At 67.6% G+C, this 56970-nt stretch carries 54 protein-coding genes and 1 riboswitch (1 of these 55 only partly in view); of the genes, 34 read left to right on the top strand and 20 right to left on the bottom strand.

Features of this window, described 5'->3' with window-relative positions; all coding sequences use genetic code 11:
• Positions 1–2123, top strand: the 3' portion of a protein-coding gene (gene acnA / locus OXM58_11360) for an aconitate hydratase AcnA (protein ID MDE0148958.1). 550 nt of this gene lie to the left of the window's left edge; only the last 2123 of its 2673 coding nucleotides appear in the window; the start codon falls outside the window, past its left edge; its stop codon occupies positions 2121–2123.
• A 2-nt stretch (positions 2124–2125) separates the two neighbouring features.
• Here acnA and OXM58_11355 read toward each other — a convergent pair whose 3' ends face one another.
• Both OXM58_11355 and OXM58_11350 read right to left on the bottom strand, forming a co-directional pair.
• On the bottom strand, positions 2126–4585 hold the full coding sequence (locus tag OXM58_11355) for a DUF4132 domain-containing protein (protein MDE0148957.1): 2460 nt from the start codon (positions 4583–4585) through the stop codon (positions 2126–2128).
• A gap of 8 nt (positions 4586–4593) precedes the next feature.
• Entirely contained in the window at positions 4594–4926 is a 333-nt protein-coding gene (locus OXM58_11350) for a hypothetical protein (protein ID MDE0148956.1), read from the bottom strand.
• Between the two features lie 268 nt (positions 4927–5194).
• On the opposite strand from OXM58_11350, the gene OXM58_11345 reads away from it, so the two are divergent.
• The 12 genes from OXM58_11345 to OXM58_11290 all read left to right on the top strand — a co-directional run bounded on the left by OXM58_11345 (position 5195) and on the right by OXM58_11290 (position 15557).
• Complete coding sequence (locus OXM58_11345) at positions 5195–5941, top strand: nitroreductase (GenBank protein MDE0148955.1); 747 nt, start codon at positions 5195–5197, stop codon at positions 5939–5941.
• Between the two features lie 126 nt (positions 5942–6067).
• Positions 6068–6340, top strand: a complete 273-nt coding sequence (locus OXM58_11340; GenBank protein MDE0148954.1) for a hypothetical protein — start codon at positions 6068–6070, stop codon at positions 6338–6340.
• Positions 6337–6858 carry a hypothetical protein gene (locus tag OXM58_11335; protein MDE0148953.1) on the top strand — a complete coding sequence of 174 codons (522 nt, stop codon included), beginning with the start codon at positions 6337–6339 and terminating at the stop codon, positions 6856–6858. Before OXM58_11340 ends, OXM58_11335 begins: the two co-directional genes overlap by 4 nt.
• A gap of 386 nt (positions 6859–7244) precedes the next feature.
• Positions 7245–8285 (top strand): cytochrome c oxidase subunit II, encoded by a 1041-nt coding sequence (gene coxB, locus OXM58_11330; GenBank protein ID MDE0148952.1) that lies wholly within the window; start codon positions 7245–7247, stop codon positions 8283–8285.
• Positions 8286–8370: 85 nt separating this feature from the next.
• Positions 8371–10002, top strand: coding sequence for a cytochrome c oxidase subunit I (ctaD, locus tag OXM58_11325; GenBank protein ID MDE0148951.1), 1632 nt, complete (start codon positions 8371–8373; stop codon positions 10000–10002).
• A gap of 36 nt (positions 10003–10038) precedes the next feature.
• Positions 10039–10968, top strand: coding sequence for a heme o synthase (locus OXM58_11320; protein ID MDE0148950.1), 930 nt, complete (start codon positions 10039–10041; stop codon positions 10966–10968).
• A 10-nt stretch (positions 10969–10978) separates the two neighbouring features.
• A complete protein-coding gene (locus OXM58_11315; GenBank protein ID MDE0148949.1) occupies positions 10979–11137 on the top strand; it encodes a hypothetical protein in 159 nt (52 codons plus the stop codon).
• Between the two features lie 20 nt (positions 11138–11157).
• The gene (locus tag OXM58_11310; protein ID MDE0148948.1) at positions 11158–11775 is read left to right on the top strand and encodes a cytochrome c oxidase assembly protein; all 618 of its coding nucleotides are present in this window, start codon (positions 11158–11160) and stop codon (positions 11773–11775) included.
• Between the two features lie 54 nt (positions 11776–11829).
• Positions 11830–12744, top strand: coding sequence for a cytochrome c oxidase subunit 3 (locus OXM58_11305; protein MDE0148947.1), 915 nt, complete (start codon positions 11830–11832; stop codon positions 12742–12744).
• 36 nt (positions 12745–12780) lie between these two features.
• On the top strand, positions 12781–13137 hold the full coding sequence (locus OXM58_11300; protein MDE0148946.1) for a DUF983 domain-containing protein: 357 nt from the start codon (positions 12781–12783) through the stop codon (positions 13135–13137).
• 189 nt (positions 13138–13326) lie between these two features.
• The gene (locus OXM58_11295; GenBank protein ID MDE0148945.1) at positions 13327–14073 is read left to right on the top strand and encodes an SURF1 family protein; all 747 of its coding nucleotides are present in this window, start codon (positions 13327–13329) and stop codon (positions 14071–14073) included.
• 5 nt (positions 14074–14078) lie between these two features.
• Positions 14079–15557 (top strand): carboxypeptidase M32, encoded by a 1479-nt coding sequence (locus tag OXM58_11290; protein ID MDE0148944.1) that lies wholly within the window; start codon positions 14079–14081, stop codon positions 15555–15557.
• A gap of 346 nt (positions 15558–15903) precedes the next feature.
• Here OXM58_11290 and OXM58_11285 read toward each other — a convergent pair whose 3' ends face one another.
• Positions 15904–16680: a dienelactone hydrolase family protein gene (locus tag OXM58_11285; protein MDE0148943.1), complete on the bottom strand. Its 777-nt coding sequence runs from the start codon at positions 16678–16680 to the stop codon at positions 15904–15906.
• Between the two features lie 138 nt (positions 16681–16818).
• Between OXM58_11285 and OXM58_11280 the strand changes: the two genes are divergently transcribed.
• The gene (locus tag OXM58_11280; GenBank protein ID MDE0148942.1) at positions 16819–17817 is read left to right on the top strand and encodes an esterase-like activity of phytase family protein; all 999 of its coding nucleotides are present in this window, start codon (positions 16819–16821) and stop codon (positions 17815–17817) included.
• A 51-nt stretch (positions 17818–17868) separates the two neighbouring features.
• Here the strand turns inward: OXM58_11280 and OXM58_11275 are convergent, their stop codons facing one another.
• Together OXM58_11275 and rpmB are read right to left on the bottom strand one after the other, a co-directional pair.
• Positions 17869–18111: a hypothetical protein gene (locus OXM58_11275; GenBank protein ID MDE0148941.1), complete on the bottom strand. Its 243-nt coding sequence runs from the start codon at positions 18109–18111 to the stop codon at positions 17869–17871.
• Between the two features lie 3 nt (positions 18112–18114).
• Complete coding sequence (gene rpmB, locus OXM58_11270) at positions 18115–18411, bottom strand: 50S ribosomal protein L28 (protein ID MDE0148940.1); 297 nt, start codon at positions 18409–18411, stop codon at positions 18115–18117.
• A 264-nt stretch (positions 18412–18675) separates the two neighbouring features.
• On the opposite strand from rpmB, the gene OXM58_11265 reads away from it, so the two are divergent.
• Positions 18676–19551, top strand: coding sequence for a DUF3108 domain-containing protein (locus OXM58_11265; GenBank protein ID MDE0148939.1), 876 nt, complete (start codon positions 18676–18678; stop codon positions 19549–19551).
• A 209-nt stretch (positions 19552–19760) separates the two neighbouring features.
• Here the strand turns inward: OXM58_11265 and OXM58_11260 are convergent, their stop codons facing one another.
• From OXM58_11260 to OXM58_11250, 3 genes are read right to left on the bottom strand one after another with little or no spacing between them, the layout of a single operon-like run.
• Complete coding sequence (locus OXM58_11260) at positions 19761–20495, bottom strand: SDR family oxidoreductase (protein ID MDE0148938.1); 735 nt, start codon at positions 20493–20495, stop codon at positions 19761–19763.
• Positions 20496–20549: 54 nt separating this feature from the next.
• Positions 20550–21059: an aromatic-ring-hydroxylating dioxygenase subunit beta gene (locus tag OXM58_11255; protein MDE0148937.1), complete on the bottom strand. Its 510-nt coding sequence runs from the start codon at positions 21057–21059 to the stop codon at positions 20550–20552.
• Positions 21059–22477: an aromatic ring-hydroxylating dioxygenase subunit alpha gene (locus OXM58_11250; protein ID MDE0148936.1), complete on the bottom strand. Its 1419-nt coding sequence runs from the start codon at positions 22475–22477 to the stop codon at positions 21059–21061. Before OXM58_11250 ends, OXM58_11255 begins: the two co-directional genes overlap by 1 nt.
• 213 nt (positions 22478–22690) lie before the next feature.
• On the opposite strand from OXM58_11250, the gene OXM58_11245 reads away from it, so the two are divergent.
• From OXM58_11245 to OXM58_11205, 9 genes are all read left to right on the top strand, one after another.
• Entirely contained in the window at positions 22691–23512 is an 822-nt protein-coding gene (locus OXM58_11245; GenBank protein ID MDE0148935.1) for a protein phosphatase 2C domain-containing protein, read from the top strand.
• A 268-nt stretch (positions 23513–23780) separates the two neighbouring features.
• Positions 23781–25043, top strand: a complete 1263-nt coding sequence (locus OXM58_11240) for an MFS transporter (GenBank protein ID MDE0148934.1) — start codon at positions 23781–23783, stop codon at positions 25041–25043.
• A gap of 75 nt (positions 25044–25118) precedes the next feature.
• The gene (locus OXM58_11235; GenBank protein ID MDE0148933.1) at positions 25119–27536 is read left to right on the top strand and encodes a UvrD-helicase domain-containing protein; all 2418 of its coding nucleotides are present in this window, start codon (positions 25119–25121) and stop codon (positions 27534–27536) included.
• A gap of 19 nt (positions 27537–27555) precedes the next feature.
• The gene (locus tag OXM58_11230) at positions 27556–28548 is read left to right on the top strand and encodes a hypothetical protein (protein ID MDE0148932.1); all 993 of its coding nucleotides are present in this window, start codon (positions 27556–27558) and stop codon (positions 28546–28548) included.
• A gap of 71 nt (positions 28549–28619) precedes the next feature.
• A riboswitch (TPP riboswitch) is annotated at positions 28620–28745 on the top strand.
• The gene (gene thiO / locus OXM58_11225; protein MDE0148931.1) at positions 28737–29918 is read left to right on the top strand and encodes a glycine oxidase ThiO; all 1182 of its coding nucleotides are present in this window, start codon (positions 28737–28739) and stop codon (positions 29916–29918) included. (Overlaps the previous riboswitch by 9 nt.)
• 6 nt (positions 29919–29924) lie before the next feature.
• Positions 29925–30128 (top strand): sulfur carrier protein ThiS, encoded by a 204-nt coding sequence (gene thiS, locus OXM58_11220; protein MDE0148930.1) that lies wholly within the window; start codon positions 29925–29927, stop codon positions 30126–30128.
• Positions 30129–30143: 15 nt separating this feature from the next.
• Positions 30144–30917 carry a thiazole synthase gene (locus OXM58_11215; protein ID MDE0148929.1) on the top strand — a complete coding sequence of 258 codons (774 nt, stop codon included), beginning with the start codon at positions 30144–30146 and terminating at the stop codon, positions 30915–30917.
• A gap of 28 nt (positions 30918–30945) precedes the next feature.
• On the top strand, positions 30946–31623 hold the full coding sequence (locus OXM58_11210; GenBank protein MDE0148928.1) for a thiamine phosphate synthase: 678 nt from the start codon (positions 30946–30948) through the stop codon (positions 31621–31623).
• Between the two features lie 130 nt (positions 31624–31753).
• The gene (locus OXM58_11205) at positions 31754–32899 is read left to right on the top strand and encodes an acyl-CoA dehydrogenase family protein (GenBank protein ID MDE0148927.1); all 1146 of its coding nucleotides are present in this window, start codon (positions 31754–31756) and stop codon (positions 32897–32899) included.
• A gap of 121 nt (positions 32900–33020) precedes the next feature.
• Here OXM58_11205 and OXM58_11200 read toward each other — a convergent pair whose 3' ends face one another.
• The 6 genes from OXM58_11200 to speB form a co-directional block, all read right to left on the bottom strand.
• Positions 33021–33818, bottom strand: coding sequence for a carbon-nitrogen hydrolase family protein (locus OXM58_11200; protein ID MDE0148926.1), 798 nt, complete (start codon positions 33816–33818; stop codon positions 33021–33023).
• Positions 33818–34621 (bottom strand): ABC transporter permease, encoded by an 804-nt coding sequence (locus OXM58_11195; GenBank protein MDE0148925.1) that lies wholly within the window; start codon positions 34619–34621, stop codon positions 33818–33820. The genes OXM58_11200 and OXM58_11195 overlap by 1 nt, the downstream gene beginning before the upstream one ends.
• Before the next feature lie 16 nt (positions 34622–34637).
• The gene (locus OXM58_11190; GenBank protein ID MDE0148924.1) at positions 34638–35492 is read right to left on the bottom strand and encodes an ABC transporter permease; all 855 of its coding nucleotides are present in this window, start codon (positions 35490–35492) and stop codon (positions 34638–34640) included.
• Positions 35489–36526 carry an ABC transporter ATP-binding protein gene (locus OXM58_11185; protein MDE0148923.1) on the bottom strand — a complete coding sequence of 346 codons (1038 nt, stop codon included), beginning with the start codon at positions 36524–36526 and terminating at the stop codon, positions 35489–35491. Before OXM58_11185 ends, OXM58_11190 begins: the two co-directional genes overlap by 4 nt.
• Positions 36527–36601: 75 nt before the next feature.
• Positions 36602–37693, bottom strand: a complete 1092-nt coding sequence (locus tag OXM58_11180) for an ABC transporter substrate-binding protein (GenBank protein MDE0148922.1) — start codon at positions 37691–37693, stop codon at positions 36602–36604.
• 99 nt (positions 37694–37792) lie between these two features.
• Positions 37793–38842 (bottom strand): agmatinase, encoded by a 1050-nt coding sequence (gene speB / locus OXM58_11175; protein MDE0148921.1) that lies wholly within the window; start codon positions 38840–38842, stop codon positions 37793–37795.
• Between the two features lie 131 nt (positions 38843–38973).
• Here speB and OXM58_11170 point away from each other — a divergent pair, with 131 nt between their 5' ends.
• The 5 genes from OXM58_11170 to OXM58_11150 all read left to right on the top strand — a co-directional run bounded on the left by OXM58_11170 (position 38974) and on the right by OXM58_11150 (position 43656).
• Complete coding sequence (locus OXM58_11170; protein ID MDE0148920.1) at positions 38974–39942, top strand: LysR substrate-binding domain-containing protein; 969 nt, start codon at positions 38974–38976, stop codon at positions 39940–39942.
• A 28-nt stretch (positions 39943–39970) separates the two neighbouring features.
• Positions 39971–40267, top strand: a complete 297-nt coding sequence (locus OXM58_11165) for an acyl-CoA dehydrogenase family protein (protein MDE0148919.1) — start codon at positions 39971–39973, stop codon at positions 40265–40267.
• A gap of 38 nt (positions 40268–40305) precedes the next feature.
• The gene (locus OXM58_11160; protein ID MDE0148918.1) at positions 40306–41745 is read left to right on the top strand and encodes an FAD/NAD(P)-binding protein; all 1440 of its coding nucleotides are present in this window, start codon (positions 40306–40308) and stop codon (positions 41743–41745) included.
• A gap of 293 nt (positions 41746–42038) precedes the next feature.
• The gene (locus OXM58_11155; GenBank protein ID MDE0148917.1) at positions 42039–42941 is read left to right on the top strand and encodes an aldo/keto reductase; all 903 of its coding nucleotides are present in this window, start codon (positions 42039–42041) and stop codon (positions 42939–42941) included.
• Between the two features lie 19 nt (positions 42942–42960).
• Complete coding sequence (locus OXM58_11150; protein MDE0148916.1) at positions 42961–43656, top strand: DUF6064 family protein; 696 nt, start codon at positions 42961–42963, stop codon at positions 43654–43656.
• 32 nt (positions 43657–43688) lie between these two features.
• Here the strand turns inward: OXM58_11150 and OXM58_11145 are convergent, their stop codons facing one another.
• From OXM58_11145 to OXM58_11125, 5 genes are all read right to left on the bottom strand, one after another.
• Entirely contained in the window at positions 43689–44732 is a 1044-nt protein-coding gene (locus OXM58_11145) for an ABC transporter ATP-binding protein (protein ID MDE0148915.1), read from the bottom strand.
• Positions 44729–45730 (bottom strand): ABC transporter ATP-binding protein, encoded by a 1002-nt coding sequence (locus tag OXM58_11140; GenBank protein ID MDE0148914.1) that lies wholly within the window; start codon positions 45728–45730, stop codon positions 44729–44731. Before OXM58_11140 ends, OXM58_11145 begins: the two co-directional genes overlap by 4 nt.
• Positions 45727–46620, bottom strand: coding sequence for an ABC transporter permease (locus OXM58_11135; protein ID MDE0148913.1), 894 nt, complete (start codon positions 46618–46620; stop codon positions 45727–45729). Before OXM58_11135 ends, OXM58_11140 begins: the two co-directional genes overlap by 4 nt.
• On the bottom strand, positions 46617–47600 hold the full coding sequence (locus OXM58_11130) for an ABC transporter permease (GenBank protein ID MDE0148912.1): 984 nt from the start codon (positions 47598–47600) through the stop codon (positions 46617–46619). Before OXM58_11130 ends, OXM58_11135 begins: the two co-directional genes overlap by 4 nt.
• A 119-nt stretch (positions 47601–47719) precedes the next feature.
• Positions 47720–49312, bottom strand: coding sequence for an ABC transporter substrate-binding protein (locus OXM58_11125; protein ID MDE0148911.1), 1593 nt, complete (start codon positions 49310–49312; stop codon positions 47720–47722).
• A 171-nt stretch (positions 49313–49483) separates the two neighbouring features.
• Between OXM58_11125 and OXM58_11120 the strand changes: the two genes are divergently transcribed.
• The 5 genes from OXM58_11120 to OXM58_11100 all read left to right on the top strand — a co-directional run bounded on the left by OXM58_11120 (position 49484) and on the right by OXM58_11100 (position 56140).
• Positions 49484–51130 carry an amidohydrolase gene (locus tag OXM58_11120; protein MDE0148910.1) on the top strand — a complete coding sequence of 549 codons (1647 nt, stop codon included), beginning with the start codon at positions 49484–49486 and terminating at the stop codon, positions 51128–51130.
• Between the two features lie 152 nt (positions 51131–51282).
• A complete protein-coding gene (locus tag OXM58_11115; GenBank protein MDE0148909.1) occupies positions 51283–52791 on the top strand; it encodes a CoA-acylating methylmalonate-semialdehyde dehydrogenase in 1509 nt (502 codons plus the stop codon).
• Between the two features lie 155 nt (positions 52792–52946).
• Positions 52947–53780 carry a phytanoyl-CoA dioxygenase family protein gene (locus OXM58_11110; protein ID MDE0148908.1) on the top strand — a complete coding sequence of 278 codons (834 nt, stop codon included), beginning with the start codon at positions 52947–52949 and terminating at the stop codon, positions 53778–53780.
• A gap of 261 nt (positions 53781–54041) precedes the next feature.
• A complete protein-coding gene (locus tag OXM58_11105) occupies positions 54042–54584 on the top strand; it encodes a helix-turn-helix transcriptional regulator (protein MDE0148907.1) in 543 nt (180 codons plus the stop codon).
• Complete coding sequence (locus OXM58_11100; GenBank protein ID MDE0148906.1) at positions 54584–56140, top strand: hypothetical protein; 1557 nt, start codon at positions 54584–54586, stop codon at positions 56138–56140. The genes OXM58_11105 and OXM58_11100 overlap by 1 nt, the downstream gene beginning before the upstream one ends.
• A gap of 42 nt (positions 56141–56182) precedes the next feature.
• On the opposite strand, the gene OXM58_11095 is transcribed toward OXM58_11100, so the two are convergent.
• The gene (locus OXM58_11095; protein ID MDE0148905.1) at positions 56183–56791 is read right to left on the bottom strand and encodes an aspartyl/asparaginyl beta-hydroxylase domain-containing protein; all 609 of its coding nucleotides are present in this window, start codon (positions 56789–56791) and stop codon (positions 56183–56185) included.
• Positions 56792–56970 lie beyond the last annotated feature (179 nt).

Raw genomic sequence — 56970 nt, 5'->3', positions numbered from 1 at the left:
GCCACCAGGTCAACGTCGAATATCTCGCCCAGACCGTGTGGTCCGGCGACGAGAACGGCGAGACAATCGCCTATCCCGACACCTGCGTCGGCACCGACAGCCACACGACGATGGTCAACGGCCTCGCCGTGCTCGGCTGGGGCGTCGGCGGCATCGAGGCCGAGGCGGCGATGCTGGGCCAGCCGGTCTCCATGCTCATTCCCGAGGTGATCGGCTTCCGGCTGACCGGAACGCTCAAGGAAGGCGCGACGGCGACCGATCTCGTGCTGACCGTCACGCAGATGCTGCGCGCCCGCGGCGTGGTCGGCAAGTTCGTCGAGTTTTTCGGCGCCGGGCTCGACAATCTGAGCCTGGCCGACAAAGCGACGATCTCCAACATGGCGCCGGAATACGGCGCGACCTGCGGCTTCTTTCCGATCGACGCCGAGACCCTGCGCTATCTCGAATTCACCGGCCGGGACCCGGCACGGGTCGCCCTCGTCGAGGCCTATGCGAAGGCGCAGGGCATGTGGCGCGATGCCGATACGCCCGATCCGCTGTTCACCGATACGCTGGAGCTCGACCTCGGCGACGTGGTGCCGTCGATCGCCGGCCCGAAACGGCCGCAGGACCGGATCGCGCTCACGAACGCAAGCAGCGAATTCGAGGCGCTCGAATCCCGCCGGCGCGCGCAGCCGGTCGCGGGCGCCGACTGGTCCCTCGACGACGGCGACGTCGTCATCGCCTCGATCACCAGCTGCACCAATACCTCGAACCCGGCGGTGCTGGTGGCCGCCGGCCTGCTCGCCCGCAAGGCGCGGGAGAAGGGCCTGCAACGGCAACCCTGGGTCAAGACCAGCTTCGCGCCCGGCTCCCAGGTGGTGAGCGACTATATCGAGGCGGCCGGCCTGCAGGACGATCTGGACGCCCTCGGCTTCAACCTGGTCGGCTATGGCTGCACGACCTGCATCGGCAATTCGGGGCCGCTGCCGGAGCCGATCCACGACGCCGTCGAGGCCGGCGACCTGACGGTCTGCGCGGTACTGTCCGGCAACCGGAATTTCGAGGGCCGGGTCCATCCGCTGACAAGGGGCAACTACCTCGCCTCGCCGCCGCTCGTCGTCGCCTACGCCCTCGCCGGGTCGCTCAGGATCGACCTCTACAATGAGCCGATCGGGCAGGATGCGGACGGCAACGACGTGTATCTCAAGGACATCTGGCCGACCAACCGGGAGGTCGCCGAGACCATCGACCGCTGCGTGACGCCGGCCATGTTCCGCGAGCGCTATGCCGACGTCTTCGCGGGCGACGAGAACTGGCAGACCATCGAGGTCTCGGGCGGCCTGACCTACGACTGGGATTCGTCCAGCACCTATGTCCGCAATCCGCCCTATTTCGAGGGCATCACGGCGGAAGCCGGCGCGGTCGGAGACATCGTCGGCGCCCGTTCCCTCGCCCGCCTCGGCGATTCGGTGACGACCGACCACATCTCGCCCGCCGGGGTCATCAAGGAGGACGGTCCGGCCGGCGACTATCTCAAGACCTACCAGATCCGGCCGCGCGACTTTAACAGCTTCGGTTCGCGGCGCGGCAACCACGAGGTCATGATGCGCGGCACCTTTGCCAACATCCGCATCCGCAACGAGATGGCGCCGGGCACCGAAGGCGGCGTGACCCGCCACCAGCCGTCCGGCGACGAAATGCCGATCTACGACGCCGCCATGCGCTACCGGGCCGAGGGTGTGCCCCTGGTGGTCGTGGGCGGCAAGGAATACGGCACCGGCTCGTCGCGCGACTGGGCGGCCAAGGGCACGAGGCTGCTCGGCGTGAAGGCGGTGATCGTCGAGAGCTTCGAGCGCATCCACCGCTCGAACCTGGTCGGCATGGGCGTGCTGCCGCTCCAGTTCAAGGACGGCGCAAGCCGCGAGAGCCTCGGCCTCAAAGGCGACGAGACCTTCGACATCACCGGCATCGCCGGCGGCATAACGCCGGGCATGGATGTCGCCTGCACGATCCGCTACGCCGGCGGTGCGACCCGGACCGTCCCCCTTCTGTGCCGCATCGATACCGCCGACGAGGTCACCTATTTCGGCAACGGCGGCATCCTGCACTACGTCCTGCGCAGCATGGCGGCGGCAGCGTAAACCTACCGGCCGGGCCGCCGGTTGCGCGACCGGATCTGCGAAAGAATCGTCGCGTCGGTTATCTTTTCGTCGTTCGCCAGCAGCATCGCCTTGCTGACGATCATGCTGAGCACGTGGTCCTCGTCCAAGAGCCAGCGGGCATAGCCGCTGTGCCGCTTGCCGGACGAAGCCGGGACGATACACAGATACTGGTCGTCCGGTTCCATCTTGACGGTCGCCGATCCGAGGTGAATCCGGTACTCGGCCAGATCGCCCCGAACGCGCAGGTAGCGTTCCTCCAGCGTGCAGCGCTCGGCAATGGCAAAGGCCGGTAGCAGCCGGGCCAGAACGTCCCGCCGGCTCTCGCCCGCCGGGGTCAGCGGCCGGCCGGCATAGTCCGCGCCGTAGCGCCAGGCCTCCTGCCCCGCAAACCGGTCCATCCAGGCCGGGTCGGCGCCGACGCTGGCGACCGAAACGAACAGGTCGATATCCCGCATGACCTCCGAAAACACCCGCGGCGGAACATGTTCGATCAGCGTCCGGTTCCAGTCCTTGTCCCGGAAGAACATCTGCTCGGTAGTGAGCACCTCGGCATAGAATTCGTCGGTCTCGGTAAAGACCGAAAACACGGCCACATGATCGCCGTCCGGCAGATCGAGCGTGGGGTCGCCGCCCGGATCGAAATTCGCGAACATGGGCGAGCGCCATCCCCGCGTGCGCATCAGGCCCTGGAACGGTTTCTGCAGGATGAAGTGGCCGGCGAAACGGTTCGAATATGTCTTCGTTTCGCGTTCGGCGTCGGTCAGCACATAAATCTCGCGGAACGCCTGGCGGATCGGCTGCCGGAATTCCCGGTCGAACAGGAAGGTACGCCAGGCCTGCACCGTCGGGACGTCCGCATCGATCGGATGCCAGAGCCGGACCATTCCGTCGCCGCCGGGAAAAGGCCGTTCGCTACCGTCGTGAAGGACCGCCCGGCCGTTCATAGGCACAGCCGTAAACGGTTCGCCGTCCGGGGCCCGGAACTCCCAGACCAGGCGCTCGGCGAACGGGCGCAGGAACCCGTGCTCGAGATAACGGCTGCGCCAGATCTCGAAGGTCCAGACCGGATCGGCCATCAGCAGCCGGTCGATGCGCTGGCGCTGGATCGACAACTGCCGGCGCATGTCCTTCACCCGCCTGCGGAGCGCGGCGAGGTCGTCACCGTGACGGTCGCGAAGGGGCTTCGGCGTCGATTTCAGCGTCCTGCCGCCCGGGTTGGTCCACGCGACCGCTACCTTTTGCGCGTCTTCGACAAAGATTGATGCAACGTATCCGCCGATCGTTTCGGCAACGCGCGCGTCGTCGTCCAGTCCGAAGGTCTCGACGCTGAGTTCCTCGATATCCCGGCGGGTCAGCTTCAGGCGCTTCGCGGCATGGTCGATCGCCCGTTCGCAGGCGTTGCGCCGCGCCGGCTTCGGGTGTTTTTGCGCGAGCCATTGCAGCCGCCGGATCGCCGACATCGTCCCGAAGCATCCCAGCGTCCTAGCGGCCGCGCCGCCCAGACTAAGGTGACCGTTAGTAAAATACTCATCTGCGAAATTTGAAAGCCGTTCGGCCATGCGATCCGAAGGAAAGGAAGCGCAAGCCCACATAAACTGGCGACCGAATTTACCTTTGTGCTCTATCGTAGAAAGAAGCAGGCTACCACGATTCTGCAGTTTTTTCTTTGTCCACTTTTCCATTTTCTCAGCGAATGTCTGTTCGCCGATAGGAGTTAGCGAGTCGCGTACCGCGGCTAACCACTTCTTTGTTGGTACTGAACCGGGATTTCTCTTTAGTTGCGAGAAAAAACGCGACCAATGAGCCGCTTCCCAAGGCGGAACGTTTTCCAACAGAATTCTTAGTTCAATACGAATGCCGTACATAAGTTGTTTGTGGTAGGGCGCGTCATCGCCCAACAAAATCCAAAACCGCCCGCTGATCGTCGTCGATCCGCCAGCGTCTTTCTCCAAAAGCCGGCACAGTTTCTTGATCCTGTCGATGAGGCAGGGTGCCAGTGGAGTTTCTCTTGCCAGCCTTTCGAAAATTCCGACACTTTCCTCTGACGGCACAACGTCCCAATTTCCGACTGCTTCGATCCAGAGATCGAGCAAAGAGAGCAATTGCCTTTCGGTCCAATGCGCTTTGTGGCGAAGCAACAGAATTTGGACCCTAATTAAGTCACTTTCGACATTTCCGAAAGAAAAAAAGGGCGTTCGGGCTTGAGTCTCCGTCAAAGGACGAATTCGCCTAGCCGAACGACGTTTGGCGATCGAAAAAACGTATTCGAGGTATTGTTCGCCCGGCCCGTCTAATATGTTCTTGACGGTCGAGAGTTTTGTAACCTTGTCGAGCTTACCGGGCCACCGTATCCACTCATCTATAATTTCTTCGATCGTATAGTCGAACGCAGTTGCGTTTCTCTTCCACGCGCGGCGCCGCAATCTGTAGAAGAGGGCCATGCGGCCGGCTATCCCCCGACCAGCGGCACGAGTTGCAGGAAGCGGATTTCCGATTCGGGGGTAAGAGGGACCATTTCGTCGAGACGGTCTTTCTGGATGCCGTCCACTATTACGAAGAAGCCGTTCTTCTCGAACGATTCGCACGCTTCTTCGATCAGTCGCTGCCGTTTGTCGGAATCCGGATTTGCCCGCCGCGACGGGTTAAGCTCCAATTCCCGCGAATCGAGGTCCACTTTAGGGTGGGCGGTATCGTTCTGCCGGTCGCTCTCTGCCGATAGCAGCCGGTGGACGCGCGCTTCGATCAGACTGCGCACCGAAACCGCGTTGTCGTAGACGATCAAGGTGATCCGGCGCCTGCCTGACCTCCCGACGACCGCGTCTTCCGCCTGGATGGAAAACGTCATCCGCTCGCTCCACTGCCGGTTTCAATCGATTTGTTCGCTATATATTCTATACAATGGCAATCCGGCTGTGCCAACCGCAATATCGCGACGCGGCGCTGCGGCCTGATGTCTGCGCACTTCGGCGGAGACCGTTGCCGGTTTGACACGGCCATCCGCCGTGGTAGTCGATAGTTCTCTTCGCGCCTCGAACGGACGGACGGTTTCCATGCCCGATGCGGAAATCCAGTCGCCGCCGGACTTCGGTTACGGGCGGCGCGATGCGGCCGCCGGCCTGAACGGCGCCGAAGCGGCGATCGCGACCCGGCGCTCGGTGCGCGCCTTCCTGCCCGACCGGCCGGTGCCGAAAGACCTGATCGAGCGCATCCTGAACGTGGCGGCCCGGGCGCCGAGCGGCACCAACGTCCAGCCCTGGCACGTCACGGTCGTCACCGGCGCGGCGCGCGACGCGGTCAGCGACGCGGTCCACGCCAAGCGCGACGGCGGCGGCGCACAGGAGATGGGCTACAACTATTACCCGGTGAAATGGTTCGAGCCCTACGTCTCGCGGCGGCGCAAGCTGGGCTGGGACATGTACGGCCTGCTCGGCATCGCCAAGGGCGAGCGCGACCGGACCTACAGGCAGCACGGCCGCAATTTCGATTTCTTCGATGCGCCGGTCGGCCTGTTTTTCCACATGGACAAGCGCATGGAGACCGGCTCCTTCATCGACATGGGCCTGTTCCTGGAAAATGTGATGGTCGCCGCGCGCAGCCACGGGCTCGACACCTGCCCGCAAGCCGCCTGGGTCGACTATACCGATACGGTGAAGTCCGTCCTCGGCCTTCCGGAGGACCATATCCTGATCTGCGGCATGAGCATGGGCTACGAAGACACGTCCGCGCCCGTCAACGCGCTCTATTCCGAACGCGAGCCCGCCGGCGCCTTCACCGACTGGCAGGGCTTCGGGGACTGATACCGGCCCCATGCCGCCGAAGCTGCACTGGAGCGACGGCAAAAATTTAATCGTTTGACTATCAGCCCTTCCGGGTTATGTTGACATCCGTTCGGAAACAGCCGGAAACGCAACCGGACGATCGGGATGGAGATTGCAGTAACCAAAATCGAAGCGGCGCTCGACGAACTGTCGGATCTTCCGGCCCGGGTCGGCGGATGGCAGGTCGAAACGGGACTCGACTGGGTGGACGAGCCGGCCGTGTGGGTCTGGGCCCTGCTGGAAGACGAGGAGGTCGAAGCCGCGGACCTGGACCGGCTGCAGGAAACGATCCGCGATTGCGTCCACCGGACAGCCGGCGACGCGAAATGGGTCTATGTCCGCTTCCGCGGCGCTTCCGAGATGGCACAGCTCGCATGAGCCTCCATTCCGATCTGCTGGCCCAGGCCCGGCATCTCGCCCGCAGGGAATCGAAGCGCCCGCGGCAAGCCAGCCTGCGCCGGTCGGTTTCGGCCTCCTATTACGCCGTTTTCCACATGCTGATCGACGAAGCGACGCGGCGCATGATGTCCGGCAACGACCGGAAACCCCTGCGCCGCTGTCTGGCCCGTGGCTTCTCCCATCGCAATATGCACCGGGTCGCAAAGCAATTCGCCGGGCAATTCGCCGGCGGCGGCGTATCGCCGAAACTTCGCCCCGGACTGAACGGCCTGCCGTTGCAGCCCGATCTTGTTGCGCTGGCCAGAACGTTCGTCGATCTTCAGCAGGCCCGCCACGAGGCCGACTACGATCTGGCGCGCCGTTTCACCCGCCGCGAGGCCCTCAATCTCGCGAACCGGGCAGACCGGGCGTTGGCGGACTGGCGCGGTCTGCGAAAAACGGCGCAGGCGGATACCTTTCTCACCGGGCTCCTCGCGTTCGGAAACCTGCAAGGCTGAAGAATCGCGCCCCTGACAGCCACGGTTCCGTTCCGCCGCCCGGCATGACGGGCCGGACGCGCCGCCGCATCCCGGCGGGCCGGGATGTCGCAAGCGCGCCGGCCGATCGGGCGCAAAGCAACAGAATCCTTGGATTTCCGCGATTTATGTGACATCAGGTCGCGAAGAATCGGCTGGCGGCCATGGCGTCGCGACTCCTATTTTCGGCGGTGTCCCGGAGGCGCCTCCGCCATGAAAAAGAGACCCTTGGTCAAACACGGGGCGAAGGCATGGCGGCCGTATTCTGGACGCGCCCCGGCCCGGGCTGACGAAATCGATGTATTCGCCGGGGCGGAGTTTCACGGCGCTGGCTGCAGCGGCGTACCTTGGCATAGCGGGATGAACCGATGTCGTTCGCCTTCCGTCCGGCGCGCCGCGCCGCATTTTCGGTCTTTTCCCGGGGCGTCTTTGGGGGCATTTCCGGGGGCCTGACGGCCGCCGCGGCGCTTGCGCTGTCCGGCGCGGCCTTCGCGGCGCAGCCCGAACCGTGGCAGATGGGCTTCCAGAAGGCGGCGACGCCGATGATGGAGCAGGTGGACGAGTTCCACGACCTGCTGCTCATCCTCATCACGCTGATTTCGCTCTTCGTCCTGGCCCTGCTGGTCATGACGGTGGTGAAATTCCGCGAATCGAAGAACCCGACGCCGTCGAAGACGACCCACAATCTGCTGCTTGAAGTCGTGTGGACGGTCGTTCCGGTGCTGATCCTGGTGGTCATCGCGGTGCCGTCCTTCCGCCTGCTCTACTACACCGACAAGGCCCCCGAGCCGACCGTGGCCGAGAAAGCCGCCGGCAAGACGGTCATGACGGTCAAGGCAGTCGGCCACCAGTGGTACTGGAGCTACGAATATTCGACCGCGGAGGGCGGCAAGCTGCGGTTCGAAAGCCGGATCGCCTGCCGCGGCACGATCGATCCGGAAAACCGCAAGGAATGCGAAGAGGCGAACAAGAGCTTCCAGGCCAAACACAAACGCGACGTGATCCGGCTGCTCGACGTTGACAACGAGATGGTCCTGCCGGTCGATGCGACCGTCCGGGTCTACGTCACCGCCGCCGACGTCATCCACGCCTGGACGATCCCGGCATCGGGCGCGAAGGTCGATGCGGTTCCCGGCCAGACCAACGAGACCTGGGTGCGCTTCACCCGTCCGGGCTGGTATTTCGGCCAGTGCTCGGAAATCTGCGGCCAGGATCACGCCTTCATGCCGATCGGCCTGCGGGTCGTGACGGCTGAGGAATACAAGGCCTGGCTTGCCGCGGCCTGGAAGAAAGCCACGGAAGACAGCGACGGCTTCAGCGTGGTGCGCGAACCGCAGAAGACCGCGCGGACCGGAACGCCCGTAAAGGGAACGCCGGCAAGGATCGCCGCAGCTTCGGCGCAACGCTAGCCGGCCGCCACCGCCCGGCAGACGGCAAAGGGACGGCGCCCCGGGTTTCGGGCAGCGCCGGAGGACATAGGGAAGAGGACCTGACATGGCCTACGGTGCAGCCCCCGCCCACGACGATCACGCCCATGACGATCACGTCCCGGGCTTCTGGGTCCGCTGGCTCTTTTCCACGAACCACAAGGATATCGGGACCCTCTACCTGATCTTCGCCGTCATCGGCGGCCTTGTCGGCCTGACCATGTCGATCTGGTTCCGGGCCGAGTTGCAGAATCCCGGCGTCCAGTTGATGGACGGCCATTTCTTCAACGTCCTGGTCACGTCCCACGGCCTGATCATGATCTTCTTCATGGTCATGCCGGCGATGATCGGCGGGTTCGGCAACTGGATCGTGCCGATCATGATCGGCGCGCCGGACATGGCCTTCCCGCGCATGAACAATATCAGCTTCTGGCTGCTGCCGCCGGCGCTGGTCCTGCTGATCCTGTCGGCGGTCCTGGGCGGCGGCGCGGGAACCGGCTGGACGATCTACCCGCCGCTCTCCTCGACCGGCGCCAATTTCGGCTTCACCGGCCATGACGGGCCGGCGATGGACATGGCGATCTTCGCGCTGCACATCGCCGGCGCCAGCTCGATCCTCGGCGCGATCAACTTCATCACGACGATCTTCAACATGCGCGCGCCGGGCATGACCCTGCACCGGATGCCGCTCTTCGTCTGGTCGATCCTGGTCACCGCCTTCCTGCTCGTGCTGTCGCTGCCGGTGCTGGCCGGCGCCATCACCATGCTGCTGACCGACCGCAACTTCGGCACGGCCTTCTTCCGGCCGGACGGCGGCGGCGACCCGATCCTGTTCCAGCACCTGTTCTGGTTCTTCGGCCATCCGGAGGTCTACATCCTGATCCTGCCGGGCTTCGGCATGATCAGCCAGATCGTCTCGACCTTCTCGCGCAAGCCGGTGTTCGGCTATCTCGGCATGGTCTACGCCATGGTGGCGATCGGCTTCGTCGGCTTCATCGTCTGGGCGCACCACATGTACACGGTGGGCATGGACGTGAACACGCGGGCCTACTTCACCGCCGCGACGATGGTGATCGCGGTGCCGACGGGCATCAAGATCTTCTCCTGGATCGCCACCATGTGGGGCGGCTCGCTTCGGATGGAAACGCCGATGCTCTTCGCGTTCGGCTTCATCTTCCTGTTCACCGTGGGCGGCGTGACCGGCGTCGTGCTGGCCAATGCCGGCATCGATTACGTGCTGCACGACACCTACTATGTCGTGGCGCATTTCCACTATGTGCTGTCGCTGGGCGCGGTGTTCGCCATCTTTGCCGGCTTCTACTACTGGTTCCCGAAGATGACCGGGAAAATGTATCCGGAGACGCTCGGCAAGCTGCACTTCTGGCTGATGTTCATCAGCGCGAACCTGACCTTCTTCCCGATGCACTTCCTCGGCCTCGCCGGCATGCCGCGCCGCTATGTCGATTATCCGGACGCCTATGCCGGCTGGAACCTCGTCGCCTCCCTCGGCGCCTACCTGGGCGGCCTTGCGACCCTCCTGTTCCTGTTCCTCCTGTTCAGGGCCTACACCCGGGGCGCGACGGCGGGAGACAATCCGTGGGGCAAAGGGGCGACGACGCTGGAGTGGAAGGTATCCTCGCCGCCGCCCTTCCACACCTACGACGAGTTGCCGAAGGTCGAAGCCGGCGCGCACCATTAGGCGGCCGGCAGAACCCGAGGCAGGTCCGCAAGCGCCATGACCGAGACGACCGCATCGTCGCCGCTCATTGCCGCCGCACCGAACGAGGCGGACTGGCGGGACTATGTCGCCCTGCTCAAGCCGCGGGTCATGTCGCTCGTCGTGCTGACCGGCCTGGTCGGCCTCTATCTGGCGCCGGGCGCGATCCATCCGGTGATCGCGGCGCTCGCGGTCATCTGCATCGCCGTCGGCGCCGGGGCCTCGGGCGCGATCAACATGTGGTTCGACCGCGACATCGACGCCGTGATGGCGCGGACCCGCGGCCGGCCCATTCCGGCCGGCAGGGTGGAGCCCGAAAGCGCGCTCGCCTTCGGCGTGATCCTCGCAGTCTTCGCCGTCACGCTGATGGCGCTGACGGTGAACTTGGCCGCGGGCGCCCTGCTCGCGCTCACGATCGGCTTCTACGTCTTCGTCTACACGATGTGGCTGAAGCGCCGGACGCCGCAGAACATCGTGATCGGCGGCGCGGCAGGCGCCTTTCCACCGATGATCGGCTGGGCGGCGGTGACCGGCGACGTCGGCATCGGCAGCCTCGTGCTCTTCCTGCTGATCTTCATGTGGACGCCGCCGCATTTCTGGGCGCTGTCGCTCTATCGCGACGCCGACTACGCCCGGGCCGGCGTGCCGATGCTGCCGGTGGTCGCCGGGAGGCGCGAGACCAAGAAGCAGATCCTCGTCTACACCGCCCTGCTGGCGCCGCTTGCGCTGGTTCCGGTCGCAACCGGCCTGGCCGGCTGGCTGTACGGCGCCGCCGCGGCGGTGCTTTCGCTGTGGTTCCTCCAGGCGGCGGTCGCGGTCTGGCGCACCGGCGACGGCGACGGCGAAAGCGACGGCGCGGCCCGGCGCATGTTTCTGATCTCGCTGGCCCATCTGTTCGGCCTGTTCGCCGCGCTCGCCGCCGACCGGGCGCTGAGCGGTCTGCTCTGAGGCGGGTGCGATGGCCGGCGCGGCGGAAACGAAAAGTCCTGCGATCAAGGCCGATACGGTCCGGGCCAAAAGGCGCGGCCGCAATCTGGCCCTGCTGGCCGTCCTCGTCGCCTTCGTGCTGATCGTCTACATCGTCACGATCGTCAAATTCGATCTGGCGTCGGGCTGAAACGGGGCGGAAGGCGAACCATGGCGGCGCGCGGCTCTCTCGCAAAAGGCAAGCGGAACACCGTTCTCGGCGTTCTGGCGATCCTTTCGGGCATGACGCTGCTGGTCGTCTATGCCGTGCCGCTCTACGAGATGTTCTGCCGGGCGACCGGTTTCGGCGGCACAACCCAGCGGGCCGCGGCGGCGCCCGAAACGGCTGCCGGCCGGACGATCACCGTGCGCTTCCTCGCCAACACCAACCCGAACCTGCCCTGGCGCTTCCAGCCTGCGGTCGACAGCGTCCGGGTCGCCGTCGGCAAGCGGCGGCTGGTCGCGTATACCGCCCGGAACCTCGACGACAGCGCAACGACCGGCATCGCCACATTCAACGTCACGCCCGCCAAGGCGGGAGTCTATTTCACCAAGATCGCCTGCTTCTGCTTCGACGAGCAGACGCTGAAACCGGGCCAGGCCGTCAACATGCCGGTCAGCTTCTTCATCGATCCGGCCATCGCGAAGGACCGCAACCTGCGCGATGTCGACACCATCACCCTGTCCTACACCTTCTTCCGCGCCGCCGGGAGCGATTCGGAGGACGGCAGGGCGGAGGATCCGGCCCGGACAGGCGACGAAACCGCCGCGCGGGCGATCCGCAACTGACGCACGGGACCAGAACGTCCGGCGCTGCGCCGGGCCCGGGGAGAACGAACGACCATGGCTGAAGCCCACAAACATCCCTATCACCTGGTGGATCCGAGCCCGTGGCCCTTCGTCGGCGGCGTCTCGGCGCTCGCCCTGTTCGGCGGGGCGGTCCTGTGGATCCACGGGGTGACCGGGCCGTACATCTCGATCGCCGGTTTCCTGGGCCTGCTGTTCACCATGTATGTCTGGTGGCGCGACGTGATCCGCGAAGCCGAGCATGACGGCTACCACAACAAGGTGGTCCAGCTCGGCCTGCGCTACGGCATGGTCCTGTTCATCGCCTCCGAGGTGATGTTCTTCGCGGCCTTCTTCTGGGCCTTCTTCGACAGCGCCATCTTCGGCGACGGCGGCGTGCAGGTCGGCGAGGCCGCGAAAATGTATGCGCGCGAACTGGCCAACGGCGGCCAGTGGCCGCCCTCGCATATCAGCGTGTTCGACGCTTGGGACCTGCCCCTGCTCAATACCATGGTCCTGCTGCTCTCCGGCTGCACGGTGACCTGGGCGCACCACGCGCTGAAGGAGGGCAACCGCAAGGGGCTGATCCAGGGGCTGACCGCCACCGTCTTCCTCGGCCTGTGCTTCACCGCCCTGCAGGCGATCGAATATTCCCAGGCGCCGTTCAGCTTCTCCATGCTGATCGAAGGCGGCCAGAAGGTGACGGAGGAAGGCGCCCGGATCGCCAACGGCGGCATCTATTCGTCGGCCTTCTTCATGGCGACGGGCTTTCACGGCTTCCACGTCATCGTCGGGACGGCCTTCCTGGCGGTCTGCCTGTTCCGGGCGGTCAAGGGGCATTTCAAGCCCGATCACCATTTCGGCTTCGAAGCCGCGGCCTGGTACTGGCATTTCGTCGACGTCGTCTGGCTGTTCCTGTTCTGCTTCGTCTATGTCGTCGGCAGCGCGGGCGCGCCGGTCGCCCTCCATTGACCGACGGCGCCGGGCGCGAGCGGCGGCCGGGTGCAGATGAGCGTTTCTCCCTTCGGCGCCGGCATCCGTTGCCGGTGCCCGGCCTGCGGAAGGGGCGCCCTGTTCCGCGGTTTCCTTACCGTCGTTCCCGAATGCGCGGTCTGCGGGCAGGACCTGCGGGCCCATGAGGAGGGCGACGGACCGGCGGTCTTCGCCATCCTGTTGCTGGGCGCCGTCATGGTCGCGCTGGCGCTGCTGGCCGAAGTGCATTTCCGGCCGCCGCTCTGGCTCCATGCCGTCCTGTGGACGCCGCTCACCGTCGCCGGAGCGATGGCGCTGCTCCGCCCCCTGAAAGCGACGCTCATCGCCCTCCAATTCCGCAACCGGCCCGAAGATTACGATGCAGCTGAGTAGGGACCGCTCCGGGTTGGCCCAACGCTCCCGCCCGATTCCCCCTCCCCTTGGGGGAGGGGTTAGGGGAGGGGTCGTTTGCCGCTGCATTGACGTCCGATCCCGGCACCGCGCCAAGGTTCGCGGACCCCTCCCCCTAACCCCCTCCCCCAAGGGGAGGGGGAGTTTCGCCTCACCTCCTGTGGCAGCGCCATGACCGTCCTCGGCTTCCGGCCGGCGCTGTGGCCGACGCTGATCGCCCTGCCGGCGGTCGCGCTGGCCTTCGGGCTCGGGGTCTGGCAGGTCCAGCGCCTGGCCTGGAAGGAAGGGCTGATCGCCGAGCGCCAGGCCCGGATCGCCCGGCCGGTGCTCGATGCCCTGCCCGCGCCGTTCGACCCGGCGGTCCACAGCTTCCGGCGCGCCCGGTTCAGCGGCGTCTTCCTGCACGGGAAAGAGATGTACCGGCCGGCCCGGTCGCGGCGCCGGGGCGAGATCGGGGTGCAGATCGTCACGCCGTTCCGCCTCGAGGGCGGCGGGACGCTCCTGGTCAACCGGGGCTGGGTGCCCGGCCTGCGGCGCAATCCCGAGACACGGCGCGACGGGCAGGTCGCGGGGCGGGTCGCCCTGGTCGGCGTGATCCGCACGCCAGCGCCGGCGGGCTATTTCGTGCCGGACAACGATCCGGCGGCGAACGCCTGGTTCCGCCTCGATCTGCAACAGATGGCGCGGCACGCCGGCCTCCCGGCGGTCCGGCCCTACTATGCCGATCTCGTGGCCGACGCGCCGGGCGGCTGGCCGCGCGGCGGCCAGACCCGGGTGACGGTGCGCAACGCCCATCTGGAATATGCCATCACCTGGTTCTCGCTCAGCCTGATCGGCATTGTCGTCTATATCCTGTGGCACCGCCGCTTCCGGCCCGCGGACAGGAACAGGGCGGGCGGCGCCGCGGCGGACACCTAGGCGGCGTGGGCGCCTACGCAAACCTTGAGGACCGCTTCCAGCGCGCCGCATTGATCGGCAGCGCGGCCGGCATCCTCGGATGGGACCGTGCGGTCATGATGCCCGAAGGCAGCGCCGGCGCCCGCGCCGAGCAGATGGCGGCGCTCGGGCTCGCGGCCCGCGAAATCCTCGCCGCCGACGACATGGCGGACCTGCTGGACGCGGCGGCGGAAGAACCCCTAGACGGCTGGCAGCGCGCCAACCTGCGCGAGATGCGCCGCGATTGGGTGCGCAGCGCCGCGATCCCGCCCCGCCTGGTCGAGGCCCGGACCCGCGCCCACACCGCCTGCGAGATGGCCTGGCGCAGCGCGCGGCCGGCGTCGGACTATGCCGCGGTCCTGCCGCTCCTCGAAGAGGTCGCTATGCTCACCGTCGAAGCGGGGCAGGCCCTGGCCGCGGCGCTTGACGTGCCGCTCTACGACGCCCTGCTGGACGGTTTCGAACCCGGCGGCCGGTCGGCGGACATCGATCCGGTGTTCGACGACCTTGCGGCCTTCCTGCCCGACTTTACCGACGCGGCCATCGAGCGGCAGGCCGCGCGGCCGCCGCTACAGATCGAGGGGCCGTTCCCGGCCGGCCGGCAGGAGGCGCTCGGCCGCCGCTTCATGGCCGCGCTCGGCTTCGATTTCGGCCGCGGCCGGCTCGACGTCAGCCACCATCCGTTCACCGGCGGCGCGCCGGGCGATATCCGCATCACCACCCGCTACGACGAAGCGGACTTCCTGACCGGGCTCTATGCCGTCCTGCACGAGACCGGCCATGCGCAATACGCCGCCGGCCTTCCCCTGCGCTGGCGGCACCAGCCGGTCGGCCGGGCGCGCGGCATGACGCTGCACGAGAGCCAGTCCCTGCTGATCGAGATGCAGGTCTGCCGCGGCGCGGCCTTCATGGCTTGGGCGGCGCCGCTGATGGCGGAGGCGTTCGGCGGCGCGGGGCCGGCCTGGTCGGCGGAAAACCTGCTCGCGCTCGTCACCCGGGTCGAACGCGGCTTCATCCGGGTCGACGCCGACGAGGTCACCTATCCGGCCCATGTCATCCTGCGCTACCGGCTGGAGACGGCGATGCTCGCCGGCGACCTGCCGCTCGCAGACCTGCCGGGCGCGTGGAACGCCGGGATGGAAGCGCTGCTCGGCATCCGGCCGCCGGACGACCGCCGGGGCTGCCTGCAGGACATTCACTGGTATTCCGGCGCCTGGGGCTATTTCCCGACCTACACGCTCGGCGCGATGGCCGCAGCCCAGCTTTACGCGGCGGCGAAAGCGGCCGACGCCGGCATCGAGCCGGCGCTGGCAGACGGCGATTTCGCGGCGCTCTATGACTGGCTCCGGCCGAACGTCCACGAACAGGCGTCCCGCTGCGGCACCGGCGACCTCATCGAACGCGCCTCCGGACGGCCGCTCGACGCCACAGCGTTCAAGGCGCATCTCGAGGCGCGCTACCTCTGATCCGGATATGCTGTCCCGGCTGGTGGCGCCTCCCAAGGCTTCCTCTGCAAAAGGCCATGGATGGCATCCGACAAAGAAAGCGAGGCGGTTCCCCCTCCCCTTGGGGGAGGGGGTTAGGGGGAGGGGTATGCGGCGGTTGCGGCAATACCGGGATCGACACTGGCGCGGCGGCGGCGGCCGACCCCTCCCCTTGCCCCTCCCCCAAGGGGAGGGGGACTCGGTCAGAGCCTTTTCGCAGAGGAATCCGTAGGGGAGGGTTTGAAACCCTCCCCTACAACCTTTGGAAACCCTGGTTATTGAGGCTTCCGGCGTCTCGTCGTGCCCGAAAAGCGCCGCCGCTTCGCAGCTACTTCAGGGTCTTCGCGAAGAAGTCCGCCGTGCGCGACCAGGCGAGTTTGGAAGCCGCCTCGTCGAACCGGCCGCCGGACGGGTTGGCGAAGGCGTGGTCGGCGTCGTACCAGAAGACCTGGAGCGACTCCGTCTTGCCCGCGGCAGCCATCGTCTTCTCGAAAGACGCGACCATCTTCGCGTCGATGAACCGGTCCCGTTTCGCGAAATGCCCCATCACCGGGCCTTTCAGCTTCTTGAGCTGATCGGCGCTGCGCAGCACATGGCCGTAGTAGATCACCGTGGCGTCGACCGGCCGGGCGATCGAGGCGTTGAGCGACCAGGCGCCGCCGAAGCACCAGCCGACGGTGCCGGTCTTGCCGGTCGAGCGCGGATGCGCGTTCAGCCAGTCGATCCAGGCGCCGCAGGTCTCGAAGCCGGCCTTCGGGTCCTTCATCATCGCCCGCATCAGCGCCTGCGCCTCGCCCGGCGTCTTGCCGACCTTGCCGCCGTAGAGGTCGATCGCCAGCGCGACATAGCCGGCCCGGGCATAGTCGGCGGCGACCGCCTTGATCTGGTCGTTCAGGCCCCACCATTCGTGGATCAGCACCAGGGCCGGCGCCTTCTGCGCGGCCGGCAGGGCGAGCGCGGCGCTGACGCTGCGGCCGCTCCCGGTCTTTATCGATACGGTGTCGAGGCCGGCGGCGACGGCGGCGGTGATCGAGGCGTCGGCCAGAACGGCGGACAGCGGCAGCGCGGCGGCGCCCTTCAGAACATTGCGGCGGTGAACGGTCATGATAGAACCCCTCCGGTTACGGTCCCGCGCCCCGCCGGGAACTGCGGTTCGCGGGCGGCCAATAGTCAGGCCCGGTACTCAGGCCGGGTACTCAGGCAAATGTCGCACGGAATTGCGACAGGACGGAGGCACAACACCGTGAGCCGGCGCGCGTCGATCCGGCGGGTCCTGCGGGCCGCGCTCGCTGTCCCGGCCGTCCTGGCGGCTGCGGTTCCGGTTACCGGGGCCGCGGACGAGACCGTTCCCCTGGCGGCCGAATCCGTCCCGCTCAACCCGGAGAACGAAGGGCAGGTCCGGGCCGGCGCGCTGCTCTATCGCGGCGGCCTCGCAATCCGCTCGCCGGACCCGCGGTTCGGCGGCTTCTCCGGGCTTGCGGTGAGCCGGGACGGCGCGCATCTCACGGCGATTTCCGACCGCGGCGCCTGGCTGCGCGCCCGGATTCGCTATGACGCGGCGGGCCGCCTGGCGGGACTCGGCGACGGCCGGATCGGTCCGGTGCACGGTCCCGACGGCAAACCGCTCCGCGGCCTCGACGCCGACGCCGAGGCGCTGGCCCTTCTGCCCGACGGCTCGGCGCTGGTTGCGTTCGAGCGCCGCCACCGGATCTTGCGCTATCCCGCCGGGCCGAACCCGCTGGCGGCGCGGCCGGCCCTCCGGCCCGTACCCGAAGGCCTCGCAGCCGCGCCGTCGAACGGCGGCGCAGAGACCCTTGCGCATATCGGTTCCGGCCGGTTGTTCCTCCTGACCGAGAATTTGCGCGTCGGCGGCGGCGCTTACGCCGGCTGGATCGGGCGGCAGGGGCGCTGGCGGCCGTTCGCCTACGCGCGCAGCAGCGGATTCCGGCCGACCGATGCGACACTGCTGCCGAACGGCGACATCGCCGTACTGGAGCGGCACTATACGCCGGCGACCGGGGTTTCGGCGCGCATCGTGCTGCTGTCCCGCAGCGCGGTCGCACCGGGCGGGACCGTGCGCGGCCGGGAACTCCTGCACCTCGCGCCGTCGATGACGGTCGACAATTTTGAAGGAATCGCGGCCCGCCGCAGCCCGGACGGCAAGACCGTGCTCTACATCCTGAGCGACGACAATTTCAACCCGCAGCAGCGCACCCTGCTGCTGATGTTCGAGATGCGGTAGCGCCGAATTCCGACGGAGTCGATCGCCTGACCCGATCTTCGATTGCGCCGGTCAACTATCCGAAATTTCGAGCCGCCGTTCGATACGGTCGAGACGTGTCTGAATGGTCGCGATCGTGCTCTCGTGGGCAGCGTCGCTGGCCATGAATCCGGACATGTGCTGGCGGATGCCTGCCAGACCGGCTCGGATTTCGGGAATTTCCTGGCGAAGCGCGTCGAGCTCCTGTCGGATCGCTCCGAAGTGCTTATGCGCCAAGTCGCGAAGTGCAGTATCGATTTCGGCTGTAGCGCTCACGCTCTAACCGGCTGCCGCTGCCGTCTTGGCCTTCGCAATCTGCTTCTTCAGGCGGATCGCCTCGTCGGTCAGCTTCTTGTCCGCGGTGGCGGTGAGATAGGCGTCGAGGCCGCCCTTGTGCTCGATGGTGCGGATGCCGCTCGCCGAGAGCTTGAGCCGCACCGTGCGGCCGAGCGCCTCGCTGTAGAGCGAGGTCTTGTGGACGTTGGGCAGGAAGCGCCGCCGCGTCTTGCGCTGCGAATGGCTGACATTGTTGCCGGCCTGAACGCCCGTGCCGGTGATGCTGCAGCGCCGCGCCATGATCCCGCTCCGTCGGAAATTTCTTCGGCAAACAAAGTAAACGCCGGGTTCCGCCTTCCGGCGGCCCGGCAGAGCGCCTACATACGCAGCGGGCCGACGGAAATCAAGCCCGGCAGCGTAGGAGTCGGCATGCCGCGCTGTCCGGTCCGGCGGCTGTCAGTGAAGACTTCCAGGGGCCGGCCGGCCGGCGCGCGGCTGCATAATTGTCGCCGCGCCGGCAAGGGCGTAGGGTGCCGCCGCAACACCGGAAAGAGGGGCGCCGACGTGACGGACCCGCACGATCCAGGACGTAACGGGCGCCGGCCGGCGGCAGGGATGCCGGCATGGCGCCCCGGCATGGCGGGACTGTGCCTGCTGGCAGCGGTCGCGAGCGCCGCCGCCGCGCCGTCCGCCACCGCCGCCGCGGGCGATACTGCGCTTGTCGACCGCCGGATCTCGGTGAAGTGGACGGTCACCTGGGGCGGCCTGCCGATCTACAGGGTGCGGTTCCGGACCGACATCGCGGACGGCCGCTATACGGCGGAGTTCGACGCGCGCAGCACCGGCGTCGTCGAAGCCCTGTCCAAGAATCGAACCTTCTGGCGCAGCGCCGGGCGCGTCGACGGCGCTCTCATGGTGCCGGAAACGATGCACCAGCGTTACCTCATGAAGCGGGGCGGCTACCGCACCGTGTCGATGGCCTGGACCCCGGCGGGCGACATCGCCACCCGCATCGACCCGCCGGAGCCGAAGAGCAAGCGCAAGACGGTGCCGGCGGACATGCAGCGCGGGACCGTCGACCCGCTCACCGCCTTGCTCAACGGCCTGGTCGTGCCGCGCGGCGGGCCGCCCTGCAAATACGAAGCCAGCATGTTCGAAGGCCGGCGCCGGATCGATATCCACCTGAGCTTCCATCGCTACGGCAAGGCGCTGCGCGTGAAAGGGCACAAGCTGCCCCGCAAGGCGACCGTCTGCCTGCTTCACGCCAAGCGGGTCGCCGGCTTCCGCACCCGGCATTTCAAGGAGGTGCCGAAGCTGCACCCGCTCAAGATGTGGGTCGTCCGGGTGGAGAAGGCCGGCATCTGGCTGCCGGTCGAAATGGCGCTCAAGACGCGCTACGGCATCGCGCGGGCGCGATTGTCGAAGCTGAGAATACGGTAGAGCATATCCGTTTCTATCGGAACCGCCCGCTCAACCAAGGACACCCGCCCTTCGATACGCCGCCTGCGGCGGCTACTCAGGGTGAGGGTGAAGGAAGGTGAATTCATTGCACACCCTCATCCCGAGTAGCCCCGGATGAAATCCGGGGCGTATCGAGGGGCGCGTCGCCGTCGGCGAGGTCAACCGGCTTCATCCGGAACAGATACGCCCTAAAGCGAAATCCCGCCCAGGCTGGCGCCGCCGCAGACGAACAGAACCTGGCCGGTGATGAAGCCGGCCTCCGGGTCGGCGAAGAACATGACGGCGCGGGTCACGTCTTCCGGTTCGCCGATGCGCCGGACGGGCATGTTGTCGGCCAGCCGCGCCTCGCGGTCCGAGCCCTTCGGGATGATGCCCCAGAAATTGTCGGTCAGGATCGGGCCGGGCGCGACCACGTTGACGGTGATGCCCTCCGGCGCAAGCTCCAGCGCCCAGGTCCGCGCCATGCCGTGGACGCCGGCCTTGGTGGCGGAATAGGCGCTGCGCGTCGGCACGCCCATTGAGGCGCGCGAGGTCACGAAGACGACGCGGCCGAAGCCGTTTTTGCGCATCTTCGGCAGCACGGCCTGGGTGAGCAGCAGCGGCGCCGTCAGGTGGATATGGGTCAGCGTCTCCATGTCCTCCGGCACGACCTCGGGCAGCAGGTTCGGCCGGATCAGCCCGGCGTTGTGGACGATGTGGGTGACGTCCCGGCTCGCGATTTCCGCCGCGGCGTCGGCGGTCTCCTGCGGATCGAGCAGGTCTGCGCAGACCGAGGACATGTCCGGATGGTCGATCGGCGCGGGCCGCCGGGCGACGCAGATCACCTTCCAGCCCGCGTCGAGCATGTCGCGGCACAGCCGCTCGCCGATACCGGCGCTGCCGCCGGTGACGACCGCCGTGTAGCGGCCCGTGTCTTCGTTCATCCTGTCCCGGTCCTTCCGTGATACCGCCCCGGCGCGCCGGCCGGCGGCGTTCCGCTACATGAACAGCTGGATGTTGCCGAAGGGCGCATCGAGATTGACCAGGTCGATGCGCTTGAGGCGGATTTTCAGCGCGCCGCCTTCCAGCATCAGGTCGTGGCGCGCCCAGCCGTTGAAATACTCGCGCTCGTCGCTGCGGGTCTCGACATAGTGGAACGGCGTCCAGGTCCGGTAGCTGTTCGCCGCTTCGTCCATCGCCTCGACGGACGGCTGCTGCAAGACGTGGACGCAGCGGCTGTTCGGCTTCTGGCTGTAGGTCCGCGCGCCGCGCAGCCGGCGGATGCGCACGTCGAGCATGAAGCGGTCCTCGTACAACAGCGAGGGCTGCATCACCGGGTCGGTCTGGTCCCATTCCGCCGGGATCCAGTAGCGGCCGTCCTCGGCGAACAGGTCGAGCCAGTCCTCGTAGCGGCGCTCGTCGAGCAGCCGCGCCTCGGCATAGACGAAGGCGACGATGTCCTCTGCAGTTACCGGGCTTCCGGCCTCCGTCTTCCCCGGCGCTCCCATCAGGCAACCGGCCGTTCGGCGCCCGCGGCCGGCGCCGGGTTCAGGGCTGCCGCCGCCGGGTCCACGTCCCCGGTCATGTCCCCCGTCATGTCCCCGGTCATGTCCTGCGTCATGAAGCGGACCCAGGCATTGAACTGGTTGCGCATCTGGCGCTCGGAGGTGCCGTTCACCACGACGGTCGCGTCCGGTTCCTCGTCCTCGTCGTACAGGCGCTGGACGTTGACCCATTCGTGGCCGTCGGCGCGCAGGCCGGTCTGGATGCGCTCGTACATCTCCAGGTCGTCATGGCCGACGATCGAGGTCGGCGCGTTGATCGTCCGGTTGTAGAGCAGGGTGCGGGCGAACAACTGGTCCGGCGCGCCCGCGAGGCGGAAGGTCCAGCTCTCGACCAGGGTCCTGTCGGCGGCGAGCGGCAGGAACACGCGCAGGGTCTGGATCGGGCCCTTCACCATGATGTTGGGGAAGTAGACCGTGTTGTGGCGGATGTCGCCGAGGATCGCCTTCGCCCGTTCTTCGCCGTAGGCGTCTACCATCATTTCCCAGTAGCCGGGGATCTCCGAATAGTCGGCGTGGATCGAATCGGTGACGCCGGTATGGCCGTGGCCGTTCGGCCAGACCCGGATGCCGAATTCCTCGTAGAACTTGTAGGTCGAGGTGAAGGGCGCGAGCAGTTCGATCGCCGGATGCCGGTCGTTGCGCCCGGTCTCCTTCCACACCTTGACCGCCGTGCCGGCGCTGCTCTCGTGGGCGACCATCGGGTGGCAGGTGTCGGTCTGGTTCTCGACCAGCATCTTCCAGTTACAGCGGTGCATGTAGCGCAGCGGCGCGCCTTCCAGGATCAGCCGGCCCTCGGGCGAGCGGTCGACCATGTTGTCGATGGTCGAGAGGCTGTCGCCAAAGAACGCCTCGAAATCCGGGCCGCCGTCGTTCAGCTTGACGAAGATGAAATCGCGGTAGACCCGGAAATTCTTCACCGGCGCCAGGCCGCGGACCATCGCCGTGTCCTCGAAGCCGGTGCCGTCGTAACCCTTGCGCAGCGGCACCGAGAGCAGCGAGCCGTCGGTCCGGTACGCCCAGCCGTGATAGGGGCAGCGGAACATCTTGCCGGCGTTGCCGCAGGGCTCGCCGGCGATGCGCGTGCCCTTGTGGGCGCAGCGGTTGTAGTTGACGTAGATCTCGCCGTCCGTGTGCCGGGAAATGAGCAGCGGCTGGCCGCCGATCTCACAGGTGATGAAATCGCCCGGGTTCGGCGCCTGGCTGGCGTGGCCGGCATAGATCCAGGTGTTGGCGAACAGGTGCTCCATCTCGAGCCGGAACACCTCGTCGTCGATATAGACGTCGCGGTGGACCTCGCGCGGGCGGACCAGCGCGCGGATCGCGTCCGGGTTGTCGCGGTAACGATAGGCGGGCGCCTGCATGGCGGGCGGCTCCTTCTGTCCTGCGGCGGCTGCAGAATGCTGCTTCGGCCGGATTGTATCGCGCCCGGCGGCCCGACGCCAAGGCGGTGCGGCGCAGCCTCTTAACCCCTCCGATAGCGGCAATCGCGACGGGTTGGCCTGCGTATCGGCGTCCCATGGCCATGCCGGGCCTTATCGGCATTATCGGGCTGCGAATTCAGGAGTCCGCAGGACATGGGCGACATTGCGTCAGGACCGACGGCGGCGGGGCCGTCCGGAAGCGCCCGCTGGTCGCTGGCCGGCCGGCAGTGGCAGGGCGCGCGCGCCTACCAGGAAGACTCCTTCGCAACCCTGGATGTCGACTTGGCGGGACAGGGCGCGCCGACGGCACTCCTCATGGTCCTGGCCGACGGGATGGGCGGCGCTGCGGGCGGCGCGACGGCGAGCGGTATCGCGGTCGAGGCCTTCGTGGGCGACTTCCCGGGTCTGGACGGCGCGGCCGAGACCCGGTTCCGCGCGTGCCTGGACGCCGCGACCGCACGCCTGCGCGGACGGGAATTCGCGGATCCGCAACTCCGCGGGATGGGGACCACCGTCGTCGCCGCCGTCTACGACGGACGCCGCCTGGACTGGCTGAGCGTCGGCGATTCGCCGATGTGGCTGTATGCCGCCGGCGCGCTTGAGCGGCTGAATGCGGATCATTCGATGGCGCCGGTCCTGGAGCGGCTCGTCCTGGCGGGCGAGCTGTCGCCCGAGGCCGCGCGCCTGGACCGGCGGCGCCACATGCTGCTCTCGGCGGTGACCGGCCGGCCGCCGGACCTGGTCGATTGCGGGTCCCGCGCCGGCCGCCTGCAACCCGGCGACTGTCTGTTGATCGCCAGCGACGGCATCGAGACCCTCGCCGAAGCGGAGATCGCGCACGAGATCCGCGCCGCCGACGGCCGCGTAGACGCGGCGGCCGACGCCCTGGACCGCGCCGTGCGCGCCGCTGCCGGGCCCGGCCAGGACAATATGACCTTTCTGCTCCTGTCCGGCGCGGAGCCGGCCGCCGGATAGGATTCCGGGCGGTCGGGAAGGTCTTGCGGCGGTAGATCGGGGCGGCGCCAGAGGCATCGGGCAGGACCGAGGCGCCTTAGCGGTCCGTGCATCGGGCCTATGCCGGGGCCGGCCTTTTCGGGGCGCGGCATCGGCGCTACTTGGTGCCGCCATGAACGCGCCGGCCGCTCCCGCCCCGTCCGCTGCACCGCCCCCGGAAAGACCCCCGGAAAGACACCCGGAAAAGCTGGGCCAAACCGTCCCGCTGCTGGCGTATGCCGGCTGGCTCGTGGCGGCCGGCTTCTTCTTCTACGCCTGGGTCCTGCGGGTCGCGCCGTCGATCACGGTCGAGCCGCTGATGCGCGATTTCGCGATCGGCGGCGCGGTCGTCGGCAACCTCTCGGCGGTCTATTTCTGGACCTACGCGGCGTTGCAGATCCCCTGCGGCCTGTTCACCGACCGGTGGGGGCCGCGCCGCGTGCTGACGGTCGCGATCCTGGCCACGGGGGCCGGCTGCGCGGTCATGGGCCTCGCGCCGTCCATCGAGCTGGCCTATGCCGGCCGGGCGCTGATCGGCTTCGGCGCCGCCTTCGCCTTCGTCGGCAGCATGGTCATTGCCGCCCTCTGGCTGCCGGCGCGGCGGTTCGCGTTTTTCAGCGGCGTGGCCCTCGCGGTCGGCCTGGCCGGCGGCGTGGTCGGGCAGGGGCCGTTCGCCGCCGCCGTCGCGGCGCTCGGCTGGCGCGACTACATGGTCGCGCTTGCCGGCTGGGCGCTGATCCATGCCCTGCTGGCCTGGCTGCTGATCCGCGACCGGCCGCGCGCGGCGCAACCCGGCGGGCCCGAAAGCGCCCTGTCGGAGTCGTCCGGGTCGGCATCGCCCGGACCGGAACCGATGCGCAGCAGCCTGGTCCGCGCGCTGCGCCGGCCGCAGAATTTCCTTCTCGCCGCCTTCGCTTTCCTGATGTCGGTGCCGATCCTGGCCTTCGGCGGCCTGTGGGGCGTGCCCTATACCGTGGCGCGCTTCGGCGTCGACACCACCGCGGCCGGCTTCGCCATGGCGGCAATGCTGCTGGGCGTCGCCTGCGGCGGGCCGCTCTGGGGCCTGCTGAGCGACCGGATCGGCCGGCGCAAGCCGGTTCTGCTGGCCGGCGGATTGCTCGGCCTGGCGACGATCGGCGCGGCGATCTACCTGCCGGGCCTGCCCTTCGCCGCCTTCCAGGTCTGCGTGTTCCTCTCCGGCGTCGGCGGCGCGGCGATGGTGACGGCGTTTGCGCTCGGGCGCGAGCACAACGACGCCCGCTCGGCCGGCACCGCGCTCGGCCTGATCAACATGTGCACGGTGATGAGCGGCGCGGTGTCCCAGCCCCTGATCGGCCTGCTGCTCGACCTGTCCTGGGCCGGCGAAACGGTGAACGGCGCGCGGGTCTACGCCCTGCCGGCCTATGAGGGGGCTTTCCTGCTGCTGCCGGCCACCTACGCTGCCGGCCTCGTGATCTGGCTGGCGCTGAAGGAAACCCACGCAAGGCCGTTCGCCGAACCGGCTACGGGCTGAGCTTCGGATTGCGCGCCGCCGGTCACGGCTTCCCGATAGCCCTCCAGTAGGGGCCGGCCTATACTCCGCCGGACGATGACCGAGCCGGCTGCCGACCCTCTTCCACTGTCCCGACGCGCTGCCGTCGCCCCGTCCGCGGCGGACGATCCGGTGTGGCTGGACGGCCTGAACGACAAGCAGCGCGAGGCGGTGGAAAAGACCGGCGGCGCCGTGCTGGTCCTGGCCGGTGCGGGCACCGGCAAGACGCGGGCGCTGACCGTCCGCATCGCCCATATCCTCGCCACCCGGCGCGCCATGCCGTGGCAGATTCTCGCCGTCACCTTCACCAACCGGGCGGCGCGGGAAATGCGCGAGCGGGTCGGCCGGCTGGTTGCGCCCCTGATCGGGCAGGAGGCGGCGGAGGACATCTGGCTCGGCACCTTCCACGCGCTGGCTGCGCGCATCCTCCGCCGCCATGCCGAGCTGGTCGGGCTGAAATCGAACTTCACGATCCTCGACCCGGACGACCAGCTCCGCCTCGTCAAGCAGGAACTGGAAGCCGCCGACATCGATACCAAGCGCTGGCCGCCCCGGCTGCTGCACTGGATGATCGAGCGCTGGAAGGACAAGGGCAAAGGGCCGGAACAGGTCACCGCCGCCGATGCCGGCGATTTCGCCGGCGGCCGGGCGGCCGAACTCTACGCCGCCTACCAGGACCGGCTCAGGAGCCTGAACGCCGTCGATTTCGGCGACCTGCTGCTGCACAACCTGACGGTCCTGATGCAGCACGACGACATTCTGGCGAAGTATAACGACCGGTTCCGCTACATCCTGGTCGACGAATACCAGGATACCAACGTCGCCCAGTATCTCTGGCTGCGGCTGCTGGCGCAGAAGGACGGCAACATCTGCTGCGTCGGCGACGACGACCAGTCGATCTACGGCTGGCGCGGCGCCGAGATCGAGAACATCCTGCGTTTCGAGAAGGATTTTCCCGGCGCGGCGGTGATCCGGCTGGAGCAGAACTACCGGTCGACCGCGCCGATCCTCGCCGCCGCGTCCCGCCTGATCGCCCGCAACGACAGCCGCCTCGGCAAGACCCTTTGGACCGCGGCCGAGGGCGGCGACAAGCTCACCCTCACCGGCGTGTGGGACGGCGAGGAGGAGGCCCGCAGCATCGCCGACCGGGTCGAGGATCTGCAGCGCAAGGCCCATGCCCTGAACGAGATCGCCATCCTGGTGCGCGCCGGCTTCCAGACCCGCGAGTTCGAGGAACGGTTCATCACCCTCAACATTCCCTACCGCGTGATCGGCGGCCCGCGCTTCTACGAACGGCTGGAAATCCGCGACGCCGTCGCTTACCTGCGCCTCGTTCATTCGACCGACGACGACCTGGCTTTCGAGCGCATTGTCAACAAACCGAGACGCGGGCTGGGCGACGCCGCGATGCGGGCGCTGCACGGGCTGCGCGCGGAACGGGGCGCTTCCCTGTTCGAGGCGGCGCGGCTGGCAGCGTCCTCGGGCAACCTGCGGCCGCAGGCGCGCCGTGCGCTCGACGGTTTCGTCAGCATGGTCGAGCGCTGGCGCCGGCTGGCGGAGACCGCGTCCCACGTCGAAGTCGCGGAGACCGTGCTGGACGAGAGCGGCTACACGGCGATGTGGCAGCAGGACAAGGGGCCCGACGCGCCGGGCCGGCTGGAGAATCTGAAGGAACTGGTCCGCGCCCTCGCTGAATTCGAGAATCTCGGCGGTTTCCTGGAGCATATTGCGCTGGTCATGGAGGCGACCGGGTCGACGGAGGCCGACATGGTCAACGTCATGACCCTCCATTCCGCCAAGGGCCTGGAATTCGATACGGTCTTCCTGCCGGGCTGGGAGGAAGGCGTGTTTCCGCACCCCCGTACGTTGAACGAGAACGGCATTGCCGGCCTGGAGGAGGAACGCCGCCTCGCCCATGTCGGCCTGACCCGGGCGCGGAAGAACGTCCATATCTCCTTCGCCGCCAACCGGCGCATCCACAACCAGTGGGCCTCCAACCTGCCGAGCCGCTTCATCGACGAACTGCCGCCCGAGCATGTCGAGGTCGCGACCGAGCAGGGCCTCTACGCCGGCCGGTCCGGCGCGCCGGGCGGAACGGTCGTCGGGGCCGGGCTGGTTGAGGCGGGCGGCGGGCAACGCGCCGGGGGTTTCGGGGACGGTTTCGGGGGCGGCGCCGGGCAGGGCAACCGGGACCGCTTCGACGACGGCTGGAACAACACCGCCCCGCTCGCGCCGAATTCCGGCGGACACGGCGGCGGGCGCAAGCGCATCGCGCGCGACAAGCCCGTCATCATCGACGGCGAGGCCAACCTGATCCGCAGCGGCGGCGACAGCGCCTTCAAGCAAGGCGATCACGTCCGCAACGAGAAATTCGGCAAGGGCGTCGTCAAGGCGATCGAGGGCGACAAGCTCACGGTGATCTTCGAAAGCGTCGGCGCGAAGAAGGTGTTCGCTAGTTTCGTCGAACCGGCGTGAGACGGGCGCCGAACCGGTCATGCCCGTGAAGGCGCTCGCCGCGGCCGTTCTTTCGCTGGTTCTGGGACTCTCCGGTGTGCGGGCCGACGGCGTCGGCTTCCGGGATGTCCGGGTCGAGACCGGCGGCGAGCGGATGACGGTGGCCGTCTGGTATCCCACCGGTTTGCCGTCCGGGCGGACCGTCGAAGGGCCGTTCGCCATGAAGGCAGTCCGCAATGCACCGCTTGCCGGCAGCCGCTTTGGCCTGGTGCTGATCTCCCACGGCACCGGCGGCGGGCGCCTGAACCATCGCGGCACGGCGATCCGGCTGGCGCAGGCCGGCTATATCGCGGCGGCGGCGGAGCACAGCGGCGACAGCTGGCGCGACGACCGCTACAGCGGCACGGCGGCAAATTGGGTCCGCCGCCCGCGCCAGCTCAGCGTGGTCCTCGACCGGCTGCTCGCCGATCCGGAATTCAGCCCGCGTATCGACCCGATGCGCATCGCCGCCATCGGCCACTCCGCCGGCGGCTACAGCGTACTCGCGCTGATCGGCGGCCGGGCGGATATGACCGTTCTCGCCCGCCACTGCACCGAATTCCGCGACCGGGATCCCGTATTTTGCAGCTACGGGCGGCAGAGCGGGCCCATCGGCGGCAGGCTGCCGGACCTGACCGACCGGCGGGTCCGGGCCGCTGTCGCCGTCGCGCCGGTCGGCACCCTGTTCGGCCCCGGCGCCTTCGCGGGCGTGACCACCCCGGCGCAAATCCACCGCCTCGGCCGCGACCGGGTGCTGCGCCGGCCGTGGCACGAAGACAACATTGTGCGCCTGATGGGCGGCAGGGCACGCCTCGTGATTCACCCGAAGGCACACCACTTCGCCTTCATCGCGCCCTTCCCCGCTGCCCTGATCGACGAAGTCGGCGAACCGGCCCGCGATCCGCCCGGTTTCGACCGCCGCGCCTTCCTCCGCCGGATCGACCGGCAGATCCTCGCTTTCCTCGATACCGTCCTGCTCGCGCCGCGGCGTTGAGCGGGACCGGCATTCCGGCGACGCAACGGCACTGGCGCAATGGCCGGCGGGGGTGCTAGTCTTGCGGCATCGAAGTTCCGCCGGGGTGTCGTCCTGCGCTGCCGCAGCCTTTGCTGCCGCAGCGTCGGGCGTCTGAGATCATACCCGTCGAACCTGACCTGGGTCATGCCAGCGTAGGGAGCCGTCCGATTCAGACCCCGCATACCCATACCCGGCGCCCGGAAACCGTCGCGATCATCGGCGCCGGCGTGTGCGGGCTGGGCATCGGCTGGCGGCTGGCCCAGGCCGGCTGCCGGGTCGATATCTTCGACCGGGGCCCAATCGGCCGGGGCGCCAGCCACGCCGCCGCCGGGATGCTCGCAACCGGCGTCGAAACCGAACCGGGCGAACTGGCCCTGTTGCAGCTCAACCTGCGCAGCCAGCGGGCCTGGCCGGCCTTCGCCGCCGAAGTCGAAGCGGCGAGCGGGCGGGATATCGGCTATCGCGACGAAGGTACGCTGGTCATCGCCCTGACGCGCGACGACGAGCGCCACTTGCGCTTCATTCACGACTTCCACCGCGGCGCCGGGGTCGAGGTCGCGCTGATCGGCGGCGGCGAAGCGCGGCAGCGCGAACCGTATCTCAATCCCCGGATTCCGGCTGCCGTCTGGAGTCCGAACGATCACCAGGTCGACAACCGCGCCCTGACCGCGGCGCTGGCCGAGGCCGCCGCCCGGGCCGGCGCGCGGCTGCACCCGGACTCCGGGGTCGAGGCCGTCCGGATCGGCAACGGCCGGGCCGCCGGGGTCGTCGTCGCGGGCGAGACCATGTCGGCCGATGCCGTCGTCCTCGCCGCCGGCGCCTGGTCGCGCACGGTCGGCGGGCTCGAACCGGCCGCCCTGCCGCCGGTCCGCCCCGTCAAGGGCCAGATGCTGGCGTTGCAGATGGACCCGGAAGCGCCGCTCTTGCGCCATGTGCTGTGGGCGCCGGGCGTCTACCTGGTGCCGCGGCGCGACGGCCGCCTGCTGATCGGCGCGACGGTGGAGGAAAAGGGCTTCGACGACACGATTACCGCCGGCGGCCAGTATGCCCTGCTCGATGCGGCCTGGCGCGCCCTGCCGGGGATCGAGGAACTGCCGATTGCGGAGACCTGGGTCGGCTTCCGGCCGGGCTCGCGCGACGATGCGCCGATCCTCGGGCCCGGCCCGGTCGACGGGCTGGTCTATGCGACCGGGCATCACCGCAACGGCATCCTGCTCGCGCCCGTGACCGCCGACCTGGTCAGCCGCTTCGTCCTGACCGGCGCGCTCGACCCTGCGCTGGCCCCGTTCACTCTGGCGCGCTTCGATCCGGCTCTCGAATCCGGGCCGGCGGCGCTGGCGGCGGAGTAGCCGGCGATGCGGATCATGCTGAACGGCGACCCGGTGGACACCGGCGCAGCGACCGTGCGGTCCCTGCTCGACGAGCAGGGCATCGACACCGAAGCGCGCGGCGTCGCCGTCGCCGTGAACGAAGCCGTGGTGCCGCGCCGCGACTGGGCGCAGGCGGCGCTCGGCGCCGGCGACGCCGTCGAGATCGTCAAACCCTTCCGCGGCGGCTAGGGGCGGTACCTCGCGATGACCGACGACACCTTCCACATTGCCGGGCGCAGCTTCGCCAGCCGCCTGTTCCTCGGCACCTCCGGCTATCCCAACCAGCAGGTCATGCTCGATGCGCTGACGGCGAGCGGCGCCGAGGTGGCGACGGTCTCGATCCGCCGGATCAGCCTGGAGGGCTATGCCGAGAGCATGGTCGACCTGCTCGGCCGCGACTGGACCCTGTTGCCCAACACCGCCGGCTGCATGAGCGCCAGGGACGCCATCCTGACCGCGCAGCTGGCGCGCGAGGCGCTGGAGACCGACTGGATCAAGCTGGAGCTGATCGGCGACCGGGAGACGCTGTATCCGGATGTCGAGCAGTTGGCCGGCGTGGCGCGGGAGCTGGTGGAAGACGGATTTCAGGTGTTGCCTTATTGCACCGACGATCCCGTGCTGTGCCAGCGTCTGGCCGACGCCGGCTGTGCTGCGGTCATGCCGCTGGGCGCGCCGATCGGCACCGGCATCGGCATCGCCAACCCCTACAATATCGAGCTGATCTGCACCCGCAGCCCGGTGCCGGTGATCCTGGACGCCGGGATCGGCACGGCGTCAGACGCCGCGCTGGCGATGGAGCTGGGCTGCGACGCGGTGCTGCTCAACACCGCGGTGGCGAAGGCGCTCGATCCGGTGCTGATGGCCGCCGCCATGCGCGACGCCGTCGCCGCCGGCCGCGCCGCCCGACTGGCCGGGCGGATCCCGAAGAAGGACCACGCCGAAGCCTCGAGCCCGCAGATGGGGCTGATCGGCGGCTGAGCGCGGCCCCGCCCCCGCTTCCCGCGCCATGGACCTGCCCGGAGCCGAACGCAGCCCCCTGCCCGATCCGCCCCTGATGATCGTCACCGACCGGCGGCAGGCAACGCTGCCGCTGGAGGAAGTTGCCGCCGCCGCCTTCGCGGCCGGCGCGCGCTGGATCAGCGTCCGGGAAAAGGACCTGCTGCTGGCCGAACAACGCGATCTGGTGCGGCGGCTCGCCCGGAACCTGCCCGGTGACGCAATCGTCGGCCTGCACGGAATGCCAACGCCCGCAGCCGGAGACATCGCCGCCTGGCATCTGCCGCGGGACGGCGATATCGCGGAAGCGCGGCGGCTGGCGCCGGACTCGCGCCTGCTCGGCAAGTCCTGTCACAGCCTCGCCGCGGCGCAGGCGGCCCAGGTGGCGGGCGCCGACTACGTCACCCTCAGCCCGGTCTTCGCGACCGGCAGCAAGCCCGGCTACGGGCCGGCCCTGGGCGTGGAAGCGCTTGAAGCTGCGGCGGCGCAACTGCGCCCGGCCGGCTGCCGCGTGCTCGCCCTCGGCGGCGTGACGCCCGGCACGATCGGCGCGTGCCGGGCCGCGGGCGCAGACGGCGCCGCCGTCATGGGCGCCGTCATGGCCGCTGCCGATCCGGAAGCGGCGGTCGCCGCCCTGATCGCGGCGTGGGAAGGCGCCGTGCGGGCAATACCGGAGGATGGGCCTTAGGGGACGCTGCCAAACTCTCCCTTACGGTGGATCGATTCGCCGGCGACCCGGGCCCGGCAGCGCGGCTTTTCATCGACCGGCAGCGGGACTACAACCTTCCGGCCGTTCAACAACATCCCCGCCGGCCGCCATGGACCCCGTCTATCTCACCGAAGAGCACAACATCCTGCGCGAGACCGCGCGCCGCTTCATCGCGGAGCAGGTACAACCGCACGGCGACGCCTGGGAGGACGCCGAGGAGATCCCGCGCAGCGTGTTTGCCCGGATGGGCGAACTCGGCTTCTTCGGGGTGCAGGCGCCGGAGGCCTATGGCGGCACGGACATGGGGCCGGTCGCCATGGTCGCCCAGTGGGAGGAGCTGGGCAAATCCAGCTTTGGCGGCTTCACCGGCAGCACCTCGGCCCATGCCGAGATGGCGGTGCCGCACCTGATCAACGCCGGCACCGACGAGCAGAAACGGCGCCTGCTGCCCGACCTGATCGCCGGGCGCAAGGTGAGCAGCATCGCGGTCACGGAGCCGGACGGCGGCTCCGACGTCGCCGCGCTCAAGACAAGGGCCGAGCGCAAGGGCAACGACCGCTGGGTGCTCAACGGCGCCAAGGTGTTCATCACCAACGGCTGCCTGGCCGACGTCCATTTCGTCGCCGCGCGCACCGATCCGCACGCCAAGGGCTCGCGCGGCATTTCCATGTTCATCGTCGAGAAGGGCGCGCCCGGCTTCAAGGTCGCAAAGAAGCTCGACAAGCACGGCTGGCGCTGTTCGGACACCGCCGAACTGGTCTTCGACGACTGCGAAATCCCCTACGAGAACATCCTGGGCGAGGAGAACAAGGGCTTCTACGCCGTGATGATGAATTTCCAGAACGAGCGGCTGGTCGCCGGCGCGATGAACGCCGGTTCGATCCAGAGCGCGCTGGACATCACCACGCAATATGTCAAGGACCGCAAGGCCTTCGGCGGCACCCTGTGGGACAAGCAGGTGGTGCGCCACAAGCTGGCGACGCTGGCGACCCGGGCCGAGGCCTTCCGCCACCTCACCTACCACTGCGCCTGGCTGGTCTCCGAAGGCCGGGACTGCGTCAAGGAGGTTTCGATGCTCAAGGCGCTGGGCGGCGAGCTGGTCAACCGGACGATGTACGACTGCGTCCAGCTGCACGGCGGCATGGGCTACATGCGCGAAAGCCCGATCGAGCGGATGAGCCGGGACGCGAGGGTCGCCTCGATCGGCGGCGGCGCGACCGAGGTGATGCTCGAGGAGGTCGCCAAGCGCATGTGAGGCCCGGGGCTTCGGGCAGGTTTCCCCGGGGGATTCCGGTGACGGCGGCCGACGTCGCCGTGGTCGGCGGCGGCTTCGCAATCCATCTGTCGCGACTGGCCGAGCGAGCGAGCAGACCGTTTCAGGGAATCCTTGTGGGCTTCAAGGTCTCCGGCAGGTCACCCAGGTAAGTGTTCGCTTCGCGGCTGCATGCGAAGGCGTCCGGATCGATGTCAGCGAAAATCACGGTATCCTCATAGGCGCCTGCGGCGGCGAGAGTTGAACCATCCGGACCGACGATGCGTGACCGTCCGGCATAGCTAAAGGAATCGTCACGTCCGGCATGATTCGCGTAGGCGATGAAAATCTGGTTCTCGAAGGCCCGCACCGGAACGACGGCGGTGGCGATGAAGTTCGCAAAGGGGCTTTCCGGCAGAGCGGTCGGCACCAGCACGGCATCGGCTCCGGCCAAAGCGAGACGGCGCACCAGCTCCGGAAATTCCACGTCGTAGCAGATGAGCAGGCCAAACGTGAGACCGGTTACGGTGCAGAGCATGCCCGCAGGCGGGCCCGGGGAAAACAGGGTCCGCTCGTAGGCGCCGTAGAGCTGCCTCTTGCGGTAGATCGCCGGCTCGGCGTTACCGTCGGCGAGGGCTAGGCTGTTGAAGACGTCGGCGCCGTCGCGCTCGGCAAATCCGGCGACGACGGCCAGGTCACGCTTTTGCGAGATTGCAGTCAGCCGCTCTACTTGCCGCCCATCGCGGGGCTCGGCCAGATCGGCGATTATCGAGCCCGCGCCGTAGCCGGTCGTTGCCAGTTCGGGCGCGACCAGAATACGGGCGCCGCCGTCCGCCGCCTGAACGGCAGCGGATTCAATGCGCGCCAGATTCGCCGCGACATCGCCGGCGACCGCCTTCATCTGAAGAACGGCGATTCGCATCAGCGTTCCTCACCGGTCCAGGCCCCCAGCAGCTTGGGCAGGTCGCCGTAGCGCGCGATCAGCCCTACCGCCAGAACGGCGATCGCAACAAAGAGAACGGAGACCGACGCCATGGTCGGCGTGTAGCCGTAGCGCAAGGCATTGAAGATCTTGACCGGCAGGGTTTCCATCGTAAACCCGACGGTCATATAGGCGACGATGTATTCATTCAACGAGAGCACGAAAGCAAAGGCGAAACCCGAAATCATATACGGTGCGATCAGCGGCGCCACCACGGTGCGGAACACCGTCCGGTCGTCGGCGCCCATGGTGGCCGCCGCCTCGACCAGAGAACGGTCGATGGAAGAAAAGCCCAGGGAAATCGTCACCAGCGGCAGGGTCACGAAGAAAATTGCGTGGCTGATCACGGCCGTCCAGGATGCTCCATAGAAACCGCCAGTCGCCCAGAAGGAGAGAAAACCGAGGGCGGTGATCACCGGCGGCAGCATGAAAGGGGCGACGCCCAGGACCTGGAAAACGCGCGCCCAAGGGGCGACGCGGCGCCAGAAAAACCAGCTGAGCGGCAGGGCGACGATCACCGCCAGAGCGGCCGAGAGGGCGGCCAGTCCGAGGGAAGCGATCAGCGCATCCCTCCATTCGCCCTCGGTGAAGATCGCGGCGTACCACTCTAACGAAAAACCCCGGGGCGGGAACAGCAGCGTCTTCTTCTCGTTCACCGAAACACCGGCGACGACCGCCAGAGGCGCCGCCAGGAAGAGCGCGACCAGAACCATGTAGCAACGGCGGAGCCAGGTCGCCGTCATCCGCTGCAGTCCTTCATCACGCGGCCTCCCGCCGGCCACCGACCAGCAGGACCAAGCCCACGAGGGCCAATGAAATGAGCACCAGGAAAACCGCCATGGCTGCTGCGAACGGCATGTTGGACTGGTAGATCGCCTGATCCGTGATCAGGACGGACAGGGTCCAGTGTTGCGGGCGGCCGAGGATCTGCGGCAGCAGGTACGATCCCAGAGCGAAAACGAACACCATGATCAGGGTGGCGGTAATCGTGTGACGCAGCGCCGGAACGACGACCGAGACGAAGCCGCGCAGCGGGGAGGCGCCAAGCGTGCGCGCCGCTTCCAGCAACGACGGGTCGAGGCGCATCAGCGCTGGGTAGAGCAACAGGATCGTAAACGGCAGGGCCTGGTAGATCATGCCGGTCAGCACGGCGCCGAAACCCGGCAACAGCGCCTTCGGGGCTTCCATCAGACCGAGAGCGGCCAGCAGGTTGCCGATGCCGGCGGTGCGCGAGAACAGGGTCGACCAGGCGAAGCCGATGATCACCTCCGACAGGGAAAGAATAGCCAGAATCCCGACCAGCCACACGACCTGCACCCGACGGCTGCACCCGGCGAGAAAGTTCGTGAAGGGTAGCGCAATCAGCACGCAGCAGACGGCGACGGCCGCGGCGAGGAACAGCGAGAAGCCGAGCACGTTGCCGAAGAAGGGCGTCAGGAATCGCTCGTAGTTGGCGAGAACGAAGTCGACGGTATAGAAGCCGCCCTGCTGCCGCCGGAAAAAGCTCACGGCGATCATGATTCCGAAGGGAATGACGAAAAAGACGACCAGCACGGCCGCCGGGAACAGCAGCGGCAGATGGTCGGAGAAGGTTCGGGCCGGCTCCCGCCTCATTGACTCAGGACCACGCACGCCTCGGCGGGAAGCTGGATGCCGATCTGTTCTCCGGCCGTGACTTGTACTTGCTCGCGGCGCGTCGAGACCGCGACGATCGTGGTATCGCCCGCCTCGACGAAGGTCTCGACGGTGCCGCCGAGATCGCGCAGGAAGGTCACGCGCCCGGTCAGCATCGCTTTCTCCGGTGCCATCAGGCGCACATCCTCCGGCCTTATGGACAGGCGCGCCCGTTGAACCCCGGCCGGCAGGGTAATGCCGGGAAGGGGCACGCCGTCGAACAGGGCCTGGCCGCTGCCATTCGCGGCGATGTCAAGCAGATTGGTCGAGCCGATGAAGTCGGCGACGAAGGCGTTGGCCGGCTTGCGGTAGATGTCCACCGGCGCTGCCGCCTGATGGATGCGTCCGTCGCCCATCACCACCACAAGATCGGCCATGGTCATGGCTTCGCGCTGGTCGTGGGTAACGACGATCGTGGTGATACCCAGTTTCTGCTGCAACTGGCGAAGCTCGACCTGCATGGCTTCGCGCAGCTTGGCGTCGAGAGCGGAAAGCGGCTCGTCGAGCAGGAACAGCCGCGGCGAGACGGCGAGTGCCCGAGCAATGGCGACCCGCTGCCTCTGCCCGCCGGAAAGCCTGCTCACCGGCCGGCCGCCGTGGTCCTGCAGGTGAACGAGGTCGAGCAGTTCACCGACTCGCGACTCGCATTCGGCCTTCGCAGCGCCGCGAATGCGCAACGGATAGGCGATGTTGTCCTGCACGTTCAAATGCGGAAACAGGGCCAGCGACTGGAACACCATGCCGAAGTCGCGCTTGTGGGTCGGCAGGCCGGTAACCTCCGCCCCGTCCAGCAGAATGCGCCCCGCGCCGGGCGCCTCCAGCCCCGCGATCAGGCGCAGCAGGGTCGTCTTGCCGCAACCGGAAGGACCCAGCAGGCAGACGAAGGTCCCCTTGAGGACGGTCAGCGAAACATTGTCGACCGCTACGACTGAGCCGAAGCGCTTCGTTACGCCCTCAAGGGTGAGTGCCGACATGGCATCCCCGCGGTTGCCCGGCGCTTCCTGCCGACGCGGCTTCCGGGGTCTATCGGTTTCCTCGCGAGCAGCCGCTCAGCCGACGATCAGCTCGGTCCACTTCTGATTTAGCCAGTCGGACCTGGTCTGGTAAAGATCGTAGCGCGGAACGATGGGGTCGATCTCCGAGGAGACGGAGGCGAACTCCTCTTCCGACAGATCGAGCATGGTGCGCTTCACCGTCGGCGCGGTCCCGACCTTGCGGGACATGGCGGCCTGGATCGACGGCTGGCTCATATAGTCGATGAAGACGTGTGCTTCGTCGACCTTCTTCGAGGCGCGCGAAAGCGCCCAGCAGCCGCTGTCCAGAATGCCGCCCTCCTTGGGGAAGGTCGAACGCACGGGATGTCCGTCGGCGGCCGCCAGGCCGGTGACGTCGTGATAATACTGCCCCATGGGAATTTCACCCGATTTGAGCGCCTGCTCGAACTGGGCCTCGTCGCGGTACCAGAGGCGGACGTTCGGCTTCACTTCCGCCAGCTTGCCGAAAGCCTTGAGTTGTCCCTCTTCGCTGTCCAGGGCCTCGGTGCCGCCCATGAAGGTCCTGGCCGTCACCTCGAGCAGGAAAGAGTTGGAGACCAGGGCGAGCAGGCCGAGCCGGTTCCGGTTCGCCGGGTCCCAGAGCGCGGCCCACGAAGTCGGCGCCTGCGGGTAGACCTTGGTGTTCGACACCAGGGTGATGTACCAGGCGACCGCGCCGATGCCGGCAACCCGGCCGTCGGGATAGGTGTTGATGAACTTGCCGATCAGGTTGTCGCTGTTGGGTATGCGCGCCCGATCGAGGCCCGTCCAGAGGTCGATCGCGCGGCCCTTGAGCATGGCGACCTGAGACATCATCGATACGTCGGCGGGTGCGCGGCCGGCTTTGGCCGCCTGCGCCAACTGCACCAACCAGACCTCTCCGGTCGGCTCCGCCACCGATTCGACGGCGATACCGGTGGCCTTGGTGAATTCCGGAAAGATGTGCTTGTCGAAGGACTCCTTGAAATAGCCGCCATAGACGCCGACTTTCAGCGAGCGGCCCTGGGCCTTCAAGACATTGGGCATGGCAAGAAGCCCGGCTCCTGCAAGCCCGGTTGCCATAAAGCTACGGCGGCCGATGCCGCTCCTGGCGATGCGCTTGTTCATGTCTCCGCTACCTCCCTTGCTCCTGTTGCGGCCATCTGGCATGGCCCGGTCGATTGGACTTCCCCTTCTCCACTTCGATGGTGCGCTCCAAGCCGGCCTTCACCCAAGGCGCGGGCTGAAAACCATCAGACTGAGAATCTCGAACAGAATTTGCGCGCCCACCTGCGCCGTGTTGGTCGTGGTGTCGTACTGCGGCGCCACCTCGACGACGTCGCCGCCAATCACGTCGATGCCTTTCAGCCCGTGCAGGATCGCCTGCACTTCCCGTGTCGTCAGGCCGCCGACTTCGGGCGTGCCGGTGCCGGGCGCGAAGGCGGGGTCGATGCCGTCGATGTCGAAGGAAACGTAGGTCGGACCGTCGCCGACCACCTCCAGCGCTTTCTCAACGACGGCGGCGATGCCCAACTGCGGCACCTCTTCGGCGTGGATCACCGACATGCCGCTGTCGAGGGAGAACTCCCAAAGATACTCGGCCGAACCGCGGATGCCGATCTGTATCGTTCGGGTGGGGTCGAGCACGCCCTCCAGCACCGCGTTCCTGAAAGGCCCGCCATGGTGGAACTTCGAGTGATCGAAGGACCCGCCGGTGTCGCAATGGGCGTCGATATGCACCATGCCGACCGGCCGGTCGCGCCCGACCGCCTTCATGATGGGGTGCGTGATCGAGTGGTCCCCGCCGACGGAGAGCGGTATCACGCCGGCGGCATGAACCTTGTCGAAGTAGCGTTCGATGTCTTCGAGACTGCCCTCAAGGCGGTAACGGCTGGCAAAGGGGACGTCGCCGACATCGGCGACCCGCAGATCGTAAACTGGGGCACATGCGAGAACGTGGTTGTAGGGTCCGATGCGCTCGATCGTGCGCAGCGCTCGCGGGCCGTAGCGGGCGCCGGGCCGATTGGTCACCCCCAGGTCCATGGGAACGCCGATCAGCGCGACCTGAAGGCCTCCGAAATCGGGTTCCTTCGGATCGATTTCCCGCAGGGGCGCATCGAGCAGCGTCGGTATGCCTGCATAGGGCGCCGTGCGGGTGCCGCTGGCATCGAAGATCCGGTCGGCGACCCGGCGATGGGCCGGATCGAATATATCGCCTCCATGGCCTTGCGAATACTTCTTGCGCAGAGCTTCCAGCTTGTCCTCGTTCCAGACCATAAGCGCCGCCGGTCTCCTACTGCCGCAATACACTGTCCTCGCTGACGGATATCTTAGCGCTCTCAATTCGCGAGAACAATTGACATTAATTTGTCCTTTACTGTCAGTATTTCTCACATATTGTGGACTTCATGTCGATCCGTCTTCCGCCTCTCAACCCTCTGCGCGCCTTCGAGGCCGCAGCACGGCACGGCTCTGTCTCCCGTGCTGCCAGAGAACTGAACGTCACCCACGGCGCCGTGAGCCACCAGATCCGTGCCCTCGAGACCGCCTTGCAGACGCCGTTGCTGGAACGTGGCGCCCGGCGGTTCCGGTTGACACCGCATGCGGCCGCCCTTTTGCCGACGATCTCCACGGCCTTCGAGGAAATTGCGGCAGCGACGGCGCGCATGACCCGCCCCTTCACCGCAGGCAGTCTGGCGATCAGCTGTGTGCCGGCCCTGCTTTCGCTCTGGCTGATCCCACGGCTCAGCCGATTTACCGATCAATACCCGGGGGTAAGGCTGCGGGCGGTCAGCTCGAACGATCCGGCAGCGGTCTACGATCCCGAGATCGACATTTGCATCCGCTATGGCCAGGGAAGCTGGGGCGACTGCTGGGTCCGGCAGTGGTCCGAACTCGACCTCTTTCCTGTCGCCAGCCCCACCTTGCTGAGCAGTCGTCCCTTGCGCGCGGTGAAGGACCTGGCCGACCACGTGCTGCTCCACGCCGACGACGGGCGGGAATGGCAGACCTGGCTGACGGCCGCCAATGCGCTGGAACTCGGCCGGGGGGACCACCACCTCATGACCGATGCCCGCCTCGCCATCGAAGCGGCCATTCACGCCAACGGCGTCGTGCTCGGCGACACCCGCACGGTGAGCAATTTGATGGCCAGCGGCAGCCTGGTCGCACCCTTCGACCTGGCGGTTCCTGCGATCGACAACTACTATGTGGTCTGCCGCAATGAGGTGAAGGCGGCTCCTATTGCCAGCGTATTCATCGACTGGCTGTTCGCTGCCCGCGACGAGGAGGACGCCAAAGCGGAGGTCCAGGCTGCGGGACGGCGGAAACTGCGAGGCCGGCGCAGACGTCGACAACAGGGGCCGGGACGTAATTGAATTCGGCGGCACGCTGTGGGACAAGCAGGTGGTGCGCCACAAGCTGGCGACGCTGGCGACCCGGGCCGAGGCCTTCCGCCACCTCACCTACCACTGCGCCTGGCTGGTCTCCGAAGGCCGGGACTGCGTCAAGGAGGTTTCGATGCTCAAGGCGCTGGGCGGCGAGCTGGTCAACCGGACGATGTACGACTGCGTCCAGCTGCACGGCGGCATGGGCTACATGCGCGAAAGCCCGATCGAGCGGATGAGCCGGGACGCGAGGGTCGCCTCGATCGGCGGCGGCGCGACCGAGGTGATGCTCGAGGAGGTCGCCAAGCGCATGTGAGGCCCGGGGCTTCGGGCAGGTTTCCCCGGGGGATTCCGGTGACGGCGGCCGACGTCGCCGTGGTCGGCGGCGGCTTCACCGGCGCCGTCTTCGCGATCCATCTGTCGCGACTGGCCGGACGGCCGCTCGACATCGCCATCGTCGAGCCGCGCGAACGGCCCGGCCGCGGCGTCGCCTACGATACCGCCGACCCGGACCACCGGCTGAACGCGCCGCTGCAGATCCATTTCGTCTATCCCGACGCGCCGGACCACCTGAACGGCTGGTACGCCGAACGGGGCGGTCCGGAGGCGGTCGATCCCGAGGCAATGGGCCCGAACGGCAATCTCTACCCGCGGCGCGGCGAATTCGGGCGCTACGTCGAAGAGCAGCTTCGCAGCCATATGGCCGGCAACGCCTCCGGCTCGGCGATCCGGCACATCCGGGCCCGCGCCCTTGCCGCCCGCCGAAGCGCCGCCGGCTACCGGCTGGACCTGTCCGACGGGCAGGCGCTGGACGCCCGGCTGGTCGTGCTCGCCGCCGGCTATGAGCGCCCGCGGCCGCCGCCGCCGTTCGCCGGCGCGGTCTCCGGCCATCCGGGCTTCATCGCCGATCCGTGGGACACGGGACGGCTGGGGGACATTCCGGCGGATGCCAGGGTCCTGGTGCTCGGCATGTCGCAGACCGCGTCGGACGCGATCGCCGTGCTGCTGCGCAACGGACACACCGGGCCGATTACGGCGGTCGCGCGCCGCGGCCTGCGCCCCCGCCGGAAACCGGAGACCGCAGCCGGCCTGCCGCCCGATATTGTGGACCGGATCCGGCGGCCGGTGTCCCTGTTCACGGAGGCGCACGGCCGGCACGGGACTGCCCTGGGCCTGCTGCGCACGCTGCGCGCCTGGGTGCGCCGGGCCGAAGCCGCGGGCGGCGATTGGTTCGGGCCGTTCGGGGACCTGCGCGATTCGGTCTGGGATGTCTGGCCGGCCCTGCCGCTGGCGGAGAAGCGCCGCTTCCTGCGCCATCTGCGGGTCTGGTACGACGCCCACCGCTTCCAGCTGCCGCCCCAGGTCGAGGTACGCATCGCCGGGGCGGAAGCCGCCGGGCAGCTGTCGTTCGAGGCCGCCTTCTGCGAAGCGGCTGCGCGCGACGGCGACGCCCTGTCGGTCACGCTGCGGCGCCGGGGCAGCGGCGAACGCCGCCGCGAACGGTTCGGCGCCGTTGTGAACTGCACCGGGCCGGACCTGCGGCCGGACCGGTCGGAAAACCCGTTCATCGCGTCCCTGGCAGCGCGCGGCTATGCGGCGGCGCATCCGACCGGTATCGGATTCGCTGTCGACGCCGAATGCCGCGCAGTCGGCGCCGGCGGACACCCGGATCCGCATCTGCGGATCGTCGGCCCGCTGACCTACGGCGCCTTCGCGGACCAACAGGGCGCCCCCTTCATCGCCCTGCGCCTGTGCGCGATCCTGCCCGGCGTCGCCGCCGCGCTGCAACGATAGCGCTGCGCCGGCCGGCGAGCCTCTTGACACGCCGGTCGTTCGAGCACGGAATCCGTGGAGCGCTATCGTTTTGGATCGGATCGCAGCGTCCCCTTCGACAGGCTCAGGGCGGTCCTTCGATGTGCCCCGGAAATTGGCCCGGTTATTTGGGATGAGGTAAATATTTGCAAACGCAAATACTTTTCCTCACCCTGGGCTGCTCCGGTTTCAATCCAAGGCGTATCGAAGGGGCCTGCCCTGAGCGAAGTCGAAGGGGGCCGCATCGTCCTGGAGAGAAAGAGAAAGGGGCTATCATGCGCGTGACACGCCGGGCGGTGCTGGCCGGAGCGGGCGCTGCGCTGGCCGCGCCGACCCTCGGAAATGCGGCGGCAAAGCCCCTCGCGAAGCGCATACCGGCGACCGGGGAGGCGGTGCCGGCGGTCGGGCTCGGCAGCTGGATCACCTTCAATGTCGGCGACGATCCAAAGCTGCGCGCCGAGTGCCGCGCCGTCATGGCCGCCTTCTTCGCGGCGGGCGGCGGCATGATCGATTCCTCGCCCATGTACGGCTCCTCCCAGGCGGTGATCGGCGACGCGCTGACGAAGCTGGGCCGGCCGCCGGGCCTGTTCTCGGCCGACAAGGTCTGGACCTCCGCCGCCAACGGCCCGGCGCAGATCGCCGAAACCGCCCGGCGCTGGGGCGTCGGGCGCTTCGACCTGCTGCAGGTCCACAACCTCTGGGACTGGGAGCGGAACCTCGACACGCTGGAGGCGATGAAGGCGGCCGGCCGGCTGCGCTATACCGGCGTCACCACCTCGCACGGACGCCGGCACGGCGAACTCGAAGAGGTCATGCAACGCCGGCCGCCGGATTTCGTCCAGCTGACCTACAACATCGTCGACCGGGAGGTCGAACGCCGCCTGCTGCCGCTCGCCCGGGAGCGCGGCATCGCGGTCATCGCCAACCGGCCGTTCCAGCGCGGCCGGTTGCCGGACCGGCTCGCGGGCCGACCGATGCCCGGCTGGGCGCGCGAGATCGGCGTTTCCACCTGGCCGCAATTCCTGCTGAAATTCATCCTGTCGCATCCCGCGGTGACCGTCGCCATACCCGCGACCAGCCGGGTCGACCATCTGCGCGAGAACAAGTCGGCCGCCTTCGGGCCCATGCCGGATGCGGCCATACGCCGGCGTATGGCGGAGCATGTGCGCGACCTGTAGGAGGCCCTAGGGGCGCCCGATGGCCGGATCCTGGGCGCCGGAAGATTTCCTGCTGTTCTCGCCGCGCGCCTACTGGCGGCTGTTCGCGCTGGAAAACGCGGCGGCCTGGCCGGCCCAGCTTCTACTGATCGCGGCGGGCGCCGTGCTGCTTTTCGGTATGGTGCGGGGCCGGCGACCCTCCGGGCGGTGGGGCGGCCCTGCGCTCGGCGTCGCGCTCGGCTTTGCATTGGGCGCCGCGTGGCTCTGGGCCGGATGGCAGTTCCTGGCGCTGCGCTACGGCGCGATCAACTGGGCCGCGCCGATGCTGGCCTGGGGCTTCTATGCCGAGGGCGCGCTGCTGGCGGCGCTCGGGATGTCGGGGCGGCTGGCCTTCACCGGGCGCGGGACGCGGGCCAGGGCGGGCATTGGGCTGCTGGCGGCGGCGCTGTTCGCCTGGCCGCTGCTTGCGCCGCTCGACGGGCGGCCGTGGCAGGAGGCGGAGGTCTTCGCCATCGCGCCCGACCCGACCGCCATCGCCACCCTCGCCCTGCTCGCGCTCGCGCCGCGCAGCCGGTGGACGGCCCCGCTCGCCGTCGTCCCGGCGCTGTGGCTTGCGATCTCCGCGCTCACGCTGTTCACGATGGGCGCCTGGCAAGGCTGGGCGGTCTTCGCCGCCCTGATCGCCGGCCTTGTCGCCTGCACCGCGCCGGGGCGGGAAACGGCGGGCGGCCTGTAAGCGGCGGGCGGCGGGTTACGCCGAAGGCCCGGTCAATTCGAAGCCCGGTGCGGCGGGACACCGTCGTCGCTCACCAGGTGGCAGCGCACCCGGTGGCCCTCGCTGATCGTGCGCAGGGCCGGTTCCTCGGCGCGGCAGCGGTCTTCGGCGAACGGGCAGCGCGAGGCGAAGCGGCAGCCCGGCGGCGGATCGATCGGGCTCGGCGGATCGCCGACCAGGCGGATGCGGCTCGCCCGGTCGCGCAGGACCGGATCGGCCGACGGCACCGCCGACAGCAGCGCATTGGTGTAGGGGTGCAGGGGCTCGCGGAACAGCGAAACCCGGTCGGCATGCTCGACGACCTGGCCGAGATACATCACCGCCACGTCGTCGCACATATACTGCACGACGCCGAGATCGTGGCTGATGAACAGGTAGGTCAGGCCGAACTCCTCCTGGAGCCGGCGCAGCAGGTTCAGGATCTGCGCCTGGATCGCCACGTCGAGGGCCGAGACCGGCTCGTCGCAGACGATCAGGTCCGGCTGGGTCGCGAGCGCGCGCGCCACGCCGATGCGCTGGCGCTGGCCGCCGGAGAACTGGTGCGGGAACAGGGCCTGCTGCTCCGGGCGCAGGCCGACCAGGCGGAACAGTTCGGCGACCCGGTCGTCGCGGCTCTCCCGGTCGCCGACGTCGAGCTGGTCGAGCGGCGCGCGGACGATCTCGCCGGCGCGCAGGCGCGGATTGAGCGACGAATACGGATCCTGGAAGATGATCTGCATGTGGCGGCGCTGGCGGCGCAGCGCTTCGCCGGAAAGCGGCCCGATTTCCTGCCCGTTGAGCAGGATGTTGCCTTCGGTGACCGGCGCCAGGCGCATGACGGCGAGCGCGGTCGTCGTCTTGCCGGAGCCGGATTCGCCGACCAGGCCGAGGGTCGAACCGCGGGCGGTATCGAAGGACACGCCGTCCACGGCATGGACCTTGGGCGCCGGCGCGAAGGGTTTGCGGCGCGGCAGGCTGAAATGGACCTTCAGCCCGCGGACTTCCAACAGTTTGTCGGGGGACATGTCGCCCGCTGCGGAAGCTGCCGGGCCCGTCATGCCGCCGCCGCCTCTTCGGGATAGAGCCAGCAGGCCGCGGTATGGTCTTCGCCGACGGCGGTCTCGGGCGGCATCTCGCGCCGGCAGCGGTCCATCGCCTCGGCGCAGCGCGGCGCGAACGGGCAGCCGCCCCGGCCCAGCTCGGCGACCGACGGCACGACGCCGGGAATTTCCGTGAGCGGCGGCCGCTCCAGCGCCGGATCGGCCTCCAGATGGGGCACGCAGGCGATCAGGCCGCGCGTGTAGGGATGCTTGGGATTGGTCAGCATCTCGTCGACCGGCGCCTCCTCGACCTTGCGGCCGGCATACATGACGACGACCCGCTGGGCCATTTCCGCGATCGCGCCCATGTCGTGGGTGATCAGGATGACGGCAGCGTTGGTCTGTTGCTGCAGTTCTTTCAGAAGATCGAAAATCTGGGCCTGCACGGTCACGTCGAGCGCCGTTGTTGGCTCGTCGGCGATCAGCACCTGGGGCTGGCAGGCCAATGCCATGGCGATCATCACGCGCTGGCGCATGCCGCCCGAAAGCTGGTGCGGATATTCGTCCACCCGCTTCTCCGGCGCCGGAATGCTGACCGCGCGCAGCATCTCGACGGCTCGGTTGTGCGCCTCTCTCCGGCTCAGGCCCTGGTGCAGGCGGACGGTCTCGCCGATCTGGTCGCCGATCGTGTAGACCGGGTTGAGCGAGGTCATCGGCTCCTGGAAGATCATCGAGACGTCGTTGCCGCGCACGTCGCGCATCCGCGCCTCGGTGGCGTCGAGCAGGTCTTCGCCGGCAAGCCGGATTTCACCATCCGCAATGCGCCCCGGCGGCACCGGCACCAGCCGCATGATGGCGAGCGCCGTCATGCTCTTGCCGCAGCCGGATTCGCCGACAATGCCAAGGGTCCGGCCGGCCTCCAGATCGAAGCTGAGCCTGTCGATCACGCGCGAGACAGCGCCGTCCTTCAGGTCGAACTCGACCGACAGGCCCCGGACTTCGAGCAGCGCGCTCACCGCTGCCTCAGCTTCGGATTGAAGGCGTCGTTCAGGCCGTCGCCGATCAGGCTGACCGACAGCACGGTGATGAAGATGGCGAGGCCGGGGAAAGTGACCGGCCACCAGGCCTCGAGGATCTGCGGGCGGTTGACGCTGATCAGGTAGCCCCAGCTCATCACGTTCGGGTCGGAAAGCTGCAGGAAGGCGAGCCCGGCTTCGAACAGGATCGCGATGCCGACCGAAAGTGCCGCCGAAACGATCAGCGGCGGGGCGGCGTTGGGCAGGATGATCGTCCAGATGATGCGCGCGTTGCGCGCGCCGATGGCCCGCTCGGCCTTGACGAAATCCAGTTCCCGCAGGCGCAGGAACTCGGCCCGCACCAGGCGCGCCGTGGCGGGCCACGAGACCACGCCGATGGCGATGGAGATGGAGTAGATCGAGGGCGAGAAGAGCAGCACGACGACCATGGCGAGCAGCAGGGGCGGCAGCACCTGGAAGAATTCCGTGATGCGCATCAGCACCTCTTCGACCCAGCCGCGGTAATAGCCCGCCAGCGCGCCGAACAGGATGCCGATTGTGATGGTGATCGCCGCCGCCGCCGCACCGACCATCAGGGTGGACTGGCTGCCGTAGAGCAGGCCGATGACGAGGTCGCGGCCCTGCTGGTCGGTGCCGAGCAGGAAGCCCTGCTCGCCCGGCGGCAGCAGCAGCGGCCCGGCGGCGGCGAACGGATCGACCGGATAGACCAGGGGGCCGAGCACGGTGACCAGCACGATCAGGATCAGCGTGACAAGCCCGGCCACGGCCGCCCTGTTGGCCCGGAACATGCGCCAGACTTCGCGCCACGGCCGCTCGACCTCGATGACGACGGGCTCTTCCGCCGGAGCGGCTGGCGTCGATGCCGTCATGCCCGGGCCGCACTCTTGATGCGCGGGTCGACCAGCCGGTAGGCGAGGTCGGTCAGCAGGTTTGCGACGATGACGATGAGCGCTGAGAAGAACAGGATGCCGAGCAGGGTCGGCGTGTCGCGGCGCAGGATCGAATCGAAGGCGAGCGTGCCGAGGCCGGGCCAGCTGAACACCGTTTCGACCAGCACGGCGCCGGAAAACAGGGCGCCGAATTGCAGGCCCGCGAAGGTGACGACCGGCAGGACGGCGTTGCGCAACGCATGCTTGAACACGACGACGCGCTCGTTAAGCCCCTTGGCGCGGGCCGTGCGGATATAGTCGGCGCCCAGCACGTCCATCATGCTGGCGCGCGACAGGCGGCTGTAGAAGGCGAGATAGATCGTCGAGAGGGTCAGGACCGGCAGCGCCAGATGATGCAGCACCTCCCAGACATAGCCGAAGCCGGCGGCGCCGAGCGGGCCGCTGTCCATACCGGAGGTGGGGAACAGCGGAATGACCGAAGCGAGCAGAATGATCAGCATGATTCCGGTCCAGAAGACCGGCAGGGCATAGCCGAGCAGGGCGAGGACGGTGATGATCTGGCTGAGCAGGCCGTTGGGCCGGCGCGCGGCGAAGACGCCGAGGAACGTGCCGAATGAAATGGCGATCAGCAGCGAGGAGACGACCAGCAACAGGGTCGGCGCGAGATTCTCGAAGATCACCGTGGTGACCGGCTGGTCGAAGTAGAAGCTGTGGCCGAAGTCGCCCTGGACGACCTTCAGGAGATACAGATAGAGCTGGTCGAGAAAAGGCAGGTCGAGGCCGTAATCCTTGCGGATCTTGGCCAGCATTTCCGGCGAAGCGCCGCCGGCCTCGCCGGCGATGGTCTCCGCCGCGTCGCCCGGCGCCAGGTAGAGCAGGGTGAAGTTCAGCACCAGCACCGCGAAGAGCAGCGCCACAGCATAGCCGAGGCGCTTCGCGATGACGGCCGGCAGTCTCACGGCCGGCCTTCGGGAAGTGTGAACCTTCGCATACTCCAGCCTTACGCCAAAAAGGCCGGGCCGGCAGCAGAAATCTGCCGGCCCGGCCCGGGATCAGGCGTTACGCTGACGGCAGCGCCCTATTTCGGCTGCTTCTTCCAGTAGATGTCGTCCATCGGGGAAACGATGCCCCAGATGCCGACCGGCGGATTGCCGAGATTTTTGTCATACGCCGTGTGGTACGGCAGGACGCTGATCCAGTAGACCGGCAGCTCCTGGGCCAGAATCTTCTGGAATTCGACATAGAGCGCCCGGCGCTTCGCCTGGTCCGTCTCCTTGCCAGCGGCCTCCAGGATCTTGTCGACCTTCGGGTTGCAGTATTGCTGGGTGTTCGACCAGATGACGCCCTTCTTGATGTTGTTGCACAGGTAGGACCGGTGCACGCCGATAACCGGATCGCCCCAGTTGAACGGCAGGTCCATCGTCATGTCGAACTGCCAGTTGGAGATGCGCTTGGCCCAGGTCGGGAAATCCGGCGAATTGCGCACCGTGACCTTGATGCCGACCTTCTTGAGTTGCGCCCGCGCATATTCGGCAATGCGCTGCTGCACGTCGGGCACGGCCGGCAGATAATCGATGGTCAGCTCGAGGCGGGTGCCGTCGGCCTTTTTCTTGTGGCCGGCTTCTTCGAGCAGGGCTTCGGCCTTCTTCAGGTTCAGATCGTAGGTCTCCACCTCTTTCGTGTAGAAGGGCGAGCCCGGCACGATCGGCCCGGTCGACGGCGTCGAGACGCCGCGGTGCAGTTCCTTCGTGATGAACGCGCGGTCGATCGCGTAGGCGATCGCCTGGCGGACGCGGACGTCGCTGGTCGGGCCTTCCTTCGTGTTGAAGGCCAGCCAGGTGTTCGGCCCGATGCCGGCATAGCCCTGGTCGGTGACAACGAGATCCTTGTCCTTCTTCAACCGCGCGATGCTCGCCACCTCCGACATGAAGGGCATCATGCTGCCTTCGCCGCGCTCCATGGCGATCACGCGGCTCGAGGAGTCGCGGATGATCTTGTAGATGATCCGGTCCATGTAGGGGCGACCCTTGAGGAAGTAGTTCTGGTTCCGCTCCAGCAGGATGTATTGGGCGCGCTTGTATTCCTTCAGGATGTAGGCGCCGGAGCCGACAACATTCTTGATGTTGCGCGGATGGGTCTTCGGATTCTTGCCGTCGCCGTAGACATGCTTCGGAATGATCGGCACGATCGAGGTCGACATCGCCAGCGTCAGCGCCGGATGCGGATTCTTCAGCTTGACGACGACGGTGTGGGCGTCGGGCGTTTCGACGCCCGTGACGGCGCCCAGCGAGGTCTTGAACGGATGGTTGGCCTTCTGGGTCTCGATCGAGAATTTGACGTCCGCCGAGGTGACGGGCTTGCCGTCGTGGAACGTGGCGTCCGTCCGCAGCTTGAAGGTCACCGACTTGCCGTCCGCCGAGGTCGTCCAGCTTTGCGCCAGGTACGGATGGAGTTTCCAGTCGGCGTCGGCCCGGACCAGGGTGGCGAAGATGTGCGCGCCCGGCGCCATCGTCGCGATGCCGGACTGGACCGCCGGGTTGAAGTGGCGCGGCACCTGGCTGGAAACCATAACCAGCGTGCCGCCTTTCTTGGGCGTATCGGCGGTAACTGCCGTCGCGGCGCCCGCCGCCACGGTTGCGGCGAGGGCCGCGAGACCGAATTTCCTGAGCATGAAGTTCCTCCCTTCGGAGCCGGGCGGCATTCGGAACCGCCGGGCTGCAACAGCACTGCTCCGCTTCCGGGGCATCGGGCCGTATTTCGCAACCGGCAGGTTTGACACTGCACAGAAGCTGCAATATCGGGTTTGAAGGCGCCCGGAACCGGGCCGGCGGGATATCAGCACATGGAAGCCCTTACAGTCTATACCGCGCGGGCAGTTCGCACCCTGAACCCGTCGCTACCTGTTGCCACGGCTGTCGCCGTGCGCGGTGACCGGATTGTCGAGGTCGGCACGCTCGAAACGCTGCAACCCTGGCTGGACGCGCACCCGCACCGGATCGACGACACCTTCCGCGACCGTGTGCTGATGCCGGGCTTCATCGATCCGCACCTGCATCCGACGCTGGCGGCGGTCCTCCTGCCCTGCCACTTCATCACGGCGATGGAATGGAAGCTGCCCGGCCGGGTGGCCGCGCCGGTCAAGGGCCACAACGCCTATCTCGACCGCCTCAAGACGATCGACACGGAGATGGCCGACCCCGGCGAGCCGCTGGTCACCTGGGGCTATCACAAGATCTGGCACGGCACGGTCGACCGGCGGGCGCTCAACGGCATCTCGCAGACCCGGCCGATCTTCGTGTGGCAGCGCTCGTTCCACGAAATCATCGCCAACGACGCCGCCATCGACTGGATGGGCCTCGACCGGGACGAACTGGCGCGCCACGAACAGATCGATCCGGACACAGGGCGGTTCTACGAAACCGGCCTCTCGGTCGCGCTCAACGGCATGAAGGGCTATCTCTACGCCCCGGAGCGCTTCCTCGGCGGGCTGGACCAGGTCGCCCGCGCGGTCCATGCCGGCGGCCATACCACCATCGGCGACATGGCGGTGCCGCTCGCCGACCTGGAGATGGAGTGGCCGGCGCTGGTGAAGGTGCTCGACCGGCCCGACATCCCCTTCCGCTGCCAGATGATCCCGCGGGCGACCGAACGCGGCGCCGCGCCGGGGGACGAGGCGGCCGAGGTCGTGCGGGTCCGGGAGATGGCGGCGCGCGGCACGCACCGGCTGCAGTTCGGTAACGGCGTCAAGCTGTTCACCGACGGCGGCTTCTACGCCGAGCTGATGCAGCTCCAGGAGCCCGGCTTCATCGACGGCCATCACGGCGAGTGGCTGATGCCGCCGGAGCAGGTCGAGGCGCTGGCCCGCGCCTTCTGGAACGAAGGCTTCCGCATCCACGTCCACTGCACCGGCGACATGGGCCTGGAGCTGGCGCTCGACGTGCTGGAGAAACTCCAGTTCGAGCGGCCGCGCGTGAACCACCGCTTCACCATCGAGCATTTCGGCGTCTCGACGCCGGAGCAGGTGCGCCGGATCGCCGACCTGGGCGCGCTGGTCTCGGCCAACGTCTACTATGTCCACGAACTGGCCGACGCCTATTACCGGCACGGTTTCGGCCATGAGCGGGCGTCGCAGATCGCCCGGCTCGGGACCGTCGCCCGCCACGGCGTCCCCTTCGCCCTGCACACCGATTTCACCATGGCGCCGGCCCTGCCGCTGACCTCGGCCTGGGTCGCGGTCAACCGGCTGAGCGAGAGCGGCGCGGTCATGGCGCCGGAGGAGCGGCTGACGGTCGAGCAGGCGATGCACGCGATCACGGTCGACGCCGCCTATGTCCTCGGCATGGAGCACGAGATCGGCAGCATCCGCGCCGGCAAGAAAGCCGATTTCACCGTGCTCGAAGCCGATCCCTTCGAGACGCCGCCGGAAGACCTGAAGGACATTCCGGTGTGGGGCACAGTGTTCGAGGGCGAACCGGCGCCGCTGGAGTAGGTCGCCCGTGATTTTGACTTGCCGCCCCGTCCCGAGCGAAATGGCCGATGCTACAATGATACCGTTGCACCTGAACGCGGGCTCATGAGAATGGAGTCCTTGGCGAGCCGTCCGCTATACCGCCGCCACGCACCTGCAGGGAGAACCGAGCGATGAACACAGTCCGGCATTACGTTTCCGGCGACATCTGGGCCGGCACATCGGACCGGTTTCAGGATGTCTACAATCCGGCGACCGGCGCCGTGACGGCGCAGGTGGCGCTGGGCCGCGCGGCCGATGTCAACCATGCGGTCGCCGCCGCGAAGGCGGCGCAGCCGGCCTGGGGCGCGACGCCGCCGGCCAAGCGCGCCGAGGTCATGTTCGCCTTTCGCAGCCTGCTCAAGGCGCATGTCGAGGAACTGGCCGAAATGCTGTCGTCCGAGCACGGCAAGACCCGGCCCGACGCCCTGGGCGAATTGGCCCGCGGCATCGAGGTGGTCGAGTTCGCCTGCGGCATTCCCCAGCTGCTCAAGGGCGAATATTCCGAGGGGGTCGCAAAGGGCGTCGACAGTTTCGCGATCCGCCAGCCGGTCGGCGTGGTCGCCGGCATCACGCCGTTCAACTTCCCGGCGATGGTGCCGCTGTGGATGTATCCGGTGTCGATCGCCTGCGGCAACGCCTTCGTGCTCAAGCCGTCGGAGCGCGATCCGTCGGTCGTGCTGCGCATTGCCGGGCTGCTCTCCGAGGCCGGTTTGCCGGACGGCGTGTTCAACGTGGTCAACGGCGACAAGGAGGCGGTCGACGCGATCCTCGACCATCCGGATATCGACGCCGTCAGCTTCGTCGGCTCCACGGCCGTCGGGTACTACATCTACAGCCGGGGCACGGCCTCCGGGAAACGGGTCCAGGCGCTGTGCGGCGCCAAGAACCATCTCGTCGTCATGCCCGACGCCGATATGGGCCAGGTCGCCGACGCCCTGATCGGCTCGGCCTACGGCTCGGCCGGCGAACGCTGCATGGCCGTTTCGGTCGCCGTGCCGGTGGGCGAGGAGACCGCCGACCGGCTGGTCGACACTCTCAAGCCCCGGGTCGAAAGCCTCAAGGTCGCGCCCTATACGGACCCCGCTTCCGAAATGGGCCCGGTCATCACGCGCCAGAGCCTCGACCGCATCCACGGACTGATCGCCGAGGGCATCGACGCCGGCGCGGATCTTCTGGCCGACGGGCGCGATATCCGGCTGCAGGGCTACGAGGACGGCTTCTTCATCGGCGGCTGCCTGTTCGACCGGGTGACGACCGACATGTCGATCTACAAGCAGGAAATCTTCGGCCCGGTGCTCTCCGTCGTGCGCGCGGAGGGCTACGAGGAGGCCGTCGGCATGGTCAACGACCACGAATACGGCAACGGCGCGGCCATCTTCACCCGCGACGGCGACACCGCGCGCGATTTCTTCAGCCGGGCGAAGATCGGTATGGTCGGCGTCAACGTGCCGATCCCGGTGCCGGTCGCCTACTATTCCTTCGGCGGCTGGAAACGCTCCCTGTTCGGCGACCACTATATGCACGGCATGGAGGGCGTGCGCTTCAACACGCGGATGAAGACGATGACCACGCGCTGGCCGGAAGGCATCAAGGAAGGCGCCGTCTTCAATTTCCACGCCGGCAGCGACACGGCGAACTGAGCGGCGCGCCGGGGCGGTTATCGGAACTTCGGGGCAGAGCCGGCCGACAGGTCGCAGCGCAGTCGTCGGGACCGTAGGGGAGGGTTTCAAACCCTCCCCTACAAAGCCGGTCGGGGCGGCACATTCTTTGGGAATTTCAAGATGATGACACCCCCATGGGCAAGATGCTGACGGCGGCCCAGACCGCGGCGTTCGAGCGCGACGGCTATCTGTTTCCGCTGCGCGCCTTTTCGGCCGCCGAGGCGCGCGGCTACCGCGACGCGCTGGAGTCCTACGAGGCCGGGACCGGCGACGCGATCCATTCCAACATGCGCCACAAGGTGCATCTGCTGTTCCGCTGGGCCGACGAGATCGTCCACCATCCGCGCATCCTCGACGCCATCGAGGATATCCTCGGTCCGGACCTGCTGTGCTGGACGACCAACTTCTTCATCAAGGAGGCCAACGACCCGGCCTTCGTCTCCTGGCACCAGGATTCGACCTATTGGGGCCTGGAGCCGGCCGATGTCGTCACCGCCTGGGTGGCGTTCACCGACGCCCCGGTCGAGAGCGGCGCGATGAAGTTCCTGCCCGGCTCGCACAAGCTGGACCAGATCGCCCACCGGGACACCTACGCCGCCGACAACCTGCTGACCCGCGGCCAGGAGGTCGAGATGAACGTGGACGATGCCCAGGCCGTGGACGTGCCGCTGAAGGCCGGCGAATTCTCGCTGCACCATATCCGGCTGGTCCACGGCTCGAAGCCGAACGCCACGCCCGACCGGCGCATCGGCCTCGCGGTCCGCTATATCCCGACCTACGTCCGCCAGGTGAAGATCGACGATTCCGCCATGCCGGTGCGCGGCCGGGACCTTCACGGCAATTTCGAGCACGAGCCCCGCCCCTGCGCCGACCTCGACCCGGCGGCGCTTGCCGCCCATACGACGGCGATGGAGCGGATGATCGGCTCCGTCTATTCCGGCACCGGCATGACCGAAGCCCGGCGCTGAGCCCGACCGGGATTTGCCGGTACGCGCAGTGCTGCGGCTTCCGCCGCTGCGTCTATCCGGGTGTTTCCCGGTTACTGACGAAAACCGACGAAAGTGCTAGAATTCCCGCCGTCCGATCGGGCCGGGTCGGCGGCGTTGAGGTTGGAAGCCGAACACATCCGACGGTGCGGCGCGCCGGCATGGCGGCAGCGCGAGAATCCGCCGTTCCAACGTTGAATTTCCGCACCCCGGGACCGTTGTGAAATCCGGGATATCGACAGCATGAAGACGCAAATCGGGAAAGTCGATCCGATCCGTATTCTGGCGTTGGCCGCGTTGGCCGGGGCGATATTGTTTTTCGTTTTCGACCTGGCCGAAGACGCATTGCTGGAAGGCGAGTTCGGTTCGATCCATTTTGTCATCGAGTTCGTCGTTTTCGTCGGCGTGTCGATGGCGCTGGTCGTCGGCTGGCGCGATCTGGGGAAGCTGCACACCCGCCTGGATCGCGAGGAATGGCGCAACCATTTGTATTCCAGCGTCCTGGCGGACAGCATCGACGAACAAATGGATGAGTGGCGGTTGACGCGCAGCGAGAAAGACGTCGCCTGGCTGATCATCAAGGGATATCGGTTTTCCGAGATCGCCCAGCTGCGCGGCGTCAAGGAAAACACGTCTCGATTGCAGGCGACGTCGGTCTACTCCAAAGCCGGTGTCAGCGGCCGGGCCGAATTCGTCGCCGAAATCCTGCAACCGCTGCTGATGTCGATCCCGGTTCGCTCCGCCCATCGAGACGAGGAGCCGCGCACCCGAGTCACATCGACCTGATGCCGCGCCTCGCTGCCGGCGATACGGCCTGGTATTGCATTCGCCGAAGCGGCGTGGCGCAGCGTCATGGCTGGATCGACGGGCCGATGCCGGCGGCGCTGCGCACGGATGTCGGCGCGCTCCCGGACGAAACGGTCGAGTTGTGCAGCGAATGCCGTTTCCGCACCGTGGAGAAAGGCCGGTTCGCCCGCAAATTCACGCATCGCGCGCGCGGGGTTATCGGCATGGAGATTGCCTTCCGTGGCGACGTTGCCCGATTTGCGCCGACGCAAATGCTTGCCGCCAACCTCGGCTTCGGACGCGCGCTCGAAAAATATTGTGCAAAGAATGCGACAGACAAAGGCGAAGTATTGGACCGGGGAAGATTGCGGGCGTTCTCGGCCCGACAGTTCCTTTTGCCGGGCGGGAACGACACGAAACCGGTTGAGCTGGTCCGTGGCTCGATGCCGGTCGATCCCGGTCCGTCGCCGGGCGAAGACCGCGCGGCGGTCCTGGCAGACGGCATCGGCCGGTGGATGTTGCGCAACCTGTCCTCGGACGGCGCGATACCCTACAAATACTGGCCGAGCCGCGGCGCCTGCTCGCCCGCCGATAACGCCATCCGCCGCTTCCTGGGCTCGCTGGCTCTGGCGCGCCTGGCCGAACTCCGCGATTGCGCGGAGCTTCGCGAAGCCGGGCGCCGGAACCTGCGGTTCAATCTAAACCGCTATTTCCGGAATATCGGCAACGGGCGCGGCGCGATCGTGGAGGGCGCCGAGGCCAAGCTCGGCGCCGCCGCCATCGCCGGGCTGGCGATCATGGCAAATTCCGCCGGGGCGGAATTCCTCGAAAAACTGACCATGCTGGCCGCGGGAATCGCTTCCCTCGAAGATGACGAATTCGGCTTCCGAACCTTCTTCTTTCCTGGCGAACGGGACGGCGAGAACTGGAACTTCTATTCCGGCGAGGCTCTGCTGTTCTGGGCTGAGGCGGCGCGAAGAGGCCTGCCCTTCGCGCCATCTCTCAAGCACTGCACGAACGTGTTCGAACGCTGCCGCGCGCGCCACTTGCGAAAGAGGAATCCGGCCTTCGTGCCATGGCACACGCAGGCGTGCGCCTCGCTGTTCGCCCAGACCGGCCGGCGCGCCTTTGCCGATTTTGCGTTCGAGATGAACGATTGGCTGCTGCCCATGCAACAGTGGCGCGGCCTGCCGCCGGATATGCGGGGACGATTCTACGACCCGCGCAGACCGGATTTCGGACCGCCCCATGCGGCCTCGACCGGCGCGTATCTAGAGGGGCTTGCAGATGCCGCGGCCCTGGCCCGGGCCCTGGACAACCGGAACCGCGCCACCGCGTACGAGCGGGCGCTCGACCGGGGATTGCGCTCATTGCGGCAACTGCAGTTTCGCGATTGGCGCGACACATTCTACATCTCGAAACCGGAACGCGTTCTCGGTGCGCTCCGTACGGAAGTCTACGACAACGCGGTTCGGGTCGATTCGGCTGCGCACGCCCTGTTGGCGGCGGTCAAGGTTCTACGGCCTATCGACTTCGGCGCGGCCGGCCCGGGCTAGAAGGGTGCCCGCTTGCGGCGTGTGTCCGGAACATGCGTGCATTCAGTTACCGGAGCCGGCGACCGAACGGTCCGTTTCGTCCGGGGGAAAAGCATAGAACCCTCGCCCGGGCGGAGGCAGGACATCGAATATCAGATGCACGCGGGGCTCTTCGGAAGGGTTGTATGCCCAGTGCCGCTCCTTGTTGTTGAACGCCCACAATTCGCCGGTGCGCATCAACGCCGTCTCATTGCCGACAGACAGCGGACTTCCCCGTCTGCTCTTCAGGACCAGGTGAAACCGGTCCCTGATTCGATAATACGCGCCGATGTCAACATGGGGGAACACCCTGGATTTCGGCTGGAGGGCCACCAGAGTCGCCCGTCCAAGCACACCGCCGAGATTTTCCGCGACCCGCTCGCAAAACACCACCGTGCGCGGAAACTCAACGGCCGCCGGCGCAACGCGACACTCGTGAACGTCGTTTGCGTTTTTTGCGCCGGGAGGCAGAGGCTTTCGGGGCGCGCGCAGGAAAATGTTTTGCGTGTTGCGCTGGCAGCGGACGTTTCGCTGGCGGCTGGTGTCCGTAAGCCAGATTCCGGGCGCGGCATCCAGTTCCGCCAACATGGGGCCTATGTCCAGATTTTCTGCAACTTTGACAAAGTGCAGCATCGAATTTTCGCTCCTCAATTTCGGCAAATCGTCCGCCAGGCGGCAAGCCGATCAACCGGGTATATCCCGGCCGTAAACACCGCCATCGTCGTCGCCATCCCCGTCACCATCGCCATCACCGTCACCGTCGCCGTCGCCATCGCCATCGCCGTCGCCATCGCCGTCGCCATCGCCGTCCC

Source organism: Rhodospirillaceae bacterium, from assembly GCA_028819475.1.
In the GTDB taxonomy this organism is placed as follows: Bacteria; Pseudomonadota; Alphaproteobacteria; order Bin65; family Bin65; genus Bin65.
Note: the sequence above shows the minus strand (reverse complement) of the source record. Positions and strands in the feature narration are given on the sequence as shown.

Bases quoted from the DNA above. Each gene is read 5' to 3' on its own strand.
- OXM58_11355 (MDE0148957.1), bottom strand. From the start codon at position 4,585: ATGGCCCTCTTCTACAGATTGCGGCGCCGCGCGTGGAAGAGAAACGCA.
- OXM58_11345 (MDE0148955.1), top strand. From the start codon at position 5,195: ATGCCCGATGCGGAAATCCAGTCGCCGCCGGACTTCGGTTACGGGCGG.
- OXM58_11340 (MDE0148954.1), top strand. From the start codon at position 6,068: ATGGAGATTGCAGTAACCAAAATCGAAGCGGCGCTCGACGAACTGTCG.
- OXM58_11335 (MDE0148953.1), top strand. From the start codon at position 6,337: ATGAGCCTCCATTCCGATCTGCTGGCCCAGGCCCGGCATCTCGCCCGC.
- coxB (MDE0148952.1), top strand. From the start codon at position 7,245: ATGTCGTTCGCCTTCCGTCCGGCGCGCCGCGCCGCATTTTCGGTCTTT.
- ctaD (MDE0148951.1), top strand. From the start codon at position 8,371: ATGGCCTACGGTGCAGCCCCCGCCCACGACGATCACGCCCATGACGAT.
- OXM58_11320 (MDE0148950.1), top strand. From the start codon at position 10,039: ATGACCGAGACGACCGCATCGTCGCCGCTCATTGCCGCCGCACCGAAC.
- OXM58_11315 (MDE0148949.1), top strand. From the start codon at position 10,979: ATGGCCGGCGCGGCGGAAACGAAAAGTCCTGCGATCAAGGCCGATACG.
- OXM58_11310 (MDE0148948.1), top strand. From the start codon at position 11,158: ATGGCGGCGCGCGGCTCTCTCGCAAAAGGCAAGCGGAACACCGTTCTC.
- OXM58_11305 (MDE0148947.1), top strand. From the start codon at position 11,830: ATGGCTGAAGCCCACAAACATCCCTATCACCTGGTGGATCCGAGCCCG.
- OXM58_11300 (MDE0148946.1), top strand. From the start codon at position 12,781: ATGAGCGTTTCTCCCTTCGGCGCCGGCATCCGTTGCCGGTGCCCGGCC.
- OXM58_11295 (MDE0148945.1), top strand. From the start codon at position 13,327: ATGACCGTCCTCGGCTTCCGGCCGGCGCTGTGGCCGACGCTGATCGCC.
- OXM58_11285 (MDE0148943.1), bottom strand. From the start codon at position 16,680: ATGACCGTTCACCGCCGCAATGTTCTGAAGGGCGCCGCCGCGCTGCCG.
- rpmB (MDE0148940.1), bottom strand. From the start codon at position 18,411: ATGGCGCGGCGCTGCAGCATCACCGGCACGGGCGTTCAGGCCGGCAAC.
- OXM58_11260 (MDE0148938.1), bottom strand. From the start codon at position 20,495: ATGAACGAAGACACGGGCCGCTACACGGCGGTCGTCACCGGCGGCAGC.
- OXM58_11255 (MDE0148937.1), bottom strand. From the start codon at position 21,059: ATGGGAGCGCCGGGGAAGACGGAGGCCGGAAGCCCGGTAACTGCAGAG.
- OXM58_11250 (MDE0148936.1), bottom strand. From the start codon at position 22,477: ATGCAGGCGCCCGCCTATCGTTACCGCGACAACCCGGACGCGATCCGC.
- OXM58_11245 (MDE0148935.1), top strand. From the start codon at position 22,691: ATGGGCGACATTGCGTCAGGACCGACGGCGGCGGGGCCGTCCGGAAGC.
- OXM58_11235 (MDE0148933.1), top strand. From the start codon at position 25,119: ATGACCGAGCCGGCTGCCGACCCTCTTCCACTGTCCCGACGCGCTGCC.
- OXM58_11230 (MDE0148932.1), top strand. From the start codon at position 27,556: ATGCCCGTGAAGGCGCTCGCCGCGGCCGTTCTTTCGCTGGTTCTGGGA.
- thiS (MDE0148930.1), top strand. From the start codon at position 29,925: ATGCGGATCATGCTGAACGGCGACCCGGTGGACACCGGCGCAGCGACC.
- OXM58_11215 (MDE0148929.1), top strand. From the start codon at position 30,144: ATGACCGACGACACCTTCCACATTGCCGGGCGCAGCTTCGCCAGCCGC.
- OXM58_11210 (MDE0148928.1), top strand. From the start codon at position 30,946: ATGGACCTGCCCGGAGCCGAACGCAGCCCCCTGCCCGATCCGCCCCTG.
- OXM58_11205 (MDE0148927.1), top strand. From the start codon at position 31,754: ATGGACCCCGTCTATCTCACCGAAGAGCACAACATCCTGCGCGAGACC.
- OXM58_11200 (MDE0148926.1), bottom strand. From the start codon at position 33,818: ATGCGAATCGCCGTTCTTCAGATGAAGGCGGTCGCCGGCGATGTCGCG.
- OXM58_11195 (MDE0148925.1), bottom strand. From the start codon at position 34,621: ATGACGGCGACCTGGCTCCGCCGTTGCTACATGGTTCTGGTCGCGCTC.
- OXM58_11190 (MDE0148924.1), bottom strand. From the start codon at position 35,492: ATGAGGCGGGAGCCGGCCCGAACCTTCTCCGACCATCTGCCGCTGCTG.
- OXM58_11185 (MDE0148923.1), bottom strand. From the start codon at position 36,526: ATGTCGGCACTCACCCTTGAGGGCGTAACGAAGCGCTTCGGCTCAGTC.
- OXM58_11180 (MDE0148922.1), bottom strand. From the start codon at position 37,693: ATGAACAAGCGCATCGCCAGGAGCGGCATCGGCCGCCGTAGCTTTATG.
- speB (MDE0148921.1), bottom strand. From the start codon at position 38,842: ATGGTCTGGAACGAGGACAAGCTGGAAGCTCTGCGCAAGAAGTATTCG.
- OXM58_11170 (MDE0148920.1), top strand. From the start codon at position 38,974: ATGTCGATCCGTCTTCCGCCTCTCAACCCTCTGCGCGCCTTCGAGGCC.
- OXM58_11155 (MDE0148917.1), top strand. From the start codon at position 42,039: ATGCGCGTGACACGCCGGGCGGTGCTGGCCGGAGCGGGCGCTGCGCTG.
- OXM58_11150 (MDE0148916.1), top strand. From the start codon at position 42,961: ATGGCCGGATCCTGGGCGCCGGAAGATTTCCTGCTGTTCTCGCCGCGC.
- OXM58_11145 (MDE0148915.1), bottom strand. From the start codon at position 44,732: ATGACGGGCCCGGCAGCTTCCGCAGCGGGCGACATGTCCCCCGACAAA.
- OXM58_11135 (MDE0148913.1), bottom strand. From the start codon at position 46,620: ATGACGGCATCGACGCCAGCCGCTCCGGCGGAAGAGCCCGTCGTCATC.
- OXM58_11125 (MDE0148911.1), bottom strand. From the start codon at position 49,312: ATGCTCAGGAAATTCGGTCTCGCGGCCCTCGCCGCAACCGTGGCGGCG.
- OXM58_11120 (MDE0148910.1), top strand. From the start codon at position 49,484: ATGGAAGCCCTTACAGTCTATACCGCGCGGGCAGTTCGCACCCTGAAC.
- OXM58_11115 (MDE0148909.1), top strand. From the start codon at position 51,283: ATGAACACAGTCCGGCATTACGTTTCCGGCGACATCTGGGCCGGCACA.
- OXM58_11110 (MDE0148908.1), top strand. From the start codon at position 52,947: ATGGGCAAGATGCTGACGGCGGCCCAGACCGCGGCGTTCGAGCGCGAC.
- OXM58_11105 (MDE0148907.1), top strand. From the start codon at position 54,042: ATGAAGACGCAAATCGGGAAAGTCGATCCGATCCGTATTCTGGCGTTG.
- OXM58_11100 (MDE0148906.1), top strand. From the start codon at position 54,584: ATGCCGCGCCTCGCTGCCGGCGATACGGCCTGGTATTGCATTCGCCGA.
- OXM58_11095 (MDE0148905.1), bottom strand. From the start codon at position 56,791: ATGCTGCACTTTGTCAAAGTTGCAGAAAATCTGGACATAGGCCCCATG.